Annotated in this window: 40 protein-coding genes (1 of these 40 running past the window's edge); 11 read left to right on the top strand and 29 right to left on the bottom strand. The window is 45.8% G+C overall.

Annotated elements, in window-relative coordinates; translation table 11 throughout:
• Nucleotides 1-979: the 5' portion of a TRAP transporter substrate-binding protein gene (locus tag FTW16_RS15280; protein ID WP_146491709.1), read on the bottom strand. The gene continues 17 nt to the left of window position 1, outside the view; only the first 979 of its 996 coding nucleotides appear in the window; the start codon lies at nucleotides 977-979; its stop codon lies off the left edge, out of view.
• A 346-nt stretch (nucleotides 980-1,325) separates the two neighbouring features.
• Here FTW16_RS15280 and FTW16_RS15275 point away from each other — a divergent pair, with 346 nt between their 5' ends.
• A complete protein-coding gene (locus tag FTW16_RS15275) occupies nucleotides 1,326-1,733 on the top strand; it encodes a thioesterase family protein (RefSeq protein ID WP_004736070.1) in 408 nt (135 codons plus the stop codon).
• A 20-nt stretch (nucleotides 1,734-1,753) separates the two neighbouring features.
• Here the strand turns inward: FTW16_RS15275 and FTW16_RS15270 are convergent, their stop codons facing one another.
• Entirely contained in the window at nucleotides 1,754-2,581 is an 828-nt protein-coding gene (locus FTW16_RS15270) for a 4'-phosphopantetheinyl transferase family protein (RefSeq protein ID WP_146491708.1), read from the bottom strand.
• A 709-nt stretch (nucleotides 2,582-3,290) separates the two neighbouring features.
• Between FTW16_RS15270 and FTW16_RS15260 the strand changes: the two genes are divergently transcribed.
• Genes FTW16_RS15260 through pfaD form a run of 4 tightly spaced genes read left to right on the top strand, consistent with a single transcriptional unit; the run spans nucleotide 3,291 to nucleotide 20,774 of the window.
• Nucleotides 3,291-11,105 carry a type I polyketide synthase gene (locus FTW16_RS15260; RefSeq protein WP_146491706.1) on the top strand — a complete coding sequence of 2,605 codons (7,815 nt, stop codon included), beginning with the start codon at nucleotides 3,291-3,293 and terminating at the stop codon, nucleotides 11,103-11,105.
• Nucleotides 11,105-13,147 (top strand): PfaB family protein, encoded by a 2,043-nt coding sequence (locus FTW16_RS15255; protein WP_146491705.1) that lies wholly within the window; start codon nucleotides 11,105-11,107, stop codon nucleotides 13,145-13,147. The genes FTW16_RS15260 and FTW16_RS15255 overlap by 1 nt, the downstream gene beginning before the upstream one ends.
• A complete protein-coding gene (locus FTW16_RS15250; protein WP_146491704.1) occupies nucleotides 13,144-19,098 on the top strand; it encodes a beta-ketoacyl synthase N-terminal-like domain-containing protein in 5,955 nt (1,984 codons plus the stop codon). Before FTW16_RS15255 ends, FTW16_RS15250 begins: the two co-directional genes overlap by 4 nt.
• Nucleotides 19,099-19,136: 38 nt before the next feature.
• Nucleotides 19,137-20,774, top strand: coding sequence for an eicosapentaenoate synthase subunit PfaD (gene pfaD, locus FTW16_RS15245; protein ID WP_146491703.1), 1,638 nt, complete (start codon nucleotides 19,137-19,139; stop codon nucleotides 20,772-20,774).
• Between the two features lie 98 nt (nucleotides 20,775-20,872).
• Here pfaD and hflX read toward each other — a convergent pair whose 3' ends face one another.
• The 11 genes from hflX to prmB all read right to left on the bottom strand — a co-directional run bounded on the left by hflX (nucleotide 20,873) and on the right by prmB (nucleotide 34,286).
• Nucleotides 20,873-22,240: a GTPase HflX gene (hflX, locus tag FTW16_RS15240; RefSeq protein ID WP_146491702.1), complete on the bottom strand. Its 1,368-nt coding sequence runs from the start codon at nucleotides 22,238-22,240 to the stop codon at nucleotides 20,873-20,875.
• Nucleotides 22,241-22,475: 235 nt separating this feature from the next.
• Nucleotides 22,476-23,615 carry a S8 family serine peptidase gene (locus FTW16_RS15235; RefSeq protein WP_081090157.1) on the bottom strand — a complete coding sequence of 380 codons (1,140 nt, stop codon included), beginning with the start codon at nucleotides 23,613-23,615 and terminating at the stop codon, nucleotides 22,476-22,478.
• 140 nt (nucleotides 23,616-23,755) lie between these two features.
• On the bottom strand, nucleotides 23,756-24,868 hold the full coding sequence (locus tag FTW16_RS15230) for an ABC transporter ATP-binding protein (protein WP_060983551.1): 1,113 nt from the start codon (nucleotides 24,866-24,868) through the stop codon (nucleotides 23,756-23,758).
• Between the two features lie 6 nt (nucleotides 24,869-24,874).
• Nucleotides 24,875-25,732: a carbohydrate ABC transporter permease gene (locus tag FTW16_RS15225; protein WP_048661487.1), complete on the bottom strand. Its 858-nt coding sequence runs from the start codon at nucleotides 25,730-25,732 to the stop codon at nucleotides 24,875-24,877.
• The gene (locus FTW16_RS15220; RefSeq protein ID WP_146491701.1) at nucleotides 25,729-26,667 is read right to left on the bottom strand and encodes a carbohydrate ABC transporter permease; all 939 of its coding nucleotides are present in this window, start codon (nucleotides 26,665-26,667) and stop codon (nucleotides 25,729-25,731) included. Before FTW16_RS15220 ends, FTW16_RS15225 begins: the two co-directional genes overlap by 4 nt.
• A 144-nt stretch (nucleotides 26,668-26,811) precedes the next feature.
• Nucleotides 26,812-28,059, bottom strand: coding sequence for an ABC transporter substrate-binding protein (locus FTW16_RS15215; protein ID WP_146491700.1), 1,248 nt, complete (start codon nucleotides 28,057-28,059; stop codon nucleotides 26,812-26,814).
• Between the two features lie 111 nt (nucleotides 28,060-28,170).
• Nucleotides 28,171-29,616, bottom strand: a complete 1,446-nt coding sequence (locus FTW16_RS15210; RefSeq protein ID WP_146491699.1) for an ATP-binding protein — start codon at nucleotides 29,614-29,616, stop codon at nucleotides 28,171-28,173.
• 13 nt (nucleotides 29,617-29,629) lie between these two features.
• Nucleotides 29,630-30,358: a response regulator gene (locus tag FTW16_RS15205; RefSeq protein WP_146491698.1), complete on the bottom strand. Its 729-nt coding sequence runs from the start codon at nucleotides 30,356-30,358 to the stop codon at nucleotides 29,630-29,632.
• A gap of 151 nt (nucleotides 30,359-30,509) precedes the next feature.
• Nucleotides 30,510-31,967, bottom strand: coding sequence for a protein adenylyltransferase SelO (locus FTW16_RS15200; RefSeq protein ID WP_146491697.1), 1,458 nt, complete (start codon nucleotides 31,965-31,967; stop codon nucleotides 30,510-30,512).
• A 518-nt stretch (nucleotides 31,968-32,485) separates the two neighbouring features.
• Complete coding sequence (locus FTW16_RS15195; protein WP_146491696.1) at nucleotides 32,486-33,127, bottom strand: LysE family translocator; 642 nt, start codon at nucleotides 33,125-33,127, stop codon at nucleotides 32,486-32,488.
• A 226-nt stretch (nucleotides 33,128-33,353) separates the two neighbouring features.
• Entirely contained in the window at nucleotides 33,354-34,286 is a 933-nt protein-coding gene (prmB, locus tag FTW16_RS15190) for a 50S ribosomal protein L3 N(5)-glutamine methyltransferase (protein ID WP_017060640.1), read from the bottom strand.
• Nucleotides 34,287-34,348: 62 nt separating this feature from the next.
• Between prmB and smrB the strand changes: the two genes are divergently transcribed.
• Entirely contained in the window at nucleotides 34,349-34,879 is a 531-nt protein-coding gene (gene smrB, locus FTW16_RS15185; protein WP_146491695.1) for an endonuclease SmrB, read from the top strand.
• Nucleotides 34,880-34,986: 107 nt separating this feature from the next.
• On the opposite strand, the gene sixA is transcribed toward smrB, so the two are convergent.
• The gene (gene sixA, locus FTW16_RS15180; RefSeq protein ID WP_146491694.1) at nucleotides 34,987-35,451 is read right to left on the bottom strand and encodes a phosphohistidine phosphatase SixA; all 465 of its coding nucleotides are present in this window, start codon (nucleotides 35,449-35,451) and stop codon (nucleotides 34,987-34,989) included.
• Nucleotides 35,452-35,756: 305 nt separating this feature from the next.
• On the opposite strand from sixA, the gene FTW16_RS15175 reads away from it, so the two are divergent.
• A complete protein-coding gene (locus tag FTW16_RS15175) occupies nucleotides 35,757-38,534 on the top strand; it encodes an insulinase family protein (protein ID WP_146491693.1) in 2,778 nt (925 codons plus the stop codon).
• Nucleotides 38,535-38,732: 198 nt separating this feature from the next.
• On the opposite strand, the gene fadJ is transcribed toward FTW16_RS15175, so the two are convergent.
• Both fadJ and fadI read right to left on the bottom strand, forming a co-directional pair.
• Nucleotides 38,733-40,949, bottom strand: coding sequence for a fatty acid oxidation complex subunit alpha FadJ (gene fadJ / locus FTW16_RS15170; RefSeq protein WP_146491692.1), 2,217 nt, complete (start codon nucleotides 40,947-40,949; stop codon nucleotides 38,733-38,735).
• On the bottom strand, nucleotides 40,949-42,256 hold the full coding sequence (gene fadI, locus FTW16_RS15165) for an acetyl-CoA C-acyltransferase FadI (protein ID WP_146491691.1): 1,308 nt from the start codon (nucleotides 42,254-42,256) through the stop codon (nucleotides 40,949-40,951). The genes fadJ and fadI overlap by 1 nt, the downstream gene beginning before the upstream one ends.
• A gap of 562 nt (nucleotides 42,257-42,818) precedes the next feature.
• On the opposite strand from fadI, the gene FTW16_RS15160 reads away from it, so the two are divergent.
• From FTW16_RS15160 to FTW16_RS15145, 4 genes are all read left to right on the top strand, one after another.
• Entirely contained in the window at nucleotides 42,819-43,367 is a 549-nt protein-coding gene (locus tag FTW16_RS15160) for a sigma-70 family RNA polymerase sigma factor (RefSeq protein WP_186728076.1), read from the top strand.
• On the top strand, nucleotides 43,360-44,088 hold the full coding sequence (locus FTW16_RS15155; protein WP_146491689.1) for a DUF3379 domain-containing protein: 729 nt from the start codon (nucleotides 43,360-43,362) through the stop codon (nucleotides 44,086-44,088). Before FTW16_RS15160 ends, FTW16_RS15155 begins: the two co-directional genes overlap by 8 nt.
• Before the next feature lie 297 nt (nucleotides 44,089-44,385).
• Nucleotides 44,386-45,648, top strand: coding sequence for an outer membrane protein transport protein (locus FTW16_RS15150; protein ID WP_019824837.1), 1,263 nt, complete (start codon nucleotides 44,386-44,388; stop codon nucleotides 45,646-45,648).
• Nucleotides 45,649-45,972: 324 nt separating this feature from the next.
• The gene (locus tag FTW16_RS15145) at nucleotides 45,973-47,277 is read left to right on the top strand and encodes an outer membrane protein transport protein (RefSeq protein ID WP_146491688.1); all 1,305 of its coding nucleotides are present in this window, start codon (nucleotides 45,973-45,975) and stop codon (nucleotides 47,275-47,277) included.
• Between the two features lie 95 nt (nucleotides 47,278-47,372).
• Here the strand turns inward: FTW16_RS15145 and FTW16_RS15140 are convergent, their stop codons facing one another.
• The 13 genes from FTW16_RS15140 to FTW16_RS15080 form a co-directional block, all read right to left on the bottom strand.
• On the bottom strand, nucleotides 47,373-48,158 hold the full coding sequence (locus tag FTW16_RS15140; protein WP_146491687.1) for a VacJ family lipoprotein: 786 nt from the start codon (nucleotides 48,156-48,158) through the stop codon (nucleotides 47,373-47,375).
• 124 nt (nucleotides 48,159-48,282) lie between these two features.
• Nucleotides 48,283-49,503: a c-type cytochrome biogenesis protein CcmI gene (gene ccmI, locus FTW16_RS15135; protein WP_146491686.1), complete on the bottom strand. Its 1,221-nt coding sequence runs from the start codon at nucleotides 49,501-49,503 to the stop codon at nucleotides 48,283-48,285.
• Nucleotides 49,503-49,991, bottom strand: a complete 489-nt coding sequence (locus FTW16_RS15130; protein WP_086712359.1) for a cytochrome c-type biogenesis protein — start codon at nucleotides 49,989-49,991, stop codon at nucleotides 49,503-49,505. Before FTW16_RS15130 ends, ccmI begins: the two co-directional genes overlap by 1 nt.
• Nucleotides 49,988-50,539: a DsbE family thiol:disulfide interchange protein gene (locus FTW16_RS15125; RefSeq protein WP_146491685.1), complete on the bottom strand. Its 552-nt coding sequence runs from the start codon at nucleotides 50,537-50,539 to the stop codon at nucleotides 49,988-49,990. The genes FTW16_RS15130 and FTW16_RS15125 overlap by 4 nt, the downstream gene beginning before the upstream one ends.
• Nucleotides 50,540-50,544: 5 nt before the next feature.
• The gene (locus FTW16_RS15120; protein ID WP_146491684.1) at nucleotides 50,545-52,515 is read right to left on the bottom strand and encodes a heme lyase CcmF/NrfE family subunit; all 1,971 of its coding nucleotides are present in this window, start codon (nucleotides 52,513-52,515) and stop codon (nucleotides 50,545-50,547) included.
• On the bottom strand, nucleotides 52,512-52,994 hold the full coding sequence (gene ccmE, locus FTW16_RS15115; RefSeq protein WP_061019578.1) for a cytochrome c maturation protein CcmE: 483 nt from the start codon (nucleotides 52,992-52,994) through the stop codon (nucleotides 52,512-52,514). The genes FTW16_RS15120 and ccmE overlap by 4 nt, the downstream gene beginning before the upstream one ends.
• Nucleotides 52,991-53,197 (bottom strand): heme exporter protein CcmD, encoded by a 207-nt coding sequence (gene ccmD, locus FTW16_RS15110; RefSeq protein ID WP_060983676.1) that lies wholly within the window; start codon nucleotides 53,195-53,197, stop codon nucleotides 52,991-52,993. Before ccmD ends, ccmE begins: the two co-directional genes overlap by 4 nt.
• Nucleotides 53,198-53,211: 14 nt before the next feature.
• Nucleotides 53,212-53,952 (bottom strand): heme ABC transporter permease, encoded by a 741-nt coding sequence (locus tag FTW16_RS15105; protein WP_060983677.1) that lies wholly within the window; start codon nucleotides 53,950-53,952, stop codon nucleotides 53,212-53,214.
• A gap of 167 nt (nucleotides 53,953-54,119) precedes the next feature.
• On the bottom strand, nucleotides 54,120-54,788 hold the full coding sequence (gene ccmB / locus FTW16_RS15100; RefSeq protein WP_060983678.1) for a heme exporter protein CcmB: 669 nt from the start codon (nucleotides 54,786-54,788) through the stop codon (nucleotides 54,120-54,122).
• 1 nt (nucleotide 54,789) lies between these two features.
• Complete coding sequence (gene ccmA / locus FTW16_RS15095; protein ID WP_060983699.1) at nucleotides 54,790-55,407, bottom strand: cytochrome c biogenesis heme-transporting ATPase CcmA; 618 nt, start codon at nucleotides 55,405-55,407, stop codon at nucleotides 54,790-54,792.
• Between the two features lie 278 nt (nucleotides 55,408-55,685).
• Nucleotides 55,686-56,198 carry a DUF2802 domain-containing protein gene (locus FTW16_RS15090; RefSeq protein ID WP_146491683.1) on the bottom strand — a complete coding sequence of 171 codons (513 nt, stop codon included), beginning with the start codon at nucleotides 56,196-56,198 and terminating at the stop codon, nucleotides 55,686-55,688.
• The gene (locus tag FTW16_RS15085; protein WP_017064109.1) at nucleotides 56,198-56,692 is read right to left on the bottom strand and encodes a chemotaxis protein CheW; all 495 of its coding nucleotides are present in this window, start codon (nucleotides 56,690-56,692) and stop codon (nucleotides 56,198-56,200) included. The genes FTW16_RS15090 and FTW16_RS15085 overlap by 1 nt, the downstream gene beginning before the upstream one ends.
• A gap of 53 nt (nucleotides 56,693-56,745) precedes the next feature.
• On the bottom strand, nucleotides 56,746-57,671 hold a 926-nt coding region (locus FTW16_RS15080), incomplete at its 5' end, for a chemotaxis protein CheW (protein WP_146491682.1).

Raw genomic sequence — 57,671 nt, 5'->3', positions numbered from 1 at the left:
ACGCTGCATCGATAAGGTCTGAACCGATGTCTTTTTCAAACTTCTTCCATACTGGTTGAAGTGCAACTACCCATGCTTCACGCTGTTCAGGCGTAAGTGTACGAACCTCACCACCCGCTTCGATGATGTTGTTTTTGTTCGCTAGGTTAACTTTTGAAGATTCCGCATTACGCGTTTCCGAGACTTCTTGAACGATAGTGCCAAGCTGCGCGCGTACATCTTCAGGAAGGTCTTTCCAAAAGTCGTTTGACGTTACAACTAGATAATCCAAGATACCGTGATTGGTTTCTGTCACGCCATCTTGTACTTCAAAGAACTTCTTGCCGTAGATGTTTGACCATGTGTTCTCTTGACCATCGATAACCTTAGTTTGTAGGCCACCGTATACCTCTTTGAAAGACATCTTCTGAGGGTTAGCACCTAACTGCTCAAACTGAGCCACCAATACATCTGATGCTTGAACACGGAACTTCAAACCTTCTGCATCTTCAGGGCTTAGTAGTGGCTTGTTCGCCGACATCTGCTTCATGCCGTTGTGCCAAAACGCTAAACCTTGCAGACCACGGCGCTTCATCGCATTCTTCAGCTTTTCACCAGATTCTGAATTTTGGAAACGATCAACGGCTTCTACGTCTTCAAATAGGAACGGAAGGTCAAAAATGCGGTATTTCTTAGTGAACTTCTCAAATTTAGACAACGATGGAGCCGCCATTTGAACATCACCATTTAACAGGGCTTCCAGTACCTTGTTATCATCATAAAGCGTCGAGTTTGGGAAAACTTGCATACAAGCTTTACCATTCATTTCCGTGTTTACTCGCTCTTCAAGTAAAGAAGCAGCGATGCCTTTCGGGTGCTTATCCGTGTTGGTTACATGACTGAATTTAATCACGATTTCACCTGGATCACAGTTTGCAGCAGCATTAAAACTTGTGAGCGCCAGAGCAGATACAGACAGCAGGGTAAGAGGCTTAAACATTATTATTCTCCTTAGTAAACAAAGCAGCCCTTCAATGGGAACTGCGTGCTTTTACTAAGGCAATTAGCGCGCCACATCAATACAAATCATTAACAAGCCTTTAACCGTAAGGCTTCATGATATCTGCTTGCAGTATTCACCAACTCACGATAAAAACTAATGGGTGGGAAATGACACATAGAATATTTGTAAATGGGTGGAAGCTGACCAATGTATTAGTGATGAATGAGGTCTGACCAAAAGCCACATTACCGATGATACCTTGAAGTAATTTCGACCTATCCTGTAGAGTGCTACACAACTTAGTCAGATTTACCACTCCACTACTTACCAAGAGTTGATACCAATGAGTCAGATCTACCATCACCCAGTACAAATTTACTATGAAGATACCGATCACTCAGGTGTGGTTTATCACCCTAACTTTCTTAAATACTTCGAGCGTGCGCGCGAGCATGTCTTGGGTAGCGATAAGCTGGCAGAATTGTGGAACGAGCATGGACTAGGTTTTGCGGTGTATAAAGCCAATATGACTTTCCAAGATGGGGTTGAGTTTGCTGAGATCTGTGACATCCGAACCTCTTTTGAACTCGATGGCAAATACAAGACGCTATGGCGACAAGAAGTGTGGCGTAAAGATGCCACTAAACCTGCGGTGATTGGTGATATTGAAATGGTCTGCTTAGATAAAGACAAGCAACTGCAGCCAGTACCCGCTGAAGTATTAAAAGCGATGCTTGGAGAAACGAGCTAACTCCGTCTCACCAAACTAGTTTAAAAGAGATGAGGCAACGAAAAGGTTCTCATCTCTACCTGCATCGGTAGCAAATTTCCGCCGAGCGTAACCGCAAAGCGATACTGCTCATCCAGTCGCCCTAAGCAACATTGCCAGCCTGTAGAAATGTCCCTTTGCTCGGTAACATCCAACCCAACTCCACGGTATATACTGATTTCACCATGCAATCTAATTTCATCCTGCAAGTTTGGCTTAAAATCCGAAGAATGAATTGGCAGTGCTTGCTTCGTCAGATTGGAGAAATCAAACGAAAAGCTTCGCAACGATGTGGCTAGCCCCCTGCCCGTCGCTTTGATATACGACTCCTTCAGCGCCCATAAATCAAAAAACCGTTCTCTCTTATTTTCTTTGCTGAGTTCAAGTAAATCCGCCAATTCTTTATCTGAAAAATAGTGCTTCATGATCGAATCGATATTAGTCGAGCTTCTTGCATGTTCGATGTCGACACCTAATTGAACTGGCTTCCCTTCTCGCTGGCAAACTGCAATCAACAAATGTTCTTTGCTATGACTGATATTGAAATTCAGTCCGGTTTGAATCTGTTGATCCGCAATCAGGCTTGGCTTTCCTTTCTCACCATATTCAAACCGCCATGCTTTAGGCGTTAAATCCGAATAACAAGACAGTACTCCTCTCAAGTAGTTGCGAACATACATGGCTTGAACTTGAGACGAGGGCACTCTATAGCGTTCAACTTTATCAATTTCATCGGCCGTGAGTGTCTCTTTGAGGTGTGATTTGATATCGATATCGTCACACAAATCACTCAAAGAACATAACCATAAATCGACGATTGGGTTTTCCATTTTACTCACGTTCACTTCTTCAAACCACTCATCAAAAAACCATCAAAACGGACAAATTTAACTCACCTATGATTTGAGATAAACATAGAGAATTCGTACAGGAAACACCCTTCATATACGGGCTTAAAAATAACTTTTCAAATAATAACAAATTAAAACACGGATCACATTCCACCTTATGGAATAGGTACCTATTAAATGTTACTTACAAAAATCTGACATAGATCTCACAAAGTTAAAATGTAGAGTATAAACACTAAAAAACCACACATACCCATTAATTATCAATAAGTTAATTTCATCAAAAATACAAAAAACAAAAGTTCAGAAAAATCATCTGGTCTGAACAGATCATAGTGGCCTCTGGGAGCATTGTATCGGTAACTCACCTCGGGTAGCCTGCTCAACCATTAAACAAATTCACACGTTTTCTTTGCGGATACCTGCTTTGCATAAGGCAGTACTTTGGACAGGATTTAAATGGACATCACCCTTACATTCGAATGCCCTCTTCTCGCATGAAACACGTAACCACCCCCTGCAAGTCTACGTGCTTCGCACCCCTTATTTCAGTCTGGCCGCCGAATTTCGGTAGCCTTACTCTTCAGCTGCGTTTGCCCAAATCTGTCTCAGGTTTATTTTCGATTTATTTAAAAGCGCAGCCTCAAAAAACGACATCGCCCTCAGTGATTTCAAGTGGAGACTCATAATGAGCCAACCCGAAAAAAATACACCGGAATCAGTCGACGACACTCGACTTAATAAACGCCTTAAAGACATGCCAATTGCTATCGTTGGTATGGCAAGCATGTTTGCGAACTCTCGTTACCTAAACAAATTCTGGGATTTGATCAGCGAAAAGATCGATGCCATTACTGAAGTGCCAGATACGCACTGGCGTCCAGAAGATTACTACGATTCAGATCGTACTACGCCAGACAAGTCTTACTGTAAGCGTGGTGGTTTCATCCCTGAAGTAGACTTCAACCCTATGGAATTCGGCCTTCCGCCAAATATCCTCGAACTGACGGATACGTCACAGCTGCTTTCTCTGATCGTGGCAAAAGAAGTACTTGAAGATGCCAAGCTGCCTGAAGGATACGACCGCGATAAGATCGGTATTACGCTCGGTGTTGGTGGTGGTCAGAAGATCGCTCAAAGCCTAAACGCTCGTCTTCAATACCCGGTTTTGAAAAAAGTCTTCAAGAGCAGTGGTATCAGCGACGACGACAGCGAAATGCTGATCAAAAAATTCCAAGACCAATACATCCACTGGGAAGAGAACTCATTCCCTGGTTCATTGGGTAACGTGATTTCAGGTCGTATTGCTAACCGCTTTGACCTTGGTGGCATTAACTGTGTAGTAGACGCTGCTTGTGCAGGTTCTCTAGCCGCAATGCGCATGGCTCTTAGTGAGCTAGTTGAAGGCCGCAGTGAAATGATGATCACAGGTGGTGTGTGTACTGATAACTCACCAACCATGTACATGAGCTTCTCTAAAACGCCAGCATTTACCACCAATGAAACCATTCAACCTTTCGACATCGACTCAAAAGGCATGATGATTGGTGAAGGTATCGGCATGGTTGCTCTTAAGCGTCTTGAAGATGCAGAGCGCGACGGCGACAGAATCTACTCAGTGATTAAAGGTGTCGGTTCTTCTTCGGATGGTAAGTTCAAAAGCATTTACGCGCCTCGCCCTGAAGGACAAGCAAAAGCACTGAAACGTGCTTATGATGATGCTGGTTTCGCACCGCACACGCTTGGCCTTTTAGAAGCGCACGGCACAGGTACAGCAGCGGGTGACGTTGCTGAATTTGGCGGCTTAAACTCGGTATTCAGTGAGAACAATGAAGAGAAGCAACACATTGCGTTAGGCTCTGTAAAATCTCAAATTGGTCACACCAAATCAACCGCGGGTACTGCCGGTTTAATCAAAGCTGCGTTAGCACTGCACCACAAAGTACTGCCGCCAACGATTAACGTATCGGCTCCGAATCCTAAGTTGGATATCGAGAACTCACCGTTCTACCTAAACACACAAACACGTCCTTGGATGAAACGTGTCGACGGCACACCGCGCCGTGCAGGTATCAGCTCATTCGGTTTTGGTGGCACTAACTTCCACGTTGTATTGGAAGAGTACACGCCAGAACACGCTCGCGGTGACAAATACCGTCAGCGCCAAGTACCGAAAACTCTGTTATTCAGCGCGGAATCTCGTCAAGCACTGATCAATGAGCTCAAGCAGATTTCAACTCAAGCTGCAGACGCTGCGTTCAAACTGGAAGCGCTTGCTGAACAACATAGTTTGCGTGAAGTTGACGCTAAGCATGCTCGTATTGGTTTAGTCGTGACTGACCAAGCAGACCTTCAAGCGCAACTGACTCAAGCGGTTTCTATGCTTGAGAGCCAAACCAAAGCACATTGGCAGATGCCAAACGGTACTAGCTACCGTGAATCGGCTCTGATTGCAGAAAACGGCGCAGGTAAAGTGGCAGCGCTATTTGCAGGTCAAGGGTCGCAATACCTAAACATGGGTCGCGAGCTTGCTTGTCATTACCCTGAAATGCGTCAACAGCTTGCTCAAGCGGATCAAGTATTTGGTCAGCACAAGAAAACAGCTCTGTCGCAAATTCTGTTCCCAATTCCAACCTTCACACCTGAAGCAACTAAAGCTCAAGAAGCGGTACTAACCAACACGGCCAACGCGCAAAGTGCGATTGGTACTGTGTCTATGGGTCAGTTCGACATCATGACTCAGGCTGGCTTCAAAGCAGACATGGTCGCAGGCCACAGCTTTGGTGAGTTAAGTGCACTATGTGCATCGGGTGTTATCTCGCAAGACGATTACTACCAGTTAGCTTTCGCTCGTGGCGATGCGATGGCTGCGACACCTGAACAAGGTGACAGCGGTACTATGTTTGCAGTCATCTTAGAGGCAGACAAACTTCCAGCCGTTGAAAGCTGCATCAGCCAATTCGAAGGCGTGAGCATTGCCAACTACAACGCTCCGACTCAACTGGTTATTGCAGGTCCAACCGCGACGGTTCAACAAGCAGCACAAGCGCTAACAGAACAAGGCTTCAAAGCAATTGCTCTGCCAGTTTCTGGCGCTTTCCACACACCGCTTGTTGCTCACGCTCAAAAACCATTTGCTGCTGCAATCGATAAAGCTTCATTCAGCGCTCCAACGCTGCCGCTTTACTCAAACGCAACGGGCAAACTGCACAGCAAAGACGCGAAAGCGATCAAGAAAGCATTCAAACAGCACATGCTGCAATCGGTTCGTTTCAGCGAGCAAATTGAAGCGATGTATGAAGCAGGCGCGCGCGTATTCGTTGAGTTCGGTCCGAAAAACATTCTTCAAAAGCTGGTTGAGAAAACATTGGCTGATAAGAACGAAGAGCTTTACGCAATCAGTATCAACCCAAGCCCTAAAGGCGACAGTGACCAACAGCTTCGTTTAGCTGCGGTTCAACTGTGCGTTGCAGGTATTTCATTAGACAACATTGACCCTTACCAAGCTGACATTGCTGAACCTGAGAAGGCATCACCAATGAACATCAAGCTGAATGCAACCAACTACATCAGCCCTGCTACTCGTAAGAAAATGGATCAATCATTGGCTTCGGGCAACGTCACCGAAAAGACTGAGATTGTTGAAGTGAAAGTTGAAGTCGAGAAAATCGTGGAAAAAGAAGTGATTAAAACAGAAATCGTTGAAGTACCTGTGGCTGCTCCTCAAGCTTCAAATGTACAACAGTCAGTTGTTCCAGCACCAACTGCACAAGTAGCAACAGCAGCTCAGCAACCTCAAGTGGTTCAAACTGCCCCAGCGACTATTCAGCCTGCAGCTCAAGTAACAGTTGATGAAACTTCACTGCAATCGTTCTTCAATGCTCAACAACAAGCAGCAGAAGTACATCAGCAGTTCCTTGCGATTCCTCAGCAATACGGTGACACGTTCAACACCCTAATGTCTGAGCAAGCGAAAATGGCAACAGCAGGCGTAGCAATTCCTGAGAACCTACAGCGTTCTATGGAGATGTTCCACCAGCACCAAGCTGAAACGCTAAAAGCTCACGCTCATTACCTAGAGATGCAAGCGCACAGCAACAACTCAGCACTTAATATGCTGACGCAAGGTTCAGTGCAAACCGCACAACCAACCTTCGTTGCATCAGTAAATGCTCAGCCAGCGATTCAAACTACTCCAACAGCTATCGTTGAACAGCCTGTAGCTCAAGTGCAAACGGCTCCTGTACAAACCGCGCCAGTTCAAGCTCAGTCTGTTCAAGTTACGCCAGTACAGAAAGCCGTGCCTGCACCGAAAGTCGCGGCTCAAGCGGCAGCGCCTGTTGCAGCTCAACCTGTGCCAGTTAAAGCACAACCAGCTCCTGTGGCTGCACCAGTAGCAGTACAATCAGCAGATGCTGAAAAAGTAATGCTAGAAGTGGTCGCCGAGAAAACGGGTTACCCAACGGAAATGCTTGATCTAGAAATGGACATGGAAGCAGACCTTGGTATCGACTCAATCAAGCGTGTAGAGATCCTTGGTACCGTTCAAGACGAAATGCCGAACCTACCTGAGCTGAACCCTGAAGATTTAGCTGAGTGTCGTACTCTTGGTGAAATCGTTACCTACATGAACAGCAAGATGCCAGCATCAGCGCCTGTGGCAGCAAAGCCAAGCGCAGCTGCTCCTGTTCAAGCCGCTAACGGTCTTGATGCGAAAGTCGTTCAACAAACCATGCTAGAAGTGGTGGCTGAGAAGACAGGTTACCCAACGGAAATGCTTGATCTAGAAATGGATATGGAAGCAGACCTTGGTATCGATTCAATCAAACGTGTTGAGATCCTTGGTACGGTTCAAGATGAACTGCCTACTCTTCCAGAGCTAAATCCTGAAGACTTAGCTGAGTGTCGTACTCTTGGCGAAATCGTTGACTATATGAACAGCAAGCTTCCAGCTTCTGCTCCAGTGTCTTCACAAGCAACAGCAGTTGCTCCGGTAACATCTAACAATGGACTAGATGCCGCTGTCGTTCAAAAAACCATGTTAGAAGTGGTAGCAGAGAAGACGGGCTATCCGACTGAAATGCTAGACCTAGCAATGGATATGGAAGCTGACCTTGGTATCGATTCAATCAAGCGTGTTGAGATTCTTGGTACGGTTCAAGATGAACTACCGACTCTTCCAGAACTAAACCCTGAAGACTTAGCTGAATGTCGCACTCTAGGCGAAATCGTAGCCTACATGAACAGCAAGCTTCCAGCTTTTGCTCCAGTAGCAGCTCAAGCATCTGCGCCAGCAGTATCAAACGGTTTAAACGCAGAACAAGTTCAAAGCACAATGTTGAGCGTAGTAGCGGATAAAACGGGCTACCCAACAGAAATGCTAGACCTAGCAATGGACATGGAAGCAGACCTTGGCATCGACTCAATCAAACGTGTTGAGATCCTTGGTACGGTTCAAGACCAGCTACCAACATTGCCAGAGCTGAATCCTGAAGACCTAGCTGAGTGTCGTACTCTGGGCGAAATCGTTGACTACATGAACAGCAAGTTAGCTCCTAACGCAGCAACGGCGACAGTAGCAGCTACAGCCGCTGTAGAAAGCGCGAGCAACGACCTCAACCCTGCTCACGTTCAATCAACAATGATGGAAGTGGTTGCCGATAAAACAGGCTACCCAGCAGAAATGCTCGACCTAGCGATGGACATGGAAGCAGACCTTGGTATCGATTCGATTAAACGCGTTGAGATTCTAGGTACGGTTCAAGACCAGCTACCAACGCTGCCAGAACTGAATCCTGAAGACTTAGCTGAGTGTCGTACACTTGGTGAAATCGTTACCTACATGCAAAGTAAGCTATCCGCTGCTTCACCCGTAGCGACTGCTAAAGCTGATTCAGTAACGCCTATCGCAGAAACAGCGACAGCGGAACTTCCTCCACACAATGAGGTAGCGCTAAAAAAGCTACCAGCGGCAGATAAACTCGTCGATTGTTTCTCAAAAGACGCTTGCGTCGTGATCACAGATGATGGTCACAACGCTGGTGTTCTAGCAGAAAAGTTGACCGCTAACGGCATTCAAGTTGCTGTAGTGCGTAGTGCTCTTTCTGCCGCGTCACCTTTAAACAGTGAAATCGCAAGCTACACACTTAACAGTATCGATGATGCTGGTGTGACAGCTGTGATTAACGACATCGAAGCAGACCTTAAAACGTCGAACAAAGTGATTGCTGGCTTCATTCATTTACAAGCTATCGTTGATGCGAAACAAAGCAACGAGCAAGCGGTTAACTTGAATGCAGACTCCAGAGCTTCACTGACGACAGCGTTCTTATTCGCGAAGCACCTAAATGGCCAACTGAATGCCGTTTCTGGTCGCAGCGTGTTCTTCACGCTAAGCCGTATCGATGGTGGCTTTGGTTACCTAGATACTAAGCAACTAGCGAATGCGGAACTTAACCAAGCAGCGTTGTCTGGTCTCACTAAGACACTGAGCCATGAATGGTCAAACGTATTCTGCCGTGCTTTGGATGCTGACGCTTCGATTGATGCTCGTCACGTAGCTGAAGCTATCACAGGCGAACTGTTCGATATCGATACCAACACGGTTGAAATCGGCCTTAGCCATGCAGAAAACGGTGAATCTGGTCGTGCAACATTGATTGCTGCAACACCAGGTGCTGCACAAACCAAAAACACAGGCGCTCAACTCACCAAGAGCGACAAAGTTCTCGTGACGGGTGGCGCTAAAGGCGTGACGTTTGAATGTGCACTGACGCTTGCTAAGCAATGTAAGTCTCATTTCATTCTTGCAGGTCGTAGTAAGCATATTACTTCAGCTGAGCTACCTCAGTGGGTTCAAGGCAAGCAAGAGAAAGAGCTAAAACCAGCGGCTATCGCTCACCTACAAGCAACAGGTGACAAACCAACGCCGAAGAAAGTTGATGCCTTGCTAAAACCTGTATTGAGCAGCCTTGAAATCAACGCAGCACTTGCCGCTTTCAACGAGATTGGCGCGAGCGCTGAATACCTAAGTCTAGATGTGTCGAACCATGAGTCTGTAGCGAAAACACTGGCGAATTTCGACGGCATCACGGGTCTTATCCACGGTGCAGGTGTACTGGCTGACAAACACATTCAAGATAAAACACTTGATGAACTGAACATGGTTTACGGCACGAAAGTGGGCGGGCTAGAAGCGGTTCTTGGTGGTCTTGATAGCAGCAAGCTAAAACTGATTGCGATGTTCTCTTCGGCGGCGGGTTTCTACGGAAACACTGGCCAAAGTGATTACTCGATGTCCAACGAGATCCTAAACAAAGCTGCTCTACAACTGTCTGCGCGTAACCCTCAAGCGAAAGTGATGAGCTTCAACTGGGGACCGTGGGACGGTGGCATGGTCAACGCAGCACTGAAACGTATGTTCACAGAGCGCGGTGTTTACGTGATCCCTCTTCAGGCGGGTGCAGAGCTATTTAGTTCTCAGCTACTGAACGAAACTGGCATTCAATTGCTGGTTGGTACGAGCATGCAAGGTTCTGACAACAAGGAAGCTGCTGTAAAAAAGCTTAATGCGGAGTCTATGCATCTTGCAAAGAGTCCGCTGAATACAAGCATCACTGTGACACGTCATCTTGATCCAAAGGCATTGCCTTTCATTCAAGATCACTGCATTGCCGGTAACCCTGTGTTACCGACAGTGTGTGCCATCCAATGGATGCGTGAAGTCGCAGAGCAACTGTTAGGGGTGAACGTTAGCGTTCACAACTACAAACTGCTTAAGGGTGTGATTTTTGATACTGATGAAGTGCAAGAGCTGAAACTGGTTCTTTCTTCTGATGCTAAATCAAAAGATCAGCTAAAAGCGGTGATCAGTTGCCAAGGGCGACCACAGTATCAAGCTCAGTTGCAAGTTGCCTCTGTGCAAGTGTCTGAAGATGTTCAACAAGCGTCAGTAAAACGCTTTGAGGCCAATACTTCAGCACCTGTAACAACGGCACAAGCTCTATACAGTGACGGTACTTTGTTTCATGGACCAAGACTGCAAGGTATTACTTCAGTCGAACGCTTTGACGACTTAGGCTTATTGGCTCAATGTCAGTTGCCTCAGATTGAAAACAGCGACTGCGGATCATTTATTCCGAAGCAAGGTTTTGGTGATAGCCAACCATTTGCTGAAGATTATTTGCTGCAAGCCATGCTGGTATGGGCTCGATTGAAATACGGCGCGGCAAGCCTACCGTCTGCAATTGGTGAGTTTATTTGTTACGCACCGATGCACAATGGTGACCAAGGTTGGCTAGAGCTGAGCGTAATAAAAAGCACGGCTCGTTCACTGCAAGCTGATATCTCGCTTTACCACCAAGATGGTCGTTTAAGCGCAGTAATGAAAGGTGCCAAAGTCACCATCAGCAAGAGCTTAAATGACGCATTCTTACCGAAATCTAGCTCAGCAGTGTCGAAGAAAGAGACTACTAAGAACGCAGAAAAGGAGCAATTGTCATAGTGACTGTTCCTACTAATAAAGCGATGCCATTGCGCATCGCTCTTTTAGCTCAGCCAGCAAACGCGGCTGAGCTTTCTGCCGACTTATTCCCCTCGTTCCCAGGCATGATAACTGTTGTGGTTGATGGCAATTTTAATCAAGCACTTAGCCGTGCGATTGAGACTGTCAATCGAGGTACTGCTGTTAAACTCTGTTTGGATTCTCACTCACCATCATTGTTGATGTTAAGTGCGCTGAATGCTGCTCAGAATAAGATTCACCCACACGCGAATTTAGCGGGCTTTGCCGAAACTCTCGATCTAGATAATGGAGATAGCGTTCAGCTTGCTCTAGAGATGTCACGCCGCCCCGCTTCAGATTTAAGCCATCAACAACAATACTCAACCCTATCTGCTTCGCAGCAGTTTAATGAGTTGTTGAATATGGTTAATGCGATATCGAGCCGTTCATTGCCTAACCATTACTGGTTCACTGAGCCGAACAAAGCTCGTGTTGCTGCGTTAACTTTCAGTGACGATAGCCAAAAAGCCACCAGCCTGATATTGACTCAAGCGACCGGTTTGCACGAACCAAAACCATTGCTATCCAGCGAGCGTTTGATGTTTGTGGTTTCAGGCAGCGAACAAGCTGAATTGGTTTCTCAGTTAACCTTATTAAGCGCAGAGCTTAAATGCATTAGCGATTCGGCGGACAGCGAACTTGCTATCGCCAACTTGATGCATTCAAACCTAAGTCACTTCCAAAGCACTCAGCACAATGCTGGCCGTGGTGCGAACATCGTGATTCAGGCGGCTTCAATTAAGGCTGCAATACAAGAGATCACAGCGCTAGAAAATACGTTGCCAAAAGTAATGGCTGACAATAACCAATACAAAACGCCAGCGGGCAGTTGTTTCTCACCTATGCCTCAAAGCAAAGGTGGCGTTGCATTTGTTTACCCTGGTGTTGGCACGGTTTATCCCGGCATGTTGCGCGAATTTCACCACCATTTCCCACAGTTATTTGCTCGCTTAGAGCGCGAAGGTAACTTGAAAGAGATGCTGCAGGCTGAAAAAACCTATGCTGACGATGCGCAAGAAATGTCGCTCAGTGAATTGGCCATTGCAGGTGTCGGCAGTAGTTATCTGTTAACACAACTGCTGTGTGATGAATTCAAAGTACAGCCAGATTTCGCTTTGGGTTACTCCAAGGGTGAAGCTTCCATGTGGGCGAGCTTAAATGTTTGGAAAAACCCACATGCGCTGATTGAGATGACTCAAACTAGCCCTATTTTCACGACGGCTATTTCTGGTGAACTCACCGCAGTGCGTCAAGATTGGCAGCTGAACGGCAACGAAAGCATCCAATGGAATAGCTTTGTGGTTCGCAGTGATGTGCAAGCGATTGAGGCTCTGTTACCAGAGTTTCCACGCGCTTATCTCGCTATCATCCAAGGTGACACTTGCGTACTGGCAGGTTGTGAAAGCACCTGTCGTGCATTGCTCAAGAAACTAGGTAAACGTGGCATTGCCGCTAACCGTGTTACTGCCATGCACACCACGCCAGCGTTGAGCCAGCATAGCCAAGTGCGTGAGTTTTACACGCAACCACTGTTCGACGAATTGCCAAAGCATATCCGCTTTATCAGCGCAGCAGGTCTACCGACGGGCGCACCAATCAATATCGACAGCGACAGCATCGCCCTTTCGATTGCCGACACCTTCTGTTCGACGCTGGATTTCACTGCGTTGATCCAAAGTGCGCGTCAGCAAGGTGCTCGCCTGTTTGTCGAAGTGGGTGCAGATCGTCAAACCAGCACATTGATCGACAAGATCAATCGTAGCGACGACGTAGCCGACCAGTACTGCACAATCGCTTCCAATGCCAAGGGTGGCGACGATGTTGTCACGCTCATCAAGTGCATTGGTCAGCTCATTACTCATCAAATTCCACTGTCTGTCGAGCCACTAATTCAAGGGCTAGAACAACAGATCACCACCGCTAAGCAATTCAGTGGTGTGCCTCAAGGCAGCACAGTAGACCATCAAGGAGAGCTAGTATGAGTTCTCAATATCAGGCTCAAGCCAAGACTAAGCAGCAAGTGAAGTGCAATAAGATCGCGATTGTCGGTATTGCCAACCAATACCCAGAAGCTGATACGCCAAAAGATTTTTGGCAAAATTTGCTAAACAAAAAAGATTCTCGAACCACATTAAGCGCTGAAAAATTAGGTGCTAAACCTGAAAGCTATCAGGGTGTGCAAGGCGAATCAGACCGCTTTTACTGTGATAAAGGCGGCTACATCGAAAACTTCAATTTCGATAGCAATGGCTACCGCTTAACAGCAGAATCGTTCAACGGTGTTGACCAGAGTTTCCTATGGGCTTTGGATACCAGCCGCAAGGCATTAGTCGACGCTGGCATTGATCTAAATGCCGATGTTTTAGAGCGCACAGGCGTGATCATGGGTGCCCTTTCGTTCCCAACCACACGTTCAAACGACCTGTTTCTGCCGATGTATCACTCGGTGGTCGAAAAAGCACTACAAGCTAAATTGGCTAATGACCAGTTTTCGCTGCTACCAACCAATGAAACCGCGCAAGACCTCAACCCTATCAATGGTGCTGCAGCGCATAACGCCTCTAAATTAGTGGCTGATGCATTGGGCCTAGGCAACGTGCAACTTAGCCTAGATGCGGCATGTGCAAGTTCAGTCTATTCATTGAAGTTAGCGTGTGATTACTTGAACACAGGCAAAGCCGACATGATGTTGGCAGGCGCGGTATCCGGTGCTGACCCATTCTTCATCAACATGGGTTTCTCCATCTTCCACGCTTACCCTGACCACGGTGTGTCGGTTCCGTTTGATAGCAACAGTAAAGGTCTGTTTGCTGGCGAAGGTGCGGGTGTTTTAGTCCTAAAACGCTTAGCTGATGCAGAGCGTGATGGCGACAATATTTACGCAGTCGTCAGCGGTATTGGCTTGTCGAACGATGGCCGAGGCCAGTTCGTATTAAGCCCAAACAGCAAAGGACAAGTACAAGCCTTTGAACGCGCTTACGAGGCTTCGAACTTATCACCAGACAGCATCGAAGTGATTGAGTGTCACGCAACCGGTACACCATTAGGTGACAAGGTTGAGTTAACCTCAATGGAACGTTTCTTTGCTGACAAATTGAATGGTTCTAACCCGCCATTGATTGGCTCTGCCAAGTCCAACCTCGGTCACTTGCTGACTGCGGCAGGTATGCCAGGGATCATGAAAATGATCTTTGCGATGAAAGAAGGTGTGCTTCCTCCAAGTATTAATTTGGATAAGCCACTATCGTCGCCAGAAGGTTTATTTGGCTCACAGACTCTGCCAACACAGGTTCAACCTTGGCCAAGTAAAGCGGGCAACTCAGAGCGCTGCGCGGGTGTTTCTGTCTTTGGTTTCGGTGGTTGTAACGCTCACTTACTGCTTGAAGCGTATTCAGACATCAGTCATGTAAGCCAGGCTCTAGAGTCAGCGTCTCCAAGCCTACAACCATCTAATTTAAGCATTACTGGTCTCGCGTCTCACTTTGGTTCTCTGCAAAGCATCAACGCGCTAAGCACTGCGATTGAAACCAACGACGATGCTTTCATTGCTTTGCCTAAGAAACGCTGGAAAGGCTTAGACCAACATCCAGAACTACTGAATCAGTTTGGTTTACACGGCATTCCAAACGGAGCCTATATCGATCAGTTCGATCTCGACTTCCTACGCTTTAAAGTGCCGCCTAATGAAGATGACCGTTTGATCTCTCAGCAGTTGCTACTGATGAAAGTCGCAGACGAAGCCATCAAAGATGCCAAACTTGTTGCAGGCCAAAAGGTTGCGGTTTTAGTTGCGATGGAAACAGAGCTTGAGATGCACCAATTCCGTGGACGCGTAAACCTGCATAGCCAATTAGCTGACAGCTTTGCCAACATGGGTATCGAACTGACTCAAGACGAATACCAAGCGCTAGAAACCATCGCGATGGACAGTGTGATGGACGCAGCCAAGCTGAACCAATACACCAGTTTCATCGGTAACATCATGGCTTCGCGTATCTCTTCATTGTGGGACTTTAACGGCCCTGCCTTTACGATTTCAGCCGCTGAACAGTCAGTTGCTCGATGTATCGACGTAGCACAAAACTTGATGTCGCAAGAATCCATGGATGCCGTGGTAATTGCAGCCGTTGACTTAAGTGGCAGCGCAGAACATGTGATTCTGAAGAACAGCGTGAGCCCGGTATCGCTTGATCCAAAATTCGACCAACCACAAGACGGCAGTTGGAATGTAGGTGAAGGCGCAGGTGCGATTGTTCTTGTTGAAGAAGGTCGAGTCGCTAGCAACCAAGACACGGCTTACGGCAGCATCAACGCATTGGCTTTTGGTTCAAGCAAGCATAACAACGTCGTTGCTGATGAGTTACTAACTCAAGTTGGCATGAGCTCGAACGATGTTTCTCTGCTTGAGCTTAACCATGCGCCAGAGACTTCATCGCATGAATCTTCATTTCTCAGCCTAGGGAACATAAAGACGACTCAAGCAAGTCAACGTGTTGGTCACTGCTCTGCAGCTTCTGGCATGGCAAGCCTGCTACACGGTCTGCTCAACCTGAACCTTGCACCTCTGAATCCAAATGTCAGCTCTAAGAGCGCGATAGTTGCCAACATCAGCGAAGGACAATGTTCACAGCTGCTACTAAGCCTATCGAGTGTTGAATCTCACTCACTTTCCATTCGTTTAAGCAGTGAACTGGCAAGTGATACTAAGCGTCAATTGGTTAAACAAGTGACTCTCGGTGGCCGCGATATTTATCAACACATCGCAGAGACACCAATCGCTAACCTAGCGCACATTCAACAAAAAGCTTCTGGTAAGCAAGCGGCGCGAATCGTTTCTGTCCCAACGACTGCACACATTCAGGCAACACTAAAAGACAAAGCCGAGATTGCAGAGAAAGCAGCACACGCTACAGAAACATTGTCACCATCAGTATCCCCTACTCTGGCGCAAACTCGCCACTGTCAGCTAACAGGTAACCACAGCAATATGACTCATGTCCTATCCGCTAAAAATGGCGTATCGAATATCGACGCTAATACGGATGCAGCATCACAGCCGTCTGTAACACCATACAACCAAGCTTTTGCTCAAAATCAGCAAGCAGCGCAGCAAGTACACAAAGCATTCTTGCACACTCGTGCCCAAGGTATGCAGATGGCTGATGCACTATTAAAAGTACAGCTAAACGCAGTGACGTCTGGCTTAGATAGCTCAGCCCTGATTCAACAAACGAATAGTCAACAAACGACTGGCCAACAAACGAATGGTCAACAAACGACGGGGCAGCCTGTTCAAGCTCAACAGGCTCCGGTTCAGTCAACGCCAGTCAACGTACTTGCAACGCCAGCACCAGTGAAACCGATCCGTAAACCATGTATCTGGGATTACGATGATCTGGTTGAATACGCTGAAGGCGATATTGCGAATGTATTTGGCCCTGACTACGCGATCATCGATAGCTACTCGCGCCGCGTTCGTTTACCAACCACAGACTACCTATTGGTATCTCGTGTGACTAAGCTCAACGCGACCGTTAACGAGTACAAACCAAGCACCATGACCACAGAATACGACATCCCAGTTGATGCGCCGTATCTTGTAGATGGTCAGATCCCATGGGCTGTTGCAGTTGAATCTGGTCAGTGTGACCTAATGCTGATCAGCTACTTAGGTATCGATTTTGAAAACAAAGGCGAGCGCGTTTATCGCCTACTCGATTGTACGCTGACCTTCCTTGGCGACTTGCCTCGTGGTGGCGATACACTCCGTTACGACATCTCAATCAACAGCTTTGCTCGCAATGGCGACACACTACTTTTCTTCTTCTCGTACGAGTGTTTCGTTGGCGACAAGATGATCCTGAAAATGGATAACGGCTGTGCAGGCTTCTTCACTGATGAAGAGCTAGCAGACGGCAAAGGTGTGATTCACACTGAAGACGAGATCAAGGCTCGTAAGCTTGCCACTAAGCAACGCTTCGACCCTATGTTGCACTGCCCTAAAACGCAGTTTAACCACCAAGAGCTGCGTCACCTACTAACAGCCAACATTGCAGAGTGTTTTGGCCCGACTCACCAATCTGATCGCCACCAACCTTCTCTATGCTTCAGCTCAGAGAAGTTCATGATGATCGAAAAGGTCAGCCGTGTTGAACCGCAAGGTGGCACATGGGGACTAGGCTTAATTGAAGGTCACAAACAGCTAGAGCCTGAGCACTGGTACTTCCCTTGTCACTTCAAAGATGATTCAGTAATGGCTGGCTCTTTAATGGCAGAAGGTTGTGGTCAACTGCTTCAGTTCTTCATGATGCACCTTGGCATGCACACACTTGTTCAAAATGGTCGTTTCCAACCGCTTGAAAATGCCCCTCAACAAGTACGTTGTCGTGGTCAAGTTCTACCGCAATCGGCAGAACTGACTTACCGCATGGAAGTGACTGAAATTGGTTTAAGCCCTCGCCCATACGCGAAAGCTAACATCGATATCTTACTGCACGGCAAAGTGATTGTTGATTTCCAAAACTTGGGTGTAATGATCAAAGAAGATGACGAATGTACTCGTTACCTGCCTTCTTTAGAAACAGCTGTCGCGACCCCTGTTATCGAAAACTTGGGCCATACGCCAGCAGTGAACCAACAAGCTTCAGCCAATGCGCCATTGATGGCTCAAATTGAAGACCTAGAAACTGCACCAAACAAAGGTGTCGTTCCTCTTCAACACGTTGAAGCGCCGGTAACGCCTGATTACCCGAACCGCACACCCGATACGGTTCCATTCACGCCTTATCACATGTTCGAATTCGCGACTGGTGATATCGAGAAATGTTTCGGGCCTGATTTCTCTATCTACCGTGGCATGATTCCACCACGTACTCCGTGTGGCGATCTGCAGTTAACTACTCGCGTTGTTGAGATCGACGGTAAACGTGGCGACTTCAAGAAGCCTTCATCGTGTATCGCAGAATACGAAGTGCCAGAAAACGCATGGTATTTCGATGAAAACAGCCACCATACCTTGATGCCTTACTCGGTATTAATGGAGATTTCGCTGCAGCCAAACGGCTTCATCTCTGGCTACATGGGCACCACTCTGGGCTTCCCAGGTGAAGAACTGTTTTTCCGTAACCTAGACGGCAGCGGCAAAATGCTGCGTAACGTCGACTTGCGTGGCAAAACGATCACCAATGATTCTCGCCTGCTTTCAACCGTAATGATGGGCACTAACATCGTACAGAGCTTTAGCTTCGAACTGAGCACTGATGGCGTGCCGTTTTATGAAGGTACAGCGGTATTTGGTTACTTCAAAGGCGCTGCACTGAAAGACCAACTAGGTTTGGACAACGGTAAGGTGACTCACCCTTGGCACGTTGATAACAACCGTACGCCAGATATAAACATTAACCTGCTAGACAAAACGACGCGTTACTTCAATGCACCCGTTTCGGCTACTGGTGAAGTACAAGAGCACTACAAATTGGCCGGCGGTCGTTTGAACTTTATCGATACAGTGCAGATCACTAGCGACGGTGGTAAAGACGGCCTTGGTTACCTATATGCAGAGCGTACGATTGACCCTAGCGATTGGTTCTTCCAATTCCACTTCCATCAAGATCCTGTAATGCCGGGCTCTCTAGGTGTCGAAGCGATCATCGAACTGATGCAAACCTACGCCCTAAACAAAGATCTTGGTGCTGGCTTCCGTAATCCGAAGTTTGGTCAAATCCAATCTGAAGTGAAATGGAAATACCGTGGTCAGATTAACCCTCTGAACAAACAGATGTCTCTGGATGTACATATCACTGCGGTTAAAGACGAAGACGGCAAACGCATCATCGTTGGCGACGCAAACCTGAGCAAAGATGGTCTGCGTATTTACGAAGTGAAAGACATCGCGATTTGTATCGAAGAAGCCCCTGCTAACGATAAAGCATAAGCCGCCATTAGAGACAAAGAATTAGGAAAGAATTTAGTATGACAACTCAAACTACAATTAATAACGAAAAGCTATCTCCGTGGCCTTGGCAGATTGAAGGGAGCACTACCCATTTCGATAACGCAGCAATGTCGACAATATTAAAAGACTTAAGCCTTGCTTGTTACGTAGTGAACCACCCAGAAAAAGGCTTAGGTGTAAGCCAACAAGCTGAGATTGCATCGGGCGATTCAGCAAGCTCTGCGAACAGCCAACCTGTCAGCGCCTTTGCTCCAGCTCTTGGTACACAAAGCCTAGGCGACGAAGATTTTCGTCGCTGTCATGGCGTGAAATACGCTTACTATGCTGGCGCAATGGCAAATGGCATTTCATCTGAAGAGTTGGTGATTGCTCTTGGTCAAGCTGGCATTCTTTGTTCATTTGGCGCGGCGGGCTTAATCCCGTCTCGCGTTGAGCAAGCGATCAACCGCATTCAAGCTGCACTACCAAACGGTCCTTACGCGTTTAACTTGATTCACAGCCCAAGCGAACCAGCGCTAGAGCGCGGCAGTGTTGAGCTGTTTTTGAAGCACAAAGTGAAAACGGTTGAGGCTTCTGCTTTCTTAGGTCTAACACCGCAAATCGTTCACTACCGTGCAGCGGGCCTTAGCCGCGATGCACAAGGTGAGATTCAGATTGGCAACAAGGTTATTGCTAAGGTAAGCCGTACTGAAGTCGCAAGTAAGTTCATGCAACCAGCTCCAACTAAAATGCTGCAAGCTTTAGTTGATGAAGGCCGAATTACAGCAGAACAGATGGAACTAGCACTGCTGGTTCCTATGGCTGATGACATTACCGCAGAGGCCGATTCTGGTGGTCACACCGATAATCGTCCGCTAGTAACCCTACTGCCAACGATTCTTGCACTGAAAGAGCAAATCCAAGCTCAGTACCAATTCAAAACACCGCTACGTGTCGGTTGTGGTGGTGGCGTAGGTACGCCTGACGCTGCTCTAGCGACGTTTAACATGGGCGCGGCATACATCGTTACTGGTTCTATCAACCAAGCGTGTGTTGAGGCTGGCGCGAGCGCACACACACGTAAGCTACTTTCGACAACCGAAATGGCTGACGTGACGATGGCTCCGGCGGCCGACATGTTCGAAATGGGCGTGAAACTACAAGTGGTTAAACGCGGCACTTTATTCCCAATGCGTGCAAACAAACTGTATGAGCTGTACACACGTTACGACTCAATTGAAGCGATTCCAGTAGAAGAGCGTCTGAAGTTAGAGAAGCAAGTATTCCGTTCAACACTGGATGATATTTGGGCTGGCACTGTGGCTCACTTTAACGAACGCGACCCGAAACAGATCGAACGTGCTGAAGGCAACCCGAAACGTAAAATGGCGTTGATTTTCCGCTGGTACTTGGGTCTTTCTAGCCGTTGGTCAAACACAGGCGAACAAGGCCGTGAAATGGATTATCAAGTATGGGCTGGCCCTGCACTTGGCGCATTCAACGCATGGGCAAAAGACAGCTACCTAGATGATTACCAACAACGTAATGCAGTAGACCTAGCCAAGCACCTGATGCACGGTGCGGCTTACTTAGCACGTGTTAACCTGCTGACTTCGCAAGGTATCAAGCTTGATCCAGAACTTGCACGCTGGAAGCCGACTCAGAGAATGGCGTAGGTAACTCATAACTTAGATTAGCTAGGCTCAACGAATAAAAAAAGCGACCACTTAGGTCGCTTTTTCTTTGGACGTTCTTATCTCAACTAGATAGACAATTAAGACTTCTGCATACGCTTTTTCAAACGCGCTAAATCAATCGCGCTTGAACGAACCGTTAATTTAATATGTTCGTAGTCGTACTCTTCTTTAACCACACTCATGTTTGAGCGAATCTCACCGATGATGCCTTGTCCAGAATAAGGGATAGTGATCTCTTCTTCGATCATGCCTTCTTCAGCAACACCAACGATGTACTTGTGTAGTTTAGTGATATCTAACGGATCACGAGTCGACGTTAGCATCGCATCTGGGAATTCTTCGATCAGCTCTAACTGCTGTTCTTCCGTCAATCTATCGCACTTATTCAGCACCAATAGTTTTTCGCTACCTTCAACGCCCACTTGTGCCAATACGTCGTGTACCACATCAAGTTGTGCGCGGAATGAAACGTCAGAAGCATCAACGACATAAAGCAGCAATGAAGCATCATGCGCTTCTGCTAGTGTAGAGTGGAACGAAGCAACCAAATCGTGTGGCAGTTTCTTGATGAAACCTACTGTATCTGAAACCAGAATACGCGGCTGAGTAATTGGTTGAAGCGCACGAACCGTGGTGTCTAGCGTTGCGAACAGTTTATCTTCACCCACCACTTCGGTTGCGGTCATTGCACGCATCATCGAAGACTTACCGGCATTGGTGTAGCCAACTAAAGCAACAGTGAAAAGCTCCGCGCGCCTTGTGCGTCGGGTCTTCATTTCATCTTGTACGCTTACTAGCTCACGCTTAAGCGCAGCAATTTGGTCACGTACGTTACGACGGTCTAGCTCTAGTGAAGTTTCACCAGCGCCCTGACCCATCTGGCGCTCTTTGTCACCCTCAGCCGTTTCACGAAGTCGTGGCACTAAATAGTTTAGACGAGCGATATCAACTTGCAGACGAGCAGTACGAGTACGAGCGTGGCGACTGAAGATCTCAATGATGATGCCTGTACGGTCAAAAACTTCGACACCTAGGTGAGATTCGACATTACGCAGTTGAGACGGGCTCAAATCACAGTCGAATACCACAACATCAGCAGCGCCGTATTGAAAGTCGCCCGTTGGAAGATCATCAAAATCTAGCTCGTCGATTTCTGAATCAAACAGACCAGATTCATCAAGGAAGTCTTCATCTTCTGCTTCTTCAATCGAACCTTGGTAGCCGGTTAGGTGTGCAATTTCCGCAAGCTTACCAGCACCCAACACGTTTTGTCGTTGAGTTGAACTGTGGTGCTGCGATTGAGTACCGACCACTTTAAACCCTAGGGTTGTTACTAAGCGAGCAAGTTCGGCAAGAGACTCTTTTGCTTCGTCACCTTTGAAGTCCGGTGTCGTAATAGAAATAAGTAAAGCGTTACTAGCTGAGGGTTTTGCTGTTAGTTTCATGTATTCTTCTGTTTATGCACCAAAGTGCAACCTAGTATTTGATCTAAAGTTGAGTTGATCCTACGCGTTTCTACGTCAGCTTTATATAGCCACATCACACTAAATATCAGCTTTGATGATAATTAACTGTCTACTCGATGATTATTCACAATAAAAAACGACCCATCAGGTCGCTTTTTATTGCCTACAACGGCATTTGTTACACCTACTTAAACTATCAACACTGTCAAACGAATTAATTACTCACTGCAATAGGGTCAGGAGATCCATCGGGATCATTATTCACGGCTCCATCCAAAGAGAATGAGCCTCCGGTGGCTAATAGTACTCCACAAAAGTGAGGAGCCGCCATTGAGGTACCATTGTAAGAAACTGTTCCTCCTCCCGCTTTGGTCGATAACACATCAACTCCCGGTTGAGCGTAATCTACATCAGAACCATAATTGGAAAAGTAAGCGAAGTTATCGCTAGTTTCACCAAATGCGGAGATAGTAAATATATTCGTGCCGTTGGTGCTAGCAGGCGTAAAACCACTGGCATCCTGGCCTGAATTACCCGCTGCAATTGAGAAAAATATCCCTTTTGCTGCCGCTGTTTTAATTGCACTATCCAAGGCCGCCGAATATCCCGAGCCTCCCAAGCTCATATTGGCACAGTCACCAGAGGCGCCATAGCGTGCAACATGATCAACACCTGCAATCACGCCCGACATTGAACCACTACCACTGTTATCTAACACTCGTACGGGAATGACCTGTACACCGGGGGCTACGCCAACGACATCAAAACCGTCATCATAAGCCCCAATGGTACCTGCTACATGCGTACCGTGCCCATTACCATCATTAGTATTATTTTTCTTACCGCGAGTAAAATTTGCCCCTCGGGATTTATTTACATTTAAATCTGGGTGGTCGCTGTCAATACCCGAGTCTATCACCCAAGCAACGACGGAGGCACCACTCATATCACCAGTACCACCGTTAACTCTGGTGATCCCCCAAGGGATCTGTTGTGGGTCTCGCTCAACACTATCTCCGCCTCGATTAGGTTTGCCCCCTCGAGGTAAAGCGTGCATGACGATATCAGGCTCAATATAATCAATCTCGGGGAACTTATTTTTAAGACCTTTGAGAGCTTGCTCTGGAACCTTAAGAGAAAATCCTTTCAAGGCGTGGCTATATTGATGCCCCACCACACCGTGTCCTTTGGCAACTTCACGCGCGATATCACTCGCCCGAGACTCCGATGTACTCTCTTTAAGAACAACAATATAACTGTCTCTCAAATCATGATTAACAACAGCAGATACAGGAAAGGAAAGAAGAGCAAGTAACATTGCTCCTGCAAACATTTGGACTCTCATTACAGATATCCTTCTTCCAAAAATTAATACCTCATAAAGCATAGTCGTTACTGAGCTTTTTATCATCAACATGACAATTAGTCTGTCCTGATACAAAAACACCCCATCCAACGATGAGGTGTTTGGTAAAACTAACTTGCTAGCAACACTTAGAAATCAATTCTCGCTTCTGTCTGAGCATCAAAGAATACCGCCTTTGATAAGTCAAAATGCAGTGGTGCCATTTGACCAACCGATACCTCAAATTCCGGTGACAAACGACACGCGACTTCTTGGTCATTCACTTTGACCATTGCAATAGTATCTGGCCCTGTCGGTTCCAATACCTCCAGTTGTAAGTCTAGCTTCGTGGTTGCCGACACATCATCACCTTCTTGCTCAGTAATGTGTTCTGGACGCAACCCAATCACCAACTCTTTGCCATCTTGGTCGCGCATACTCTGTGGCAAACGAATGTGGTGTTCTTGATCTGCCGTGCCAACCACCTTGATAATCGGATTCTGTTCCTCATCCAAATCCACCATGGTTTTAATGAAGTTCATTGACGGTGACCCCATAAAGCCAGCCACAAACATGTTATTTGGCTTAGTGTAGATCTCTTGTGGTGTGCCAAGTTGCTGCAGTTCACCATCTTTCATTACTGCGATGCGATCCGCTAGTGTCATTGCTTCGATCTGATCATGGGTTACATAAACAATCGTGGTGTTGAGCTTCTGGTGCAGACGTTTAATCTGATGACGCATCTCAACACGTAGCTTGGCATCCAAGTTAGAAAGCGGCTCATCAAACAGATACAGCTTCGGACGACGAGCCAGAGCGCGGCCCATCGCGACACGTTGACGCTGGCCACCAGAAAGCTGCGATGGTTTACGATCAAGTAACTGTTCGATTTGCAGCATTTCAGCAACTCGATTGACTTCAGCATCGATCTCTTCCTGAGGCATCTTACGAATCTTCAAACCGAAAGCGATATTGCCGCGTACCGTCATGTTTGGATAAAGTGCGTATGATTGGAATACCATCGCGATGTCGCGGTCTTTAGGTTCAACCTGCGCCACGTCAACACCATCAATCACAATCTCACCTGAGCTAATATTCTCTAGCCCAGCGATGGTGTTCATTAGGGTGGATTTTCCACACCCCGAAGGGCCGACAAGTATCAAAAATTCCCCCGAATCGATACTGATGTCGATGCCCTTTAACGTTTCGTTGTCCGCGTTGCGATAGGTTTTACGGATCTGTTTTAAATCTAATGTTGCCATGGGTAATTATCCTTTTACTGATCCTGCCGTTAGGCCACGAACAAAATATTTTCCTGCGAAGACGTACACCAACAGTGTTGGTAGTGCGGCGATAATCGCGGCAGCCATGTCGACGTTATATTCTTTAACGCCAGTGCTGGTGTTGACTAGGTTGTTTAATGCCACGGTGATCGGCTGAGTTTCTGAACCTGAGTAAACCACCCCGAACAAGAAATCATTCCAGATTGCGGTGAACTGCCAGATCACCGTCACCATGATGATTGGCGTTGAGATCGGTAATAAGATCTTGAAGAAGATGGTAAAGAAACCTGCACCATCAAGTTTTGCCGCTTTGATCAATTCATCAGGAATCGAGATATAGAAGTTACGGAAAAACAGAGTGGTAAACGCCATGCCATAGATAACGTGCACAATCACCAAGCCAATCGTGGTGTTCGCTAACCCCATCTTGCCAAGCATGGTTGCCATTGGCAGCAGCACTACTTGGAATGGAATGAAGCAGCCAAAGAGCAACAAGCTAAAGAACAGGTTTGAGCCTCTAAATTGCCATTTCGTTACCACATAGCCATTGAATGCACCCAACAATGTTGAAATCGCTACCGCAGGAATCACCATTTGGAACGAGTTCCAGAAGTAGCCTTTAATGCCTTCGCACTTCACACCAGTACAAGCGGTGTCCCACGCTTTATACCAAGCATCAAACACCCACTCTTTTGGCAAGCTCATCAAGTTACCCGCCTTGATATCAGGCAGAGTTTTGAATGAGGTCAGTACCATTACGAACAATGGCATTAGATACACTAAACAGAAGAAAAGCAGTGCTGAATAGATAAACATTCGAGCAAAATTGATGTTATTCATCATGACTTTTTCTCCCTAAGTTCAGAGTAAAGGTAAGGCACTAGAATCGCTAAAATACCGGCAAGCATCATCATGGCACTGGCAGCACCAAGACCAATTTGCCCACGTGTAAATGAGTGTGCGTACATGAATAGCGCAGGAAGATCCGATGAATAACCCGGGCCACCCGCTGTCATTGCGGTCACAAGGTCAAAGCTCTTAATCGCAATGTGTGACGTGATGATCACCGCGCTGAAAACCACAGGGCGCAAGCAAGGTAGAATGATTTTGAGATAGATGGTAGGTAAGCTTGCACCGTCAATTTGAGCTGCTTTGATGATTGATGAATCGATACCACGCAGACCCGCTAAGAACATCGCCATCACGAAGCCTGAAGACTGCCACAGTGCCGCGATAACTAAGGTATACACCGACATTTCCGAGTCGACTAACCAATCAAATTTGAAGTCAGTAAATCCCCAATCTTGCATCAACTTTTCAATGCCAAGACCCGGATTAAGAATCCATTTCCACGCCGTACCTGTCACGATGAATGACAACGCCATTGGGTACAGGTAGATAGTACGAATTGCCCCTTCTTGGCGGATATTCTGGTCAAGCAATATCGCTAAACCAACACCAAGCAAGATGGCAATAGCCATGAATAGAAAGCCAAACACACCGAGGTTGGTGATTGAGGTGATCCAGCGATCGTTATCCATCAGCTTTTCATATTGGGTTAACCCAACGAAGTTAAAGCTCGGCAGAAATCGAGAGTTAGTGAACGACAACGCTGCCGTCCAAAAAATGTAGCCGTAGATACACACCACGGTCACTAACGCGGTCGGCGCCAGTACAATTTTAGGTAACCAATGTTGCAACCTGTCAGCAAAACTCGGTTTCGGTGCAGGCTGGCTCCTTGTCGGTTTTGGAGTCGACTCAGTCAAAACATGCTCCATAACTTATCCTTGTTGCACAATCGAGCCAATGGCTTACCTCTCGGCACCACATCAGCATCACGCATATCAGAATTGGGAGTGAAGAGCAGATAGGCTCCCTACGAGCCTACCCACCCTGGGGGTTTGGTGTTAAACCAATTGAGATTAGATAGCCGCTTTCACTGCTTTTGCTAACTTAGCTGCCGCTTGTTTCGGATCGGCATCTTTCTCGTTGAAGAAGTTGGTCACTACGTCATAGATCGCGCCTTGAGCGTAGCTTGTTGTCGCTAGGCCGTGAGCCATACTCGGAACAAGATCGCCAGATTCAGCACTCGCTTTGAAGGTTGACATTGAGTCCAACGCACATTGGTCAAACTTAGACATGTCCATATCTAGACGTACAGGGATAGAACCTTTGTTAAGGTTGAAGACTTCTTGGAAATCTTTCGTAAGAATGGTTTTCGCTAGATCTTGCTGCGCTTTTTGGTTCTCTTTATCGCTTAACTCAAAGAACGCAAAGCTATCGATGTTGAAGGTAAATTGGCCGTCAGTACCCGGAGCTGGGGCACAGGTGTAATCTTTACCCGGCACTTTACCTGCCGCAGTAAATTCACCTTTCGCCCAGTCACCCATGATTTGCATCGCGGCTTCGCCATTGATAACCATTGAAGTTGCGACGTTCCAATCACGACCTGGCGAGTTGCTGTCGATGTAGTCACGCATCTTTTTGAACTTGGTGAACACTTCCACCATCTTGTCGCCCGATAATACGTCCATATCAAGATCAACGAACGCCTTGTTGTAATCTTCACTGCCTAGAACATCAAGAGCCACCGCTTCGAATACGGTTGCATCTTGCCAAGGTTGACCACCGTGAGCCAATGGAATGAAGCCAGCTGCTTTAATCTTGTCTGCAGCAACAAAGAACTCATCTAACGTAGTTGGAACCGTAACGCCCGATTTTTCTAAAACAACAGGGTTAGCCCAAAGCCAGTTAACACGGTGAACGTTGACAGGAACCGCCACATATTCGCCATCCCACTTCATCACTTTAGTCACTACTTCTGGTAGTAGTTCATCCCATTGTTCTTGTTTAGCAGTCGCATCGAGAGACGTCAGAAAACCTAAACCACCCCACTCTTGAATATCATGACCTTTAATCTGCGCCGCAGATGGAGGATTGCCCGATACTGCTCGAGTTTTCAAAACAGTCATCGCACTTTCACCGCCGCCACCAGCAACAGCAAAATCTTTCCAAGTATGGCCTTGTTCTTCAATCATCTCTTTCAGTACCGCTGCGGATTTCGCTTCGCCACCGGCAGTCCACCAGTGAAGCACTTCCACTTCACCAGCTTGAGAAAATGTTGAGGCAGCAAGAAGAGATAGAGTAAGTAGGGTTTTATTGATTTTCATTATTATCTTCCATGTTTTAGCGGACTCGACGTCCGGTTCAATAAAGAGTCTACTTATTCTGATTGATAAGATTGAAACAAAAGGTAAGCCCTATGTAACACAATTGTTACATTACACTTCTAGGCCTGTTGGGATATAGACTTTGGCTTCTAATCCGCCTTGAGATGAGTTGCGAATAATGAGATCTCCGCCGTGTCCGTGCAGGATATTTCGGCAGATCCCGAGGCCAAGTCCGTGTCCTTGGTCGTCGGTTGCCAGCCTAAAGTAAGGTTCAAAGACCATCTCTAGTTTGTCTTCTGGAATGCCATTACCACGGTCTTGAATAGTCACGACCACCCAAAGCTCATCACCACTGACTTCCACTACGGCAGATGAACCATACTTAACTGCGTTGTCGATTAAGTTAGTCAATACACGCTTAATCGCCAGTGGTTTCGCGACCAATGGCTCAATGACGACCGGCTCGAACTCTACCTTTGTTTGGTACTGGTTATGAGATTCAATCACAGAGAGCACCATTTCATTGAGGTCAATAATGGCATTATTCTCGTGTAGATCGGTGTCTCTTACCGCTTGTAACGCACCTTTGACCATCATTTCTAGCTCGTCCAAGTCTTTATTGAACTTATCTTTCTTTACTTCACTCTCCAACAATTCAGCCCGCAATCTAAGACGTGTTATTGGTGTCTTTAAGTCATGAGAAATAGCTGAGAAGAGGTGTTCTCTATCGGCCACATAGCGACGGATGCGCTGCTGCATCCGATTAAAAGCCCGAGTCGCTGTGACCAGTTCAGTTGCCCCTTCTTCGTTAAGCGGAGGCTGCTGAATATCCATGCTCATCTCATTAGCAGCTCTTGCTAACTTTTTAAGCGGGCGTACTTGGCGGCGAATCATTAAGTAGGTCAACACCAATAGAATGAGTGTTGAAGAGAGCAAGAAGATCACCTGTTCACGGCCAAGAATAGTGTCATCCAGTTTTACGTAAGGTGCAGGCAACAGTGCGGCAATGTACACCCATTCATGACTGGCTAATTCAATCTGCACAACCAGAATAGGCGGATTAAGAGGTTCTAAGGTTAATGTGTGATGGGCCCACGATCGAGGGAGATCACTTAAGTAGATGTCGTTTTTAAGTAATCGAAGGTGCTCTGGACGAGAAAAATCGACGCGTACCGATTCCACTTTATTGAGCTTGCTACTCAACACACTTTCTATGGCTTCTATCGAGGCCGTTTTCAAGCGGGTATCGGGGATCGGTTCAACAATCAAAGCCTCTTTATTAAAAGAGACGAAGAAACGCGTCCCGCCCATATTTCGAATTTGGTCTAATACGATATGACGATATTTAACGGGCAGAGACTGGAAGAAAGTCACCGTTGAAGCAAACATGTTCGCCATACTCGATGAAGCAGAACGAATCCCTTCCAGTTCTTTATGTTTAGATTCGCTGTACCAAATAGAGGTTGCGATACCTTGAGCAATGACCACCGCCAACAAGGTTAATAACAAGGTTCGAGCAACCAAGGAATTTGGCTTTAAACTTCTCAACCACTTCATACGGACTTCTTACTCAGTGCTCATAATGCACAGGCACAGCCAGAATGTAGCCGTTGCCGCGCATGGTTTTGATGTAGTGAGGATATTTACCACTGTCACCCAATCGACTTCTCAGGCGGCTAAGCTGCACATCAATGCCACGTTCAAAAGGCAATGCTTCACGGCCTCTGGTGGCGAAAGAGATGGTATCTCGGTCTAACACTTCATTAGGGCGAGTTAGAAATAGCATTAACAGTGAGAAATCACTGCCCGACAAGTCCATCTCTTCTGAGCTTTCATTGTGGGAAATTCGATGCGCGAGCGTATCGAGCGTCCAATCACCAAAAATGATCTGCTTTGGCAGTGCATCATTGGGTTTGTCATCGACGACTTGAACACGGCGTAACAAGGCTTTGATACGCGCCATTAACTGACGAGGGCTAAATGGCTTGGCGATGTAGTCATCTGCACCAATTTCTAAGCCGATGATCTGGTCGGTTTCATCCGATACCGCAGTCAGCATGATAATAGGCACATTCGATTGTTTGCGGACGCGTTGACACAAGGTAAAACCGTCATCACCGGGCAGCATCACATCAAGCAGAATCAGGTCAGGATAGCCTAGGCTTTGCAGGTGAGTTTCGAGTTCAACACCGTCTCCAACTGAGGAGACATCGAAACCCGATTTTGTGAGGTACTCTTCCAGCAGCTCGCGGATTTCTTGATCATCATCCACCACGAGAATTCGAGTATTTGTTGGCATCGCCCAAACCTATTAAATTTACAACTTATTCACATAGTCTATAGGCAGGTTGAGCATTTGATTATTGATATGTTTGTAAAATTAGAAGAACAAACAGACAGAGATCACAACTAAGTGACCTCTATCCACTCGTTTGATTAAGCGAATCGATTTACGACGAGCAGCTGATCTCCATCGCTTTGCCCCACTCTGGTGGTAACGCGGCAAGATGTTCGTATTCAGGGTGTTCCGCATAAGGATCGGCCAACACCACCATTAATGCGTCAATATCACTGCTATCACCGCGCTCAGCTTTATCTATCGCAAGCTGGGCTAGGTAGTTTCTGAGGATGTATTTCGGGTTTACTTGTCTCATCTTTTCACAGCGCTCGGCCACTGAACTCTCTTCCAATTCACAGCGTTGCAAGTAGTTATCCAACCATAGCTTTGCTGCATCTCGGTCGATAATCAAATCAATTACGTCTTGCGGCGGCAATGTATCTAGGTTCGACAGTGTTCTAAAGAACCTTGGGTAATCGACTTTGTTTTGCGACATCAGCTCGAACAACGATTCAAACAAGCGACTGTCACCTTCGTGTTTCGAAAGCAATCCTAACTTACGACGCATCAACTGGCTGAAGTAACCATTCATTTGCGGCTCGTACTGTTCTAACGCAGCCTCTAAACCGGCTTTATCCACCAGCGGCGAAAGAGAATGAGCCAGTGCCGATAAATTCCATAATCCAATTCTAGGCTGTTGATTAAAGGCATAACGACCTTGGTAGTCGGAGTGATTACAGATCAATCTTGGATCATATTCATCTAAGAAGGCGAACGGGCCATAATCGAAGGTTTGGCCGATGATCGACATGTTATCGGTGTTCATTACTCCGTGAGCAAAGCCATTCGCTTGCCACAATGCGACCATCTCTGCAGTGCGATCAACAATCTCATTAAACATGGCTGCGTAGGGTTTTTCTTCATCGAGACATTCAGGAAAATGCCACTCAATAACTTTATCAGCCAGTAACTTATGCTCAGCTAATTGATTGGTATAAAAAAGATGTTCAAAGTGGCCAAATCGAATGTGAGATTCTGCAGCACGCACCAGTAATGCGCCCCACTCTTGTTTCTCTCGGTAAACAGGCGTGTCACTTGTCATCATGGCTAATGCACGTGTGGTTGGGATATTAAGCCCTGCCATTGCTTCGCTACACAGATACTCACGCACAGTTGAACGAATAACCGCACGGCCATCGCCCATACGCGAATAGGGTGTTTTGCCCGCACCTTTAAGGTGTAAGTCGAACGTTTCACCGCTTTTAGCGACAACTTGCGCCAAAAGCAACCCTCTTCCATCACCTAAATCAGGGTTATAAGAGCCAAACTGATGGCCTGCGTATTTCATTGCTACTGGCGAGAATTGCTCAGGTTCAACATTGCCGGATAACGTCTCAAGCAATTCCTCTGAGGCATCCTCAAATAACGGAAAGCCGAGTTCATTCGCAAGGTTATGGTTCCATGCGAGCCATTGGACATTGCTGAGCGGTGTAGGTTGAATTGGGGTATAGAACAGTCGAGGTAATGCAGTAAATCGATTGTTAAATGAAATAGAATCCCAGACAGACATGAGAGATACACTGTAGATAAAAGATAACTTAAGATTATCACAGTTTGATAACAACTTCAGATCAGGTTATGCAGTGAGTCTATTGAGATAAAGGGTTAACCAGACAAAGATATTCGTCAGAGAAAAAGGTTACAAAGAGGAAGGTACAGCTAAGAAAAGGTTAAGTGGCTAGCCTGATGAGAAGAGCCACATTTAAGAGAAGAAGAGTTCTAACTTTGAAGACTTTTTAACAAGTGTGTTCATAATAAAAACTAAAAATATAGAGCCATAAAGCTGACTACATTAGAGCAAGAATACCCACTAGAGACAGGGTAGAGAAAAGCCAAGTACGACTGATTACGCCAAAATTACTGTGTTGAATCATTTCTTGATGCTGCATATGTCTCTCCTTGAGAACGTGATGGTGTAACTACAATATATCGGCTTTTCGCCAAAACCAGCAAGCACATTAATATTAACCTTTTATGACAGCATCAAGAATATTCTGTAATCATTCACCCCTCTGATAAAACAGAAAATTATGCTCGGCTTGTCGTCGAAAGCAGCGCGCCTGCACCGATAAAGACACCGCCAGTGACACGATTAAAAATCTTGGCTCTGCCTTTCGCAAACAGCCAGTTTGACGACTTCGCACCTAAATACGCGTACACCAATAGCCAAGACAACTCCATCACAGTAAAGGTTAAAGCAAACACAGCAAACTGGGGAAGCAGAGCAATCGATGGATCAATAAATTGAGGGAAAAGTGCGGTAAAAAATAGAATCGCTTTCGGGTTACTCGCACCAACAATAAAACCACTTAAGTAGTGTTGCACCGCGCTTTCTTTAGCAAGCTGAGAATCGGTTTGTTGACTGGATAGCTTGTCGTAATCTTGCTGGTTAGAACGTAAAGACTTCCAACCAAGGTAGATAAGATACGCAGCGCCTGTCCATTTAATGACATTAAACACCACTTCCGATGAAGCTATGATCACCCCTAAGCCGGTGAATGATAACGTTAAAATTCCGGTGATTGCCGTTAAGCTACCCAACGCGGTAAATATTGATAATTTAAAACCCGATTGCACACCTTTGGTCATGCACAATAAAGAACTTGGGCCTGGCGATGCCGTTAAAATCAGTACTGCCAACAAATAATAAATCCATGTATCAAAGCTCATCGCGAATTCTCCTTAACTCACTAAATCGGCTAAACATTAGTCACCAATATGTAATAGCTATGCATATTAGGCAACTAAATATTGAACATTATTTATTCTGCGTTGATTACTTAATCCCAAAATAACGGCAATAAAAAACGCCATGCATTGCTACATGGCGTTTAAATTAAAACGTTTCAAATAGAACGTCTTACCAAGTACTAAGCTAAAAACTAGCCATCATTACTTAGTCTTTGTAGATAGAGAACTCATCAGCGCAAGCTACGAGCTGCTCGCGAGTGATCATGAATACACCATGGCCACCGTTAGAGAATTCAATCCAAGTGAATGGAATCTCTGGGTACTGATCCATCATGTGAACCATTGAGTTACCTACTTCACAGATAAGAATACCGTCATCAGTTAGATAGTCTGGTGCGTTAGCTAGGATACGGCGAACCAATTTCAGGCCGTCAGTACCTGCTGCTAGGCCAAGTTCTGGCTCATGAGTAAACTCATCTGGCAGGCTGTTCATATCTTCTTCGTCCACGTAAGGTGGGTTCGATACGATCAGGTTGTATTTCTCTTTTGGCAGGTCACGGAAAAGATCTGAACGGATTGGGAACACTTGCTGCTCCATGCCGTGATCTTGAACGTTCTGCTCAGCAACTTGAAGTGCATCAGTAGAGATATCAATCGCATCTACTTCAGCATCTGGGAATGCGTGAGCACAAGCAATAGCAATACAACCACTACCCGTACACATATCCATGATGCGAGTTGGTTCTTCAGTTAACCAAGGTTGGAATTGAGCTTCGATCAGCTCACCAATTGGAGAACGAGGCACAAGAACGCGCTCATCAACGAAGAACTCAAGGCCACAGAACCAAGCTTTGTTCGTCAGGTAAGCCGTTGGTGTACGATCATTAATACGCTTGATCACACGCTCAACGATACGCAGACGTTCGCTGCTCGTTAGACGAGAGTTCATTACATGCGAAGGAACATCAATCGGCAGATAAAGAGTAGGTAAGATAAGTTGTACTGCCTCATCCCACGCGTTATCAGTGCCGTGACCATAAAATAGGCCAGCTGCGTTAAAGCGGCTAACAGTCCAACGAATCACATCTTGAAGCGTGTGTAGTTCTGATACCGCTTCTTCTACAAAAATCTTATCCAAAATTGTCTCCGAAAAGCGCTACAATACTGCTAATTACGTTTCTAATTAGAATTCATAACCTGATGAGCAAAAAAGACACCGACTTCGATGACGATTTCGCCCTATTCAACGATGCAGTAAAGGGCGTTAAAAAGTTGCAACAGGATACCATAGTCCAGCAGCCAAAAAGAAATGCCAAGCAAAAAGAAATTACTCGAACGGCAAGACAAGCCAGTGATAGCGAGTTTTATTTCTCGGATGAGTTCATTCCACACCTTAGCGAAGAGGGTCCGACACGCTATGCGCGCGATGATGTCTCGAAATATGAGGTAAAGCGCCTGCGTCGTGGTGTCTACGTACCAGACGTGTATCTCGATATGCATGGTATGACTCAGCAAGAAGCCAAACGTGAGCTTGGCGCTATGATTGCGCACTGCATTAAAGAAGGCGTGGCGTGTGCCTGCGTTCAACACGGCATTGGCAAACACATCCTTAAGCAGAAGGTGCCTTTGTGGTTAGCACAGCACCCAGACGTGATGGCTTTTCACCAAGCGCCATTAGAATTTGGCGGTAACGGTGCGTTGCTGGTACTGCTTTCGATTCCTGAGAAGTAATGCTGGTTTGCGAATCGCTTCCTCACCAAAAACTAAAAGGGCATCTCAAATCATTGAGGTGCCCTTTTCACTTTAGTCTTCCAATTAAAAGGTTGTCTTCACCTTCACTATGGATTGATGTTCCAAAGTAACTCACCTTTCTGTGTTTCAAGGTTAAAGTCGATGCAGGCTAGGCCTGACGTTGGGAACATCGGCGGAGCCATGCCCGTTGCAAACTCTGCTGTTAGGTAGCCCACTAGAGGTAAATGAGAAACAAATAAAATGGTCTCTAGTTTTTCTACTTCAGCCATTGCCAAGGTCAAATCAAACACATCGTCGGACATTCCATAAGGCGTAATATCCTCACAGGTTTCTACTTTCGTACCAGAAAACGCCTGAGATATCTCTAACCACGTCTCTTGTGCCCTTAAATATGGACTCACCAGCACTTTATCGAATTGACTAATCCCCTGCTCATTTGCAGCTTGTGCCACTGCAAGAGAAGCCATTTTCCCGCGCTTGGTCAACGCTCGTTCTGCATCCGAATCCGCAAAATGTTCTGCTTCACCGTGGCGCATAATGAATATTTTCATGTTCAATCCTGTCTTCGTAACATGTCGAAAGTCGATATATCCCATATATCAGCGAAACGCTACTTAGGTTTGGCTCTCAATCCAGAGAAACCGCAGTCAATATAAATAATTATATCAAGTCACTTGCCAAAGAGTTCGACTTTCTTAACAATCTTGTTAAAAGAAAATAAATTACTGATAAAAATCGATAAAAGTGATTTAGAAATCGCCAAAAAGCACTTCATATCCCAAAATATGATTACAAGGTTTGCACGCCGAATCATCGGGTACATAATTTAAAAACCACCTTCTCTGGAGATGCTCCTGTGCACTTAAGCCCAAATGATGAACATCAATACCGTTACATAACCTTAAATAACGGGTTACGCGTACTGTTAGTTCAGGACCAAAATGCTCAAAAAGCAGCAGCCGCATTAGCCGTTAATGTGGGGCACTTTGATGATCCTACAGACCGAGAGGGTTTAGCTCATTACTTAGAGCATATGCTATTTTTGGGAACTGAAAAGTATCCAAAGGTCGGAGAGTTCCAAAGTTTTATCAGCCAACATGGTGGTAGTAACAATGCTTGGACGGGAACAGAGCACACCTGCTTCTTTTTTGATGTTGAATTGAATGCGTTTGAAACCGCACTCGATCGCTTCAGCCAATTTTTCACGGCTCCCCTGTTCAACGAAGAAGCATTAGATAAAGAACGCCAAGCCGTTGATTCCGAATATAAGATGAAACTCAACGACGATTCGCGACGCTTGTACCAAGTTACCAAAGAACTGGTGAACCACAATCACCCATTCTCGAAGTTTTCTGTCGGTAATATCGATACGTTGGGCGACAGAAACGGCGAGACGATTCGACAAGAGATCTTATCGTTCCACCAGCAACAATATTCTGCAGACCTGATGACGCTGACTCTGTCTGGCAATCAATCCTTAGATGAGATGCAAGGCTGGGTTGAGGATCGCTTTAGCTCGATTACCAATCACAACCTGCAAGGCAAGAAGGTTGAAGTACCGATTATCGGCGAGTTAAGCACGGGCGTTCAAGTCCGTGTTGAGCCGATTAAAGAAGTGCGAAAACTTATCTTAACCTTCCCGATGCCAAGCATGGACGAACACTACGGTGTTAAACCACTGTCATTCTTCGCACACCTATTGGGTTACGAAGGAGAAGGTAGCTTGATGATGCAACTCAAAGAGAAAGGTTGGATAACATCCCTCTCTGCGGGTGGTGGGGCGAGCGGCAGTAACTACCGTGATTTCACGGTCAGCTGCTCATTGACCATCGAAGGTTTAACCAAAACCGATAACATCATCCAAGCGATATTTCAGTACATCAAATTAGTAGAACAACAAGGCATAGAAGAGTGGCGTTACCTAGAAAAACGTGCCGTTTTAGAGTCAGCTTTCCGCTTTCAAGAGCCAGCAAAGCCGCTTGATGTCGTCAGCCACCTTGTTATCAACATGCAACACTACCAAGAACAAGATGTAGTGTATGGCGATTACAAAATGTCGCATTTCGATGACGAATTACAACGTTCTTTGCTTCCTTATTTAAACGTCGACAATATGCGTGCAACCATTGTTGCTCAAGGTTTCGAGTATGACAGAGAAGCAAAATGGTATTTTACGCCCTACTCAGTCACGCCTTTTAGCGCAGAACAAGTTCAATGCTTTACGTGCATTAACCCCGGTTGGCAGTTTGAGCTCCCAAGTAAGAACCCATTTATTTGCTACGATCTAGACCCAACTGAGCTCGAAGGTGATGCTAAATACCCACAACTTTTAGAAGAGCTCGACGGCTTTAAGCTATGGCACCTGCAAGACCATCAATTTCGAGTACCTAAAGGTGTGGTATATGTCGCTATCGACAGCCCGCACTCAGTCGCCAGCCCGAGAAATATCGTAAAAACACGCTTGTGTGTAGAGATGTTCCTAGACTCTCTGGAAAAAGATACCTATCAGGCTGAAATCGCCGGTATGGGTTACAACATGTATACCCATCAAGGCGGGGTAACTCTCACTCTGTCTGGATTTAGCGAGAAACAGCCACAACTACTCAATATGATTCTTGAACGCTTCCAAGCACGCGACTTTAGTCCAACACGCTTCGAAACGATTAAGCATCAATTACTCAGAAACTGGAATAACGCGTCGCAAGATCGCCCTATTTCACAGCTATTTAATGCGATGACTGGGATACTTCAGCCAAATAATCCGCCCTACTCGGTGTTAATTGAAGCTCTGGAAACGATAGAAGTCGATGAGCTCTCTTCTTTCGTTCAAGCAATCTTAGCGGAACTGCATGTTGAGATGTTTGTGTATGGCGACTGGAAGAAAGCCGATGCACACAAAATGGCAGAAACGCTAAAAGATGCACTGCGCGTTCAAGATCAGGCTTACGAAGAGTCGCTGCGTCCGCTAATTATGCTGGGTGAAAACGGCAGCTTCCAACGTGAGGTGGTGTGCAACCAAGATGATTCGGCAATCGTTGTTTATTACCAGTGCCCGGATATCTCGCCTAAAAACATTGCGCTGTATTCACTGGCAAACCACTTAATGTCAGCCACTTTCTTCCATGAGATACGAACCAAGCAGCAGCTAGGTTACATGGTCGGCACAGGCAACATGCCGCTCAACCGACACCCAGGTATTGTGTTGTATGTACAATCACCTAATGCTGCTCCAGCAGATTTATTAACCTCGATAGACGAGTTTCTCAACGCCTTTTATATGGTGTTGTTAGAGCTTAACGACTACCAATGGCACAGCAGTAAACGCGGCCTCTGGAATCAGATTTCGACACCAGATACGACTTTGCGAGGACGTGCTCAACGCTTATGGGTTGCAATCGGCAATAAGGACCTGGAATTCAATCAGAGAGAGCGTGTGTTGGAAGATCTTAAAGGTCTAACCCGCTCTGACATGATGCGCTTTGTGGTGAGTCAATTAAAACCACGCACCGCAAATCGTCTGATTATGCATGCGCACGGTAATGCCCATGATGAGGAAGAAAAGTTGTCGGCAGGTGTGGAAATTGGCTCTATTGATGAGTTTCAGTTGCGCCCGAAAGACTGTGAACTAGGCTAGCCAGAGTATTATAGAAATCATAAGGTTGATGTAGAAGCATCAACCTTTTTTATTAGGTGAAGCACACTACTCTCTCCCGTCATTCCCGAGAATGAGGGACGACTGAATCGGGAATCTCCTTCCTTTCGCATGTTCCCATAAAAAATAAAGCCCGCATCAATTGCTTGAAGCGGGCTTTATAGTCAACGCACTAGAGAGTTACTTGTAAAAAGACTCATCCAAACCAGCGCGTGTCAGTAGGCCATCACATGGTGCAAAACGATCACCGTACTTCTTAGCGAAGTCGTTCATCATCTCTACCAGTGACTTAATACCGATTTGATCCATATAACGGAACGGACCACCTAGGAATGGAGGGAAACCGATACCGAAAATCGCACCAATGTCGCCATCACGAGGGCTGCGGATAATGCCGTCATCTAGACAACGAACCGCTTCGTTCAACATAGGCAATACACAACGCATCGCAATGTCATTATCACTTAGCTTAGGCTCAGGTTGTAGCTTAAGCAGCTTATAAACTGACTTATCGACTTCTTTCTTTTTACCTTTGTAAGTGTAGAAACCTTTACCGCTCTTACGGCCTTTACGGTTGTCATTCAACAGAATATCGAACACATCAGGGCCTTGGAAGCGGTCACCTAGCTCATTAACCAGAATCGGAATAATCTTCGCGCCGATATCCACGCCAACCTCATCTAACAAGGTAATTGGGCCAACCGGGAAACCGAAGTCCAATAACGTGCTGTCGAGCTTTTCAATCGGCTCATTTGCCAATAGCAGATGTGCAGCTTCATTCATGTACGGGGCAAGAATGCGGTTAACATAAAAACCTGCCGTGTCTTTGACAACAATCGGCGTTTTTCCTTGCTTCTTCGCCAATGCTACTACCGTCGAGATAGTCTCTTCTGAAGTTGTTTCATGAGGGATAACCTCAACTAGCGGCATTTTCTCTGCTGGGCTAAAGTAGTGAAGGCCGACTACATTTTCTGGTCGCTGCGCCTTCTCCGCAATCTTATGAATTGGTAATGAAGACGTATTGGTCGCGAAGATAGTCTCTGGCTTGGCATTGGCTTCGATGTCCGCAACCATTGATTGCTTAAGGTCGAGATCTTCAAATACCGCTTCAATCACCACATCGGTATGGTTAAAACTGGTAAAGTCGATGCCACCAGACAGTTGAAGCATCTTACTTTCAAGGCCCGCTCGGCTCAGAATACGACGCTTACGCTGCTTATCGAACAACTTGAAGTTGTAGTTAAGTGCGTTCAGCACACCTTCATTTGATACGTCTTTGATGCGAACCGGTACTTTTGCTTTAGCCACACTCACATGGCTAATACCAGCCCCCATTAGACCGCCGCCTAACACACCAACACGCTTCACCGCTTTCGGTTCTGCATCTGCACCGTGTTCTTTCTTCATTTCCGTAGTTGCAAAGAAGATTGAACGAAGGGCTTTTGATTCAGAGGTCATTACTAACTCAGAGAAACGCTTCGCTTCGTACTGAAGACCTTTATCAAAGCCGTTCTCAAGGCCGTACCGAATCACATCAAGAATCGCATCAGCTGCAGGGTAATTACCACGCGTTTTCTGATTCGTCTTCTTGGAAGCTTGCTCAAAAATCACCTTGCGACCAAGACCCGTGCGTGAAATAAGTTTTTCTTTGGTAGAAGCTTGGCTTTTAGACGCCAGACGCTTACCTTTTTTGCTACCCGTATTCTTTTCAACAAAACTTTTCGCTACTTCAAGCAAGATAGTTTCAGGCACACAAGCATCCACGACACCGAGCGATTTTGCTTTCTTAGCGCGCAGTTGTTTCCCCGTAAGAATAAGGTCGAGAGATGACAACAAACCGATAAGGCGAGGCAGACGCTGTGTACCACCAGAGCCCGGCAATAAGCCTAACTGTACTTCTGGCAGACCAAGACGAGTCTTATCTGAATCGGTACATACGCGGTAATCACATGCCAGTGCGAGCTCTAATCCACCACCTAAACATGGGCCGTGAATCGCTGCGACCACTGGGTACGGTAGTTCAGACAAAGTTTGGAACATCTCCTGCCCTTGGCGAGCCAGAGATTGCGCTTCATCAGCCGTTTTACACGCATCAAGCATTCTTACATCAGCGCCAGCAATAAAGTTATCTGGCTTCAATGAATGAACGATTAAACCCTTAACTCGACTCTGTTTTTCTTTGAGTTGCTCGAAGATGGCTTTCATTTCTTCCGCAAAAGCCGCTTGCAGTGTGTTCATTTTCTCGTTTGGCACATCGATCGCTAACCAAGCTATATCTTGCTCGTCGATATTAAGAGTAAATGCTGTCGCTTTCTTTTTGGTTGATTCAGTCGCAGACGTTGCATCTGGTTGAGCGACTGTTTCTTTTTCTGTTGTTGCATCAAGAGTCGTAGACATTATTCTACCTCCAAGATCATTGCTGCACCTAAACCGCCAGCCGCACAAGCTGTGTTCAGTGCCAAGCCGCCACCGCGACGTTTCAGTTCACGTAATGTTTGAGTCATCATGCGCGCGCCAGTCGCTGCAAACGGGTGTCCGTAAGCAATTGAGCTACCCAGCACGTTGAACTTCTCCATATCAATCTCACCAATCGCTTTATCACGGCCAAGATTTTTCTGAGCAAATTCATCACTTGCAAACATTTTAACGTTAGCCAACACTTGGGCTGCAAATGCTTCGTGCATCTCAATCAGTGTTAGATCTGATAACTCTAGACCTGTGTTTTTCAAGACTTGCGAGGTCGCGTACGTTGGACCCATCAGCATATCCGTTTCAACACCAATCGCTGAGAACGCATAACCACGAATATAACCCAGCACTTCTAAGCCTAGCTCTTTCGCTTTGCCTTCGCGCATCAACATCACAGCTGCACCACCATCAGTCAGCGGCGTTGCATTCGCAGCAGTCACACTGCCGTATTTTCTATCGAACGCAGGACGAAGTTTGGCGTAACCTTCAACTGTAGAGTCATGACGAATGTTGTTATCTTCCGCTAGGTACTTTTTGTACGGTGCCGGAAATGCCGTCATGACTTCATCTTTAATCTTGCCTTCTTTCCATGCTTGAGAAGCCAAAGAGTGAGAACGGTGGGCAAGTGCATCTTGAGCTTCGCGAGTAATACCATGTGTCTTAGCCATCTGCTCGGCAGTTTGTCCCATAGATAAGCCGGTCGAATATTCGGCAACGGCAGGCGGTACTGGCATCAAGTCTTTTACTGAAAGTGCTTTGAGAATTTTCAGTTTTTGACCCATGGTTTTGGTTTTGCTCAACGCTAACAAATTAGCAGCAAGTTTTTTGGAAACTCCAATCGGCAATACAGAAGAAGAGTCCGCACCGCCCGCAATACCGACATCAATCGTGCCAGCCATAATGCTTTCGGTCACGTTGACTGCGGCTTGAAAGCTGGTCGCACATGCTCGGGTGACGCTGTAGGCATCGGTATTGATGTCCATGCCTGTGCCTAACACGATTTCACGCGCGATGTTCGGCGCTTCTGGCATTTGCACTACTTGGCCGAACACGACTTGTTCGATAAGCGCAGGATCAACATCAGTTCTTGCAAGCATTTCGCTCACAACCATTTTGCCTAGGTCAACCGCAGGCACTTGGCTAAATTCTGTGCTCTGACGAGCGAATGGGGTTCGTAATCCAGCGACAACGGCAACACGTTCTCCAGAACGCGTTTTGACTTCCTGTTTGCCCATGGTTTCTCCTTAAAGTTAAGAGGTCTGACCTGAAGCATTGTAAAGAAGTTGTTAATTAAATCAAACGAGCGTTTAAATAAACGTGATACGAGTATCTCACTGTTTGAAAATATAACTGCAAATTCAGGCGAACCTTTTAGGGTGAAAGGTTGTCCTAAGAGACTAAACTATTGTAAGCAAAGACTGTTATCGCTTTGTAGGGAATGGTTTTCTTTAGGTAAAAAAAAACCACACAAGACTGTGTGGTCGGAATGTATATAAAGCAATTAACTTAACGCCAATTGAAATAATCAGTTTCCTGATTAGGAGAAAGTAAAGTCAGCCTTCAAAAGGAAGTGTCGCCTTGCTCAACATGCTAGCCACGAATGACTAACTAGACGACAAGGTGTACTATAACTTGTTCGAAGTCTTAGATTTTGAAGTAGATCAATTTTAATGTGATTTTACGATTTCCAGCCGATCGTTAGCTCTAAAAGCGAAACAGAATATAAAAACAAAGCACAACGTATAGAGGACAGCTATACGCAGAGCAATTATGGAGGCTCGTGTGTCAATAATAAAAATGTTTGGAAAGAAAACAGCCAAGCGTCCGGTCAACTCTGATATGGACAAACAAAGAAAATACGAAGCACTCGTACGTGCCTATCATCGTGACCTCTTTCGCTACGCCTATTGGTTATGCAAAGACAAAAGCATTGCCGAAGACTTAGTTCAAGAAACTTGCCTTCGCGCATGGAAGTCACTCGATAGTCTACAAGATGAAAAAGCCGCGAAGTCTTGGCTGATTACCATCTTGCGCCGCGAGAATGCTCGACGTTTTGAACGCAAACAGTTTGATCTGGTTGATATCGACGACCATGGTAATGATACTAGTGTCAGTGATGACCCACACCATCAACACCAGTGGTTGCAAGCGCAGATCATGAAACTTGAAATCGATTACCGTGAGCCCCTCTTCTTGCAAGTGATTGGTGGTTTTAGTGGTGATGAGATTGCCAATATTCTCGATCTCAACAAAAACACGGTGATGACACGTTTATTCAGAGCTCGAAATCAGTTGAAAGAGCTATTGGATACAGAAGAGGCAGAGAGGGGGCAACATAATGGATGATTTGGAATTTCGTCGTCGTGTATTGTCGGAACCTAAACAACGTACACAAGATATTGTTGATGCGGCCGCGAATAGTGAAGCCAATAGTAACTTCTTAGACGATGTACTAGCGCTTGATAAACAGATCCACTCTGCAATGAATGTAGATGTACCAGACGATCTTGCTGATCGTATTCTGTTCAATCAGACCTCAAGCGAAGAAAGCAAAGTAGTCAGGCCTACGTTTGCGAGACGAGCAATGGCAATGGCCGCCTCGGTGGCGTTTGTTGCTGGTTTATTAGTTGGCCAAGTGAATTGGGGCAATGCATTTGTTTCACCCGCGCAAGCAAGCTTGGTTGATACAGCGATGAAGCATGTTGTTGATGAAAAGAGTTTTGTTAGTAACATCGATGAACAGGTCACATCGCAGCAAATCAACGCAAAAATGAATCCATTTGCTTTTCAGTTTGATGATACTTTCCCTTACCACGTCTATTACCTAAACCACTGTGGCTTTGGTAAATCCAACGCGGTACATATGGTCTTCCAAGGCGCAAAAGGCAAAGTAACACTGTTTTTAACCGGTATTCCAACAGACAAACCTATCGACTTTGATGAAAAAGGCATGTCCGGTTCGGTAACACCCGTAGATGGCAGCAGCTTAATCCTTGTTGGTGAAAATGGTGAGGATGTTTCTAAAATCGCCGAAAAACTGACAAAAATGATTAAACCGATGAGCTAGTTCGCTCTTAAAGCCCCGTCATAAAAGGCCCAGCAAGTATATCACTGATATTGCTGGGCTTTATTTATAAATAAACCGAAAAACCATTCACACCACCAATATCTCTAGAGTTAAAACTCTAAAAAACAGCATTTCGCACCATTTTCGTGCCAGATAGGCGTCATTTCCATAATTTTCCACTCAAAATTTCCAATGGTCGGATTTGTATATCGTATACTTGCGAATAGGATCAGCCACCATTGAGCAATTGCTCAAATTAATCGCCCTGTAGAGGCGGATATATAAAGGAATAAATGAATGACTACCAACAACACGCGTCTGTTTAAAAAGTCTCTTTTAGCAGTAACAATTACACTGGCGTCTTCGCAAGCGATGGCAGCAGGTTTCCAACTTAACGCACAATCAGCTACCGGCATCGGCCGTGCTTTCGCTGGTGATGCAGTAATCGCAGATAACGCGTCAGTAATGGCACGTAACCCTGCAGCAATGGCACTGTTTGACAAAACTGAGCTTTCTCTTGGTTTTGAAACAATCACTTCAATGATTGAAGTGAAAGATACTAGCTACAATACGCTTGGTGGCGCAATGCCAGTCGATAACGTTGATGATGTTGGTGATACTTCTGTAGCTCCAAACATTCACCTCATTGTTCCTGTTAATGAAAAGTTTGCTTGGGGTGTGAACGCTTACTCTAACTTCGGTACTAAAACTGAGTTTTCAGATGATTACCTAGCTAGTGAATATGGCGGTTTAACAGATGTAATGAGCATCAACTTCGGTCTTGCAGGCTCTTACCGTCTAAACGATCAATGGAGCTTTGGTGCCGGTCTTGACCTGATCTACGGTGAAGGCACAATGAAGCGTACTGCTGGTGTCGGCTTTGGCCCAGCCGCAGGACAAAAACTACTTGACGTAGATGGTGCAACTGGTTGGGCTGTTGGCTTTAACGTAGGTACAGTTTACGAGCTAGATGAAAACAACCGTTTTGGTCTATCTTACCGTTACAGCCCTGAGTTCACCGCGGAAGATGACAACGGTCAAGAAATCACACTGCCTCTACCAGATATGGCAGAGTTCTCTGGTTTCCACAAAATTGAAGACACTAAATTCGCTGTTCACTACTCTGTTCAATGGATTGGTTGGAGTGCATTCGACTCAATTGATTTTGAGAAGCTAGATCCTACTCAATCGACACTGGCTTACGCATTGAGCGGCGGCACAGGTGCGTACCAGAAAGATTACAAATGGCAAGATGGTTGGCACTACGCTATTGGTGGTACATACTACCTGAACACTGATTGGACGCTTCGTGCTGGTTACATGTACGACACAAGTGCACAAGATTCACTAACTTCTATCTCTGTACCAGATTCAGATCGTCAGTGGTTCTCTGCTGGTTTCACATACCACATTAATACCGATTCTAACGTAGACTTTGGTTTCACTTACCTACTAGGTGATGATACTAAAGTTGAAGAAAGCTTAGGCGCAACTTCTGTTAGCGCAACAACGCATGCTGATGCAATCCTACTAGGCCTGCAATACAGCCGCAGCTTCTAGCTTCTAGCTTCTAGCTTCTAGCTTCTAATATAAGCTAAGTTATTAATCCCAAAGGGTCGCATTACGCGACCCTTTTTTATTGCCTAAACCACTGACCTACTTCAATTTAAGCTTACAACTGTAGCCTGCAAGGTCAATATATGACTACAAGTGTACGCTCAAACTTCGCAACACAGCCGAAACATTTAGATTATTTCTCTAATAATTAAACACATTTACTCATTAAATCCCTAAAACACTGTTTTATTCGAATTTCATTTTTAAAGTAATGACTCTAAAAGTAGAATCACGCCACTAAATACTTATGATTCAGCGAACATAATAATGAAAATGAATAAGACTCTTCTATCTGCTGCAGTGGCAGTTGGACTACTTTCGACTTCTACCGTGACTCAAGCGGCAGGTTTTCAACTAGCAGAATACTCAGCAACAGGCCTAGGCCGCGCATACGCTGGTGAAGCAGCAATGGCTGACGGTGCGGATGCACAGTGGCGCAACCCAGCAATGCTGACTTACCTAGAAGGTACTCAAGTTTCTGTTGGCGCTATTTATGTTGATCCAAACATCGATATCAACGGTACTTCTACGTCTATGATGGGACAACCTACTGCGTCAAATTCTAGCGATTTTGCCCACAGTGCAGTCATCCCTAACTTTTACGTTTCTCATAAGTACAACGACAAGTTCGCATTAGGCTTTGCTGCGGGTACTAACTACGGTATGGAAACAGACCTAGGTAAAGACTTTGGTGGCGCTAACCATGGTAACGAAGCAAGTGTTACGACAATGGAGCTAAACCTAAACGCGGCATACCAAGTACTTGAAAGCGTATCTATTGGTGGTGGTATTCGTTACATCATGGCTGAAGGTAGCTTTGGTGCGGTATCTACAGCTAACTCTCTAGTTCCTATGCCTCAAGGTACAGCTTTAAAATACATGGAAGGTGATGACACAGCGTGGGGCTGGCAAGTTGGCACCGCTTGGCAGATTAATGAAAACAACCGCCTTGGTTTTACCTACAAGTCAGAAGTAGATCTAACGCTTGAAGGTCACGCAAATGGTGTCGCTTTTGATGCTGTTGCTGGCGCTTTGGGTACTCCAGTCAAGTCAAAATACAACGGTTCAATGCAACTTGCATTGCCAGCTACCGCCGAGCTTGCAAGCTTCCATCAACTATCAGATAAGGTCGCTGTACATGCGAGCGTTAACTGGACTAACTGGAGCAGCTTTGAAGAACTAGTAGCTGACATCCCTGAATTCGGTCCTGCTCGAACTCAAGATATCAAGCAAGAGAACTGGGAAGATAACTACCGCTTTGCTATCGGTACAACTTACCAAATGACACCTAAACTGGCTCTGCGTTCTGGTATCGCCTACGACACTTCAGCGGTAAGCGAAGAACACCGTACTGCGACTATTCCAGAAACAGACCGCACTTGGTTAAGTATTGGTGCTGGCTACCAATGGTCTGAGCAACTAACACTAGACGCCGGTTTCACTTACATCCTAGCGAAAGACGCAAAAATGGTTGAAGATGACGCAAGTTCTGCTCCATTTGGTGGTGACTTCGAAGGTGAAGTAACTGGTAGCATTTGGTTAGTGGGTATCCAAGCTAACTACCGCTTCTAATCTATTTGACTTAACCTAAAGTCATAAGCATTAAAAAGGCTCGATGTTGTTATCAACATCGAGCCTTTCTTTTATCGATAGTCTAAATCTTATTTCTAGTAATCTTCTAGATAACCATCGATGAAGTCTTCTTCTTCAAGGTCGACCTCTTCAGGTTCAATCTCGGCTTTGAAATCACGACGTTGAATGTAAACATCACGCGTCAATGCATATGGATCAGGAGAATTATCCAACAGCGCTTCTTGTGACACCAACTGAGCACGTGTTTCCATACCTTCGAAAGCCCACTTGCCTAAGCTTGCCCAAAAGTTTAAGAACGATAGAGGCACATACAAACCATCGACGGTTTCAGTCACTTCACGCGTCGTTACCGGGCCGTAACCTGGCACCATAAAGTACGGTCCATTCCCTACTCCGTAATGACCAATCGCATCAGAGAACGACTTGTCGTCGTACTTGGTGATCCCTGCTTCGCTGGCAATATCGATTAAGCCTAACAGACCAAAAGTTGAGTTAATCCAAAAACGATTGAAATGGTCGAGTGCTTTTTCACCATTTCCCATAAGGAGGTTGTTCACCATGCTTGATGGTTCGTCTAAGTTGGCTAGAAAATTGGAAATACCAGATCGCACTGGTACAGGAGTGTAGTCAACATAAGCGAGGGAAACAGGGCGAACCAAATAAGGATCTAGATATTCGTAGTTGATATCCCACATCGCTCGGTTGAAGCCTTCAAAAGGATCATTGGGGTGGGATTCTTCTACGTATTCTGAGGTTTCGAAATTATCATCGACACGACTCTCTTCCGGAGCACTAGAACAGCCCACCGTTAAACTTGCGATAAAAAGTAAACTCGAGAGTCTTAAAATACTGGAAGACATATCACCTTTTCCATAAGGAATTCAAATAATAAAAAAGGCCAGCAATCGCTGGCCTCAATTGGTTGCGTAAGTCTATACCGTTTATCGCAAAATCGGAATAGCTAACGCCTATGCAAAATGATGATTAATATTGCTTATTGATATCGACAGTTACTGGAGCACCCAGTTCAACCACTTCGCTCTCACCGTACCAATCACCATCGCGAGTTGAAACGTTACCATCTGTATCAAGCCTAGCTCTAACCATCAGAGTTTCAAGACTAGACAACTTCTGTCCTTCCATCATGCTGTTGCCATCATCAAGCACAACTGTACGAGGAAAAGTCCCTAGTGGGTAACGAGCTGCTGCGATAGGCATTGGCGAACCATCAGCTCTGTGTACTGACACGATCAACACTGAGTTAGGATCAGCATTAACATCACCAGACAGATCAAGTGTTACAGCAACGCTCTTACCTTGGTCGACACCCATAGCGTCACCCATTTTCTTCTGAGCACTTTCAATACTGCGCGACAACATTTCGTAACGGCTGTCTTGTGGGCCAATCATCTGCTGCATGATGCTCCAGTACTTCACCGCACCTGGGTAGTCTTGACGTTCAAATGCATCAAATGCTAGCAGTGAGAACACACGAAGGTCGACGTAATCGTTTTGAATCAAACGGCTCAAAATCAAACGTGCTTGGTTCTGATCAGCTTCATCAGGTGAAAGCATCAATGCTTGTGCGAAGCCTAACTGAACATCTTCGTTCTTAGGCTCAAGCTTGTACGCTCGTTCCATAGAATCTTTTGCTGTTTCAGCGTCGCGGTTAGCCAAAGCAATACGACCAAGCAGCAACCAACCTGTAGAATCTTTTGGCTGGTAGTGCAGACGAGTACGAAGTGCCAGAGTCAGATCTTCTAGTTCATCGTCTGTTAGCGCGCCACCTTCCGAAGACATTAGCTTTTTAGATAACTCAGGAAGGTTCGAACTCACTTCTTGCCAGTGTTGAACTTTATCCAACGCACCGAACTTGAAGTACATACCGTACGTCACAGCCACAACAAGGATAATCGACGGTACAACCACACCAAGCGTTGAGATTTTAGTCTTCTTCATCTCTTGCTTAGCTGGAACATCATCAAGCAGGGATTGTTTCAAATCAGCGATCAGCTCCTGCTGGTTATCAACAAGACCTTCTTCTGCTTCTACTTCTAGCTCATCTAGACGATCTTTGTAGAATGCTTTGTTCAACTCATCGCGCAGCACATCATCGTTGTTTGCCTTTTTATTAATGAAGGGCAGAACAATTAAGAAAATTGCCGCTAGCGAAAGGATAATGGTAGAAATCCAAAATAGAGTCATTACTTCTTATCTCCGTCGTTCTCTTCATCGAGTAACGCTTTTAAGCGAGCTTCTTTGTCTGCATCCCAGCCTTTATCTGACTCAACTGCTTTCGACTTTGATTTTCTGCTTCGTAAAATGATCAAACCGAAACCAAACACAACTACTGCAAAAGGACCAACCCAAAGGATTGACGTTGCTAGTGTCAGTGGAGGGTTGTAAGTAACAAAGTTACCGTAGCGAGCGATCATGTAATCAATGATATCTTGCTTCGACTTACCGTCTTTTGTCATCTCGTACACTTTCTGGCGCAAGTCGACTGCTAGCTCAGCGTTCGAATCGCCAATCGTGTTGTTCTGACATTTAGGGCAACGCAACGTGTTACTCAGCTCTTTGAACTGCTGTTCTTGATCAACGGTATCAAATTCATGAAACTCGATAGGCGCGGCAGAAACAGTCGCTGAAATAGCAAACGTAGCGAACAGAGTGATCAGGACCTTTTTAATCATTTCGCTTCCTCCAGCAACTCTTGATACATCGGCTCAAGCGTCGATGCCCAGTTGGTTGGATTCACGTCACCAACATGGCGGTAACGAACCACACCGTTAGCATCAATTAAGAACGTCTCAGGAGCACCATACACGCCAAGATCTAGACCTAGCATACCATCGCCATCAAATAAGCTGATTAAGTACGGGTTACCTAGTTCTTTTAGCCAACCAACAGCTTTGTTGCGATCATCTTTGTAGTTCATACCAATGATCTTAACGCCTTGAGCGGCCAATTTATTCAGATAAGAGTGCTCTGCATAACAGGTAGGACACCAAGTAGCCCACACATTAAGCAGCAGAGGTTCGCCTTTGAAGATCGCTTGATCATGAAACTTACCTGCTTGTTCTAAGTCTTCTAGACCGAACTCAGGCACAGGCTTACCAATCAATACTGACTCAAGTTTAGTCGGGTCATCACCCGACTGATTACGAACTAATTGAGTTGCAAAGACTCCAGCTAGAATCATAAAAGCAATCAATGGAATGAATAAAATCTTCTTGTTCATTCGAATTAAGCCCCCTGCTCTTCAGCCGACTTTTTTGTTGGCTTACGGAAACGGTAACGACGGTCACTAATAGCAATAGCACCACCAATCGACATGATCAAAGAACCAGCCCAGATCCAACGTACAAATGGTTTGTAGTAGATACGTACAGCCCAAGATTTGTTGTCGTCTAAACGTTCACCCATTGCGATATAAAGGTCGCGCGTTACGCCACGGTCAATCGCTGCTTCTGTCATCATAGACTTAGCTGTGGTGTAGAAACGTTTTTCAGCGTGAAGCGTGTTGATGTATTTGCCTTCTTTGGTAATTTCAAAGTCAGCAATATAACCATCATAGTTAGGGCCATCTTTGTCACGAACTCCTGTAAACAGGAAGCTGTATTCTTCAAGCTGGTAGCTTTCACCTGGCGCCAAACGTACATCGCGTTCGATGCTGTAGTTTTGCACCATTGCAATACCAATCACTGTCACGGCTAAACCAATGTGACCACACATCATTGCCCAGTGGCTACGAGGCAGCTTAGTTAGACCTTTCAGGAATGTATGACGGTGAGTCGCACGCTCATGCAGCTCAAAGCCATGCATGAAGATGATCCAAAACGCCATTACCCAACCAGCAAAAGCAGTACCGCTGAAGCGGTCAGCCAGTAGAGCAACCATTAGCGCACTCAAGCCAAGTGAGAATGCACCTGAAATCAGCATTGGTTTAACGAGCTTAGACAGGTTGTCACGTTTCCAACGGATCAGTGGACCGATACCAAGTAGGAACGAGAACGGAATCATTAACCAGAAGAACAACATATCAAAGAATGGAGCACCGATTGATACTGAGCCCAAACCTAACTGTTTGTGAACTAATGGTAGTAGCGTACCTACTAACACAACGACAAGCGCTGCAATCAATAATATGTTGTTACCAAGCAGTGCGTTTTCACGAGAAACCAAATCAAAATTACCGCGAACACGAACTGATGCGCCTTTAACCGCAAACAACAGTAGTGAACCACCAATAACAAAGACTAGGAAACCTAGAATAAACATACCGCGAGCAGGATCCGACGCAAATGCGTGAACCGATACCAAGATGCCCGAACGAACTAAGAATGTACCTAGTAAGCTTAGCGAGAATGCAGAGATAGCCAGCAATACTGTCCAAGCTTTAAATGTGCCACGCTTTTCGGTTACCGCCAGCGAGTGCATTAGCGCTGTACCAGCCAACCAAGGCATGAATGAAGCGTTTTCTACTGGATCCCAGAACCACCAGCCACCCCAGCCAAGTTCGTAGTAAGCCCACCATGAACCTAGTGCGATACCTACCGTTAGGAATAACCAAGCTGCGATTGTCCAAGGACGCGACCAACGAGCCCATGCCGTATCAAGACGACCACTCATAAGAGAAGCGATTGCGAAAGAGAACGCAACAGAGAAACCTACATAACCCATGTAAAGCATTGGCGGGTGAATAATCAAACCCGGATCTTGCAGTAGTGGGTTCAAGTCTCGCCCATCTACAGGGAAGAAAGGCAATGTACGTAGGAACGGGTTAGAGGTTACGATAATGAACAGCAAGAAGCCGACAGTAATCAAACCCATGATAGCCAGTACGCGAGCCACAGACTCTTGAGGCATACCACGGCTGAACGTCGCTACTGCAACCGTCCAACCTGCTTGGATAAGAACCCAAAGCAGTAATGAACCTTCGTGAGCGCCCCAAACCGCCGTGATTCGGTAGTACCAAGGCAGTTGGCTATTTGAATTGCTTGCTACGTATTGAATCGTAAAATCATTGGTGTAGAACGCGTAACACAGGATAAAAAACGAAATCGCTAGGAATCCGAACATGCCCCACGACAACGGTCGTGCACTGTTCATCAATAATGTGTTATTTCGAGCGGCTCCATACAATGGGAGCACGCTTAGCAGCAATGCAAGTCCCAAAGACAGGATCATCGCAAAATGGCCGATCTCGGCTATCATTGAGCATTTCCTTCTTTTTGTTCAGTTGTGTATTGCAAAGGCTCATGAGTCTTCTTCATTGCTTCTGCAACTTCAGAAGGCATGTACTCTTCATCGTGCTTTGCCAACACCTCGAACGCTTCAATTGTCGTCGCATCTTTAAGGACACCCTGAGCAACAATACCTTGGCCTTCACGGAAAAGATCAGGAAGGATGCCATCATATAAAATCGTTACTTTAGGGCCTACATCCGCCAAATCGAAGCTTACACGTAGTGATTCGCTGTCACGGCTTACAGAGCCGACTACAACCATGCCACCAATGCGCAGGCGTTGACCAACTTCAGGTTTTTTACCATCTTTGCCGTTGACCAGTTCAGTTGGTGTGTAGAACAGATCCATGTTCTGGTTAAGTGCATAAACCATCAATCCAATAGTCGCACTGATACCAAAAAAGATTGCTAAGACAATGCCCAGCCTCTTTTTACGTCTTGGGTTCATAGAGTGTTCTCCATATTTTTTGCTGCATCGATACGAGCTTGACGATCAACCTTAGCTTGTACTTCATTTAGTAATTGCTTACCACGACGAACACTTACCACCAGTAAAATGATCATCGCGAGGAATGTGATTCCAAATGCACTCCATACATAAGAGGCGTAGCCTCCCATGGCAAAGAAATCACTCAAAGATTCAAAATACATAATTACCTACCCTACTACGCTTTTTCAGCCGCAAGCTTGCGAACCCATGGACGGTGACTCTCTTTACTGATGATTTCGTTTCTAAAACGAACCATAGTCACAGCACCAAAGAAAAAGGCGAAGCCGAAAATATTAAGAAGAAGCGGCCATAACATGTCACTTGAAATAGAAGGCTTATCGAACTTAGTGATCGTCGCGCCCTGGTGAAGTGTGTTCCACCACTCTACTGAAAAGTGAATGATAGGTAGGTTGATGACACCAACAATAGCCAAAATGCCTGCCGCTTTGGCTGCAGTTTTTTGGTCGTCAAACGCGTGGTGTAGTGCAATCACACCTAAATATAGGAATAGAAGAATCAGCTCTGAGGTCAAACGCGCATCCCAAACCCACCAAGCGCCCCACATTGGTTTACCCCAAACAGCACCAGTTAGCAGCGCGATGAAGGTAAATACCGCACCGATAGGAGCCATAGCCAACGCGGCCATGTCTGATAGTCTTACCTGCCATACCAAGCCGATAAACGCTGCAATCGCCATCGACATGTACACGCCCATGGACCAAATCGCAGAAGGTACGTGGATGTAAATGATTCGGAAGCTATCACCTTGTTGGTAATCAGAAGGTGCAAATGCTAGTCCCCACACAGTACCGGCAGATAGACACAATAGCGCTAGGATAGAGAACCATGGCAGAAGTTTACCAGCAAGCTGATAGGAAGTTTCTGCTTTGGCATAGGGATGGAGCCATTTCCACATGTTGTAATCTCACTCTTACTTCATATTGCTTACAGCTATCACAGCTATAATTATTATAATTTATTTGGCTTACTGCCTCTTCCAGTGACTCTATGAGTTTGAAAGTTCCAATTAGTTCACTCTGAACAATCAAAGTGATGGTGAGTGCTTGGTTAATACTCTAATAGCTAGTTAACACTCACTCTTAGTGCTGCACTGATAGCAAATGGGGTGAGCGTCATTGCGCCCATTAGCATTGCCCCTAACACGGCTAGTTGTCCGTTATACGCAACACCTAGTGCTGCCGCATCAATCGCTGATGTAGCAAATATAAGAATTGGGATATACAGCGGCAAAATAAGCAGACTCAACAGCACACCGCCTTTTTGTAATCCAACCGTCAAAGCCACACCAATAGCACCAATAAAACTTAATGCAGGCGTACCAACCAACAAGGTTAAGACCACCGATAACCAAGTATCGAAATTCAAGGACAGCAGCACCGCTAACAACGGACTGATCAATATTAATGGTAACCCTGTCAATAACCAGTGCGCTATGACCTTGGACAATACTACCAACTGCAACGGGATGGGCATCAGCATCATCTGCTCAAGGGCACCGTCTTGAAAATCATCTCGGAATAGTCGTTCCAAAGAGAGCAATGCAGAAAGTAAAGCAGCAACCCAAACAATACCCGCAGCGATGCGCGCAAGCAGGTTCGGCTCAGGCCCAATACTCAGTGGAAAAAGGGTGATGACAATAATAAAAAACCACAGAGGGTTAAAGATATCGGCTTGGCGACGAAATGCGATCAGCAGCTCACGTCGAATGATCGTTGTCATTGAAGAGATCATATTACTCACCCAACTTTATTTTTCTTAGTTTCGGGCTATCAGCAAACATATCTTGGTGTGTGGTTAGTAACACAATGCCACCGTTATCTGCATGCTCAGAAAAAAGAGACTCTAAAACTTTAACGCCCTGCTTATCGATTGCAGTCAACGGTTCATCTAGAATCCACAACATTTGTTTACTCAACCAAAGACGAGCCAACGCCACACGGCGCTGTTGACCAGCTGAAAGTTGCCCCGCGGGCACGTCTTCCCTACCAGCAAGGCCAACCTGGGCCAACGCATGGTAAAGCTCTTCCTTGCTCGTTCCACCACTGTGAATCGATTGATAGAAACTCAAGTTCTCATAAGCACTGAGCTCGCGCTTCACACCAGTTTGATGACCAAGAAAAAGTAAATTTTGATGGTACACATCTCGACTCGTTTCAATGGACTCACCATCCCAACAAATAGTACCTTCATCACGATCGCCTAGCCCGGTGATAATCCTAAGGAGTGTCGTTTTCCCAGTACCGTTACGACCTTCAACTTGAACCAGCTCGCCAGGTTTCAATTGAAAAGACAACGATTCAAACAGAACCCTGTCGTCACGAATAGCAGTTAAATTTGAGACTTCTAGCATAGGTAAATTTAGTCGAGTAATGAGAGGGCTATAGTAGCACACCAACATGGTGACAAAACAGGACTAGGCGTTTTCGATAAGACAAAGTCCGTAAGAAACTGTTACCACCGCATCACAATTTACACATTTTCATCAACAAACTAGATATTGCCGTAGATACAAGTACTTATAAACATCGTTCTATATAGATATAGCAAGCATAAAAAAAGAAGCCGAAGCTTCTTTTAAGAGGTGTACGCGATAAACATCAATTGCTCAATACGCAGTAAGCGCTCAATTTAACGACGTCGAGGCGGGTCTCTGCGATCGCAAGAGGCATCGGGTTGATCATCGTACGATGAAGGGTTACTTCTCAACGAAGGGATTTTTTCCTTACCCGCGAGCTTATTCTGTAGAGACATCATTAGCTCAGCTTCCGCTTTAGGTAATTCACACTCTTCGATCAGTTCGTTTATCCCGGCACCAAGCTGAACCATTTTTGTTGCACGCGTATATAAGCGTCCATCGGTGTCAGCATGTTCCAACTCAACAATACGTTCATTCAAGTGCTTTATCAGATCTTGCTGTTCCGTCACTTTCTGGCCAAGGCCAACCACAACAGAGCGAACTTCGAGTAATTGCTTACTCGATTTTTGAAGCTCTTTGTCCAAGTTACGAACTTGCAGACGTGATTGATCGAGCTGCTTTTGAATTGCACGTTTTACTTTGCTAATCAAAATCACGATGAATAACGTAAAAACCCCAACACCTGATATCAGAACGACAGGGCTTAAAGGAAGCGCTTCAAACATTACAGGTGAGCCATCTCATCCCATTCGTCTTCGCTTAGTAGTTTGTTTAAATCTACTAGAATAAGCAGCTTGCCATCACGGTTACTTACACCTTGAATAAACTTAGCACTTTCATCAGTACCAACACTTGGCGTTGTGTCGATTTCAGAAGAACGCAGGTAAACCACTTCAGCAACGCTATCGACTAGAATGCCAATTACTTGACGCTCAGATTCAATAACGATAATACGAGTGTTATCTGTGATTTCACCTTGCATCAAGCCAAAGCGAGAACGAGTGTCGATAACAGTAACAACGTTACCACGCAGGTTGATAATACCTAGAACGTAATCTGGAGCACCCGGTACTGGAGCAATTTCGCTGTAACGCAGTACTTCACGCACTTGCATTACGTTGATGCCGTAAGTTTCTTCTTCTAGCTGGAAAGTCACCCATTGAAGTACTTCATCATTGGTTTGCTCTTTTCTTACTTCAACTTCACTCATATGAGACATAGATAATCCTCTTGCCGTCGTTACCGACCACTATTATTAACTTGATGCGTTTACTAGCTTAATGCTTTTACATCTAGCCCTGCGTTTAGCATGGCGATTAATGCTTCAACATGGATCAAAGCACACATTTTTTCTTTTACCATACCAGCGAGCCATGGGCGTTTCCCTGCCATTTCTCGCCAACGTACTTTATCTGTATTAAGTAGCTCGGTGCCTTTTAGCTCGGTGCCCGCAAGGCCCCACAAGCTCTCTCCAAGCATGACTATATATTGATAGTTTTCTTTGTACTCGTCACCTGATAGTTTCTCAGACATCACCCATTTTGCGGTGTCGACCACATCTAGCTGACTATCACGGTTGGTTTGTAAACCCAAATACCAAGCTGGCTTACCAATGATATGACTTAACTCTTCAAGGCGATGGATACCGCCCAGTTCATCAAGTGGTACCGCAAAGGTCACGCCGTTTACATCAAAATACAAAACTTGAAAGTCTTCTGTGCGAACCGTATTTTCCCAAGAGGTAAACTGGTTAGCACCTCCGGCTTGAGTTTCAAGTCCAATAACTGTCTCGACCTCAGGAGCATCAAGTTCAGACTCAACAGCCTTAACTTCTACTTGTTCCGTCTCCTGCGGTTCAGCTTGTAACTCTTCAATTTGCTGCGTTTCAACAGGTGGCTCTGCAGCAATTGATAAATCGGGTTCTGGAAGATTCCAATCTTGAATCTCTGGCTCTTCAAACACTTGAACAGACTCAACCGCGGCCTCAAACATTTGCATGTCTGCTTGCTGGGCGATTTTCTGGGTGTTCAGATCCATCAATTCATCAAGATTCAGCTCATCAACAACATTAGTCGCCTCTAAACGACTTAGTAGCTTCTGAACATCCTCAAGGTTAGGAACCTCAAACTCAGCCGCGCGTATTTCCGCGTAGCTTGAGTGGTGGCTCGAAAATTGGCGCTCTGGCTCTGGCTCTGGCT

The sequence above is a fragment of the Vibrio sp. T20 genome, from assembly GCF_007858795.1.
In the GTDB taxonomy this organism is placed as follows: Bacteria; Pseudomonadota; Gammaproteobacteria; order Enterobacterales; family Vibrionaceae; genus Vibrio; species Vibrio satsumensis.
Note: the sequence above shows the minus strand (reverse complement) of the source record. Positions and strands in the feature narration are given on the sequence as shown.

Coding starts and splice junctions, on each gene's coding strand:
- ccmI (WP_146491686.1), bottom strand. CDS start 49,503: ATGACTCTATTTTGGATTTCTACCATTATCCTTTCGCTAGCGGCAATT.
- FTW16_RS15275 (WP_004736070.1), top strand. CDS start 1,326: ATGAGTCAGATCTACCATCACCCAGTACAAATTTACTATGAAGATACC.
- ccmA (WP_060983699.1), bottom strand. CDS start 55,407: ATGCTAGAAGTCTCAAATTTAACTGCTATTCGTGACGACAGGGTTCTG.
- FTW16_RS15195 (WP_146491696.1), bottom strand. CDS start 33,127: ATGAGCTTTGATACATGGATTTATTATTTGTTGGCAGTACTGATTTTA.
- FTW16_RS15120 (WP_146491684.1), bottom strand. CDS start 52,515: ATGATAGCCGAGATCGGCCATTTTGCGATGATCCTGTCTTTGGGACTT.
- hflX (WP_146491702.1), bottom strand. CDS start 22,240: ATGAAACTAACAGCAAAACCCTCAGCTAGTAACGCTTTACTTATTTCT.
- fadJ (WP_146491692.1), bottom strand. CDS start 40,949: ATGTCTACGACTCTTGATGCAACAACAGAAAAAGAAACAGTCGCTCAA.
- FTW16_RS15230 (WP_060983551.1), bottom strand. CDS start 24,868: ATGGCAACATTAGATTTAAAACAGATCCGTAAAACCTATCGCAACGCG.
- FTW16_RS15105 (WP_060983677.1), bottom strand. CDS start 53,952: ATGTGGAAATGGCTCCATCCCTATGCCAAAGCAGAAACTTCCTATCAG.
- FTW16_RS15225 (WP_048661487.1), bottom strand. CDS start 25,732: ATGATGAATAACATCAATTTTGCTCGAATGTTTATCTATTCAGCACTG.
- FTW16_RS15140 (WP_146491687.1), bottom strand. CDS start 48,158: ATGTCTTCCAGTATTTTAAGACTCTCGAGTTTACTTTTTATCGCAAGT.
- ccmE (WP_061019578.1), bottom strand. CDS start 52,994: ATGAACCCAAGACGTAAAAAGAGGCTGGGCATTGTCTTAGCAATCTTT.
- FTW16_RS15085 (WP_017064109.1), bottom strand. CDS start 56,692: ATGTCTCATATGAGTGAAGTTGAAGTAAGAAAAGAGCAAACCAATGAT.
- FTW16_RS15145 (WP_146491688.1), top strand. CDS start 45,973: ATGAAAATGAATAAGACTCTTCTATCTGCTGCAGTGGCAGTTGGACTA.
- FTW16_RS15090 (WP_146491683.1), bottom strand. CDS start 56,198: ATGTTTGAAGCGCTTCCTTTAAGCCCTGTCGTTCTGATATCAGGTGTT.
- FTW16_RS15125 (WP_146491685.1), bottom strand. CDS start 50,539: ATGAACAAGAAGATTTTATTCATTCCATTGATTGCTTTTATGATTCTA.
- pfaD (WP_146491703.1), top strand. CDS start 19,137: ATGACAACTCAAACTACAATTAATAACGAAAAGCTATCTCCGTGGCCT.
- FTW16_RS15215 (WP_146491700.1), bottom strand. CDS start 28,059: ATGAAAATCAATAAAACCCTACTTACTCTATCTCTTCTTGCTGCCTCA.
- ccmD (WP_060983676.1), bottom strand. CDS start 53,197: ATGTATTTTGAATCTTTGAGTGATTTCTTTGCCATGGGAGGCTACGCC.
- fadI (WP_146491691.1), bottom strand. CDS start 42,256: ATGGGCAAACAGGAAGTCAAAACGCGTTCTGGAGAACGTGTTGCCGTT.
- FTW16_RS15160 (WP_186728076.1), top strand. CDS start 42,819: ATGTTTGGAAAGAAAACAGCCAAGCGTCCGGTCAACTCTGATATGGAC.
- FTW16_RS15220 (WP_146491701.1), bottom strand. CDS start 26,667: ATGGAGCATGTTTTGACTGAGTCGACTCCAAAACCGACAAGGAGCCAG.
- ccmB (WP_060983678.1), bottom strand. CDS start 54,788: ATGATCTCTTCAATGACAACGATCATTCGACGTGAGCTGCTGATCGCA.
- FTW16_RS15260 (WP_146491706.1), top strand. CDS start 3,291: ATGAGCCAACCCGAAAAAAATACACCGGAATCAGTCGACGACACTCGA.
- sixA (WP_146491694.1), bottom strand. CDS start 35,451: ATGAAAATATTCATTATGCGCCACGGTGAAGCAGAACATTTTGCGGAT.
- FTW16_RS15130 (WP_086712359.1), bottom strand. CDS start 49,991: ATGATTAAAAAGGTCCTGATCACTCTGTTCGCTACGTTTGCTATTTCA.
- FTW16_RS15210 (WP_146491699.1), bottom strand. CDS start 29,616: ATGAAGTGGTTGAGAAGTTTAAAGCCAAATTCCTTGGTTGCTCGAACC.
- FTW16_RS15250 (WP_146491704.1), top strand. CDS start 13,144: ATGAGTTCTCAATATCAGGCTCAAGCCAAGACTAAGCAGCAAGTGAAG.
- FTW16_RS15205 (WP_146491698.1), bottom strand. CDS start 30,358: ATGCCAACAAATACTCGAATTCTCGTGGTGGATGATGATCAAGAAATC.
- FTW16_RS15155 (WP_146491689.1), top strand. CDS start 43,360: ATGGATGATTTGGAATTTCGTCGTCGTGTATTGTCGGAACCTAAACAA.
- FTW16_RS15270 (WP_146491708.1), bottom strand. CDS start 2,581: ATGGAAAACCCAATCGTCGATTTATGGTTATGTTCTTTGAGTGATTTG.
- smrB (WP_146491695.1), top strand. CDS start 34,349: ATGAGCAAAAAAGACACCGACTTCGATGACGATTTCGCCCTATTCAAC.
- FTW16_RS15150 (WP_019824837.1), top strand. CDS start 44,386: ATGACTACCAACAACACGCGTCTGTTTAAAAAGTCTCTTTTAGCAGTA.
- FTW16_RS15200 (WP_146491697.1), bottom strand. CDS start 31,967: ATGTCTGTCTGGGATTCTATTTCATTTAACAATCGATTTACTGCATTA.